Here is a 57,671-nt window from a genome sequence, read left to right on the forward strand (position 1 = left end):
CCTTTCGGCACATAGAATGCTTTAACACTCCATTATGCACTGCCGCATTGGTGCGAGGGGTGCCACCGGAAACTAAAAGTGGGGCCGGTAGTAAAGGGCATTTCGCCCGCACGGTTACGCCGGTAGCACCGTTCGCCGCTCGTACCAATTCTGTACCAATCCAAGCTGAGAATCACTCACTTCGTCGCCCGCAAAGCCTTGTTGTACAATGCCCAAGCCGATTGCGGTCGCCTTGAAGCGACGATGGCAGGTTTGGTAGGACGGGTATTTGCGCGGCATGGCGGACCAGGTAGCGCCGCTGTACATCACCCACAGTACGCCATTGAGCACGGAACGGGTATTGGCAAGCGGCCGGCCGCGCAGTTCGGAACGCGGACGCAGTTCGGGCAACAACGGTGCGACGCGTTGCCATTCTTCGTCATTGATGTCACGGTACGGATTCATGGTTTCTCCTTTGTCAGAATCACGACAAAAGATATCCAGTCGTCCGGTGAGGGAATATAAGACGAGTCCGAATCTTGAAAATACGCCGCCGGACCGCGTGTATTCGCGTAGCGGATCGTGATCTATCGCGAAAGCATCACGGCCCGCTCCCGGCAGCGCTTCAGGTCAACGACGTATCGACGATCCGGCGCGGCGCGTCGAGATACTCCTTCGACTGCATTTCGACGATGCGCGACACCGTGCGCGTGAATTCGTTAGCCATCGGTCCGTCGACGTACAACTGCTCGGCCGGCACCGCCGCGGACATCAACAGCTTGACCTTGTGGTCGTAGAACACGTCGATCAGCCAGGTGAAGCGGCGCGCCTCCGAGGCCATGCGCGCCGACATCTGCGGCACGCCGGAGAGAATCACCGCGTGAAAGCGGCTCGCCAATTCGAGGTAATCGTTCTGCGAGCGCGGCCCGCCGCATAGCGTGGCGAAATCGAACCACACGACGCCGTCCGCGCGGCGCAGCGCTTTCAGCTCGCGTTTTTCGATGTGCAGGATCGGGCTCTCGTCAGGCACGGCGGCGAGACGCGCGAAGGCGTCGCGCAACGCCTTGTCGGCGGCCGCGCCGAGCGGCGTGTGATACACCTCGACCTGAGCCAGCGTGCGTTGCCGGTAGTCGACGCCGGCGTCGACGTTGATCACGTCGACCTTCTCCTTGATCAGTTCGATCGCCGGCAGCATGCGATCACGGTGCAGGCCGTCCGGATACAACGTGTCCGGCGCGTAATTGGACGTCATCACGAACTGCACGCCGTTCTCGAACAGCTTGTCGAGCAGACGGTACAGGATCATCGCATCGGCAATGTCGGACACGTGGAATTCGTCGAAACAGATCAGCCGGTAGCGTTTGGCGATACGAAGCGCGAGTTCGTCGAGCGGATCGGCCCGACCCTTCAGTTCTTCCAGTTCGCGATGCACCTCGCGCATGAACTCGTGGAAATGCAGCCGCGTTTTGCGCTGCACCGGCACGATCATGTAGAAGCTGTCCATGAGGAAGCTCTTGCCCCGCCCCACGCCGCCCCACATGTACACGCCGCGCGGCCGGTCCGGGTGGATGATCAGTTTCTTGAACGCATTGGAGCGGCGCGATTTGTATTCGACCCACTCTTCATAGCACCGTTGCAGACGGTCGACCGCCGCGCGCTGCGCCGGGTCCGATTGATAACCCCGCGTCTGCAGTTCTTTTTCGTAGTATTCGGTGACGTTCATTGTGTTGCTGCAAAAAGAAAGGCGGGAGGGATTGAACCCGCCCGCCTTTGTGGTGATGCGAAAGTGCTGCGATCAGTCAGGCGTGCGCGTCATTACATGTTCAGCGCGCGCTTGTCGACGGCCAGCGCCGCCTCGCGCATGACTTCCGACAGCGACGGGTGCGGATGGCAAATACGGCCGAGATCTTCCGACGCCGCCTTGAACTCCATCGCCACGACGGCTTCCGCGATCAGGTCCGATGCATTCGCCGAAATGATGTGCACGCCGAGCAGTTCGTCGGTCTTCGCGTCGGCGATCATCTTGACGAAACCATCCGCCTTGTTGATGCCGAGCGCGCGGCCGTTCGCCATGAACGGGAACTGGCCCGTCTTGATCTCGCGGCCTTCCGCCTTCAGTTGCTGCTCCGTCTTGCCGACCCATGCGATTTCCGGTTCGGTGTAGATGACCCACGGAACGCAGTTGTAGTCGATGTGCGGCTTCTGACCGTCGATGATTTCCGCGACCAGCACGCCTTCGTCCTCGGCCTTGTGCGCGAGCATCGGGCCACGCACCACGTCGCCGATTGCGTACACGTTCGGCACCGCGGTCGCGCAGTGATCGTCGACGTCGATGAAGCCGCGTTCGTTGGCCTTCAGGCCGATGGCTTCGAGACCGAGGTTGTCGGTGTTCGGCACGCGGCCGATCGACACGATCAGGCGGTCGGCTTCGAGCGTTTGCGCGTTGCCGTCCTTGTCCGTGTAAGCGATCGTGACGCTGTTCGCGGTGGTCTTCACTTCGCCGACCTTCACGCCGACGTGAATGTCGAGACCCTGCTTCTTGAACTGCTTGGCGGCTTCTTTCGCGAGCGCCTGGTCGGCGGCGCCGAGGAATTCCGGCAGCGCTTCGAGCACGGTCACTTCCGCGCCGAGACGGCGCCACACCGAGCCCAGTTCCAGACCGATCACGCCCGCGCCGATCACGGCCAGCTTCTTCGGCGCCGTGTCGAAGCTCAAGGCGCCTTCGTTGTCCGACACGATCTTGTTGTCGACCGGCACGTTCGGCAGATGACGCGCCTTCGAGCCCGTCGCGATGATCACGTTCTTCGCCGTGACCACTTCGGTTTCGCCTTCGCCGCTCACTTCGATCTGCACGCCGGCGTCCGTCCTGCCGGTGAACTTGCCGTGACCTTTGAGCCACGTGATCTTGTTCTTGCGGAACAGGAATTCGATACCCTTCGTCATCTTCTCGACGATGCCTTCCTTGCGGGCCAGCATCTTCGTGATGTCGATCTTCACGTCCGACACGTTGATGCCGTGATCGGCGAGATGGTGCTGCGCGTTTTCAAATTCCTCCGACGAGGCGAGCAGCGCCTTCGACGGAATGCAGCCCACGTTCAGACACGTGCCGCCGAGCTTCAGCGCGCCGGCCGGGTTCTTCCATTTTTCGATACATGCAACCGTCTTGCCGAGCTGTGCGGCGCGAATTGCAGCGATATAGCCGCCGGGGCCTGCGCCGATCACGACGACGTCAAATGCTTTGGACATGACAATCCTTTTTATGACGGAACGGCGCGCGGCCACGTTTCGTGGCGCGCCCTGTTCCTGTACTGCGGAATGCGAAAGACGTGATGCTTATAGGGCGCCAGTTTGCGCAATGGCAACCGGCGCCGGCCGGAGCGGCTTTTACAGGTCGAGCAGCAGGCGCGCCGGGTCTTCCAGCGCGTCCTTCATGGCGACCAGCGACAGCACCGCTTCGCGGCCGTCGATGATCCGGTGGTCGTATGACAGCGCCAGATAGTTCATCGGACGGATCACGATCTGGCCGTTTTCGACCACGGCGCGTTCCTTGGTGGCGTGCACGCCGAGAATCGCGGATTGCGGCGGGTTGATGATCGGGGTCGACAGCATCGAACCGAACACACCGCCGTTCGAGATCGAGAACGTACCGCCGGTCATTTCGTCGATCGACAGCTTGCCGTCTTTCGCCTTCTGGCCGAATTCGGCGATCTTCTTCTCGATTTCCGCGAGGCTCAACTGATCCGCGTTGCGCAGGATCGGCACCACCAGACCGCGCGGCGAACCGACAGCGATACCGATGTCGAAATAGCCGTGATAGACGATGTCGTTACCGTCGATCGACGCATTCACCAGCGGGAACTTCTTCAGCGCGTGAACGGCCGCCTTCACGAAGAACGACATGAAGCCGAGCTTCACGCCATGTTCCTTCTCGAACTTGTCCTTGTACTTGTTGCGCAGGTCCATCACCGGCGCCATGTTCACTTCGTTGAACGTGGTGAGGATGGCGTTGGTTTGCTGCGACTCGAGCAGACGCTCGGCGATACGCGCGCGCAGACGCGACATCGGCACGCGTTGTTCCGGGCGGTCTTTCAGCCATTGATCAGCCGACGCCGGCGCCTTGACGTCCGGCAGCGACGGCTTGGCAGCCTTCGGTGCGGCGGCCGGTGCCGGTGCCGCGGCCTTGGTGGCGGGAGCGCCCGCGGTCAGCACGTCGCCCTTGGTGATGCGGCCGTCGCGGCCCGTGCCGGCGACGTCGCCGGACGACAGACCCTTCTCGGCCATCAGCTTGCCGGCAGCCGGCGAAGCAGCTGTGTTCGCACCCGTTGCGGATGCGGCTTGAGCCGCCGGTGCGGCAGCCGGTGCGGCGACAGGCGCCGGCTTGACTTCGGCTTCGACAGCAGCGGCGCCGGCCGTGCCTTCGGTGTCGATCTTGGCGATGACCTGATCGGCGGTGACGGTGTCGCCGTCGTTCGCGATGACTTGCGCGAGCACGCCGGCCGAGGGTGCCGGCACTTCGAGCACGACCTTGTCGGTCTCGATTTCGATGAGAATTTCGTCTTGAGCCACAGCCTCGCCGGGCTTCTTCTTCCACTGCAGCATCGTGGCTTCCGAAACCGACTCGGAAAGCTGGGGAACCTTGACTTCAACAATAGCCATTATGAATATCCTGAATACGTATCGGGTGACGGCGCGCGATCCATGGACTCGACGACCGCCTGCGAACCATGTCTGCCGCGAATGAACCCTCAATGGTCACTGGATGCGGCACGGGAAAGCGCGTGGCGCTTTCCCGGTTCGTCTGTTTTCGTTATTTAGCGATTGACGCGCTCTTGAGGCGGCCGAAAGCGCCTTCGACCAGCGCCTTCTGCTGCTCGTAGTGCTTCGCGTAGTAGCCGACTGCCGGCGAAGCCGAAGCCGGACGACCGCTGTATGCCAGCTTCTGCCCGTCCTTCATGCCTTCCTTCAGGTGGTGCTCGATGTAGAACCACGGGCCCTGATTCTGCGGCTCGTCCTGCACCCACACCACTTCGGTCGCGTTGTCGTACTTCTTCATTTCCGCTTCGAACTGCTTATGCGCGAACGGATAGAGCTGTTCGATACGGATGATCGCGACGTCGTTCGACTTCGATTCACGGCGGTGCGCGAGCAGGTCGTAATAGACGCGGCCCGAGCAAATCACGACGCGCTTGACCTTCTTCGCGTCGATGGCCTGATCGATCTCACCGATTACCGGCTGGAACGAACCGTTGGCCAGTTCCGACAGATCCGACACGGCTTCCTTGTGACGCAGCAGCGACTTCGGCGTGGCGACGATCAGCGGCTTGCGGAACAGGCGGATCATCTGACGGCGCAGCAGGTGGAAAATCTGCGCCGGCGTGGTCGGCTGAACGACCTGCATGTTGTGGTCCGCGCACAGTTGCAGGAAACGTTCGATACGCGCCGACGAGTGCTCAGGGCCCTGGCCTTCGTAGCCGTGCGGCAGCAGCATGGTAAGGCCCGACACACGGCCCCACTTCACTTCGCCCGACGAGATGAACTGGTCGATCACGACTTGCGCGCCGTTCACGAAGTCGCCGAACTGCGCTTCCCATGCGACGAACGTATTCGGCTCAGCGGTCGAGTAGCCGTATTCGAAGCCGAGCACCGCTTCTTCCGACAACACCGAGTCGATCACCGTGAACTTCGCCTGACCTTCGGCGATGTTCTGCAGCGGCACGTAGGTGCCGTCGTTCCAGCGTTCGCGATTCTGATCGTGCAGCACCGCGTGACGGTGCGTGAACGTGCCGCGGCCCGAGTCCTGACCGGTCAGGCGCACTGCGTAGCCCGAGGCGACCAGCGACGCGAACGCGAGGTGTTCGCCCATGCCCCAGTCGAGCTTCGCTTCGCCACGGCCCATTGCGCGACGGTCATTGATGACGCGCTCGACCAGCGGGTGAACCTTGAAGTTTTCGGGAATCGTAGTGATGCGCTCGGCGAGGCGCTTCAATTCGGCGAGCGGCACGGCCGTGTCGGCTGCGTCGGTCCATTTGCGGTTCAGAAACGGCACCCAATCCACCGCGTACTTGCTCTTGTAGTTCGAGAGCACCGGGTCGACGGTGTGATGGCCTTCGTCCATCGCCTTGCGGTAAGCCTTGACGTATTCGTCCGCGTCGGTCGCCGTGATCACGCCTTGCTGCGTCAGCTTTTCAGCGTACAGCGCGCGCGTGCCCGGATGCTTGGCGATCGTCTTGTACATCAGCGGCTGCGTGACAGCCGGCGTGTCCTGCTCGTTGTGGCCGAGCTTGCGGAAGCAGACGATGTCGACGACGACGTCCTTGTGGAACTGCATCCGGAAGTCGATGGCCAGCTGCGTGGCCAGCACGACCGCTTCCGGATCGTCGCCGTTCACGTGCAGCACCGGCGCCTCGATCATCTTGACGACGTCCGAGCAGTACAACGTGGAGCGCGAATCGCGCGGGTCCGACGTCGTGAAACCGATCTGGTTGTTGATGACGATATGCAGCGTGCCGTGCGTGCCGTAACCACGCGTTTGCGCGAGGTTCAGCGTTTCCATCACGACGCCCTGGCCCGCGAAGGCCGCGTCGCCGTGGATCTGCACCGGCAGCACTTGCAGGCCGTTGTCGTCGCCGCGACGGTCCATGCGCGCCTTCGCCGAACCTTCGACCACCGGGTTGACGATTTCGAGGTGCGACGGATTGAACGCGAGCGACAGGTGAACCGGGCCGCCGTCGGTCGAGATATCCGACGAGAAACCCTTATGGTATTTCACGTCGCCGGCCGGCAGGTCGTCGACATGCTTGCCTTCGAATTCGGCGAACAGATCGGCCGGCATCTTGCCGAGCGTATTGACCAGCACGTTCAGACGGCCACGGTGAGCCATGCCGATGACGATTTCCTGCACGCCGCGAGCGCCGCCATGACGCACGACTTCGTCCATCGACGCGATGAAGCTTTCGCCGCCTTCGAGCGAGAAGCGTTTCTGGCCGACGTACTTGGTGTGCAGGAAGCGCTCGAGGCCTTCGGCCGCCGTCAGGCGATTCAGGATGTGCTTTTTCTTTTCGTTGGAGAAGTTTGGCGTCGAGCGAATCGACTCGAGCTTCTCCTTCCACCAGCGTTTCTGTTCCGGATCGCTGAGGTACATGTACTCGGCGCCGATCGTGCCGCAGTACGTGTCGCGCAATGCCTTGACGATCTCGCGCAGCGAAGCGCGCTCGAATCCGAAATACAGATTCGTTGCGCTGAACTCCTGGTCCATGTCGGCTTCGGTGAAGTCGTAGAACGCGGGTTCAAGTTCGGGGATCGCGGGACGTTCGCGGCGCTTCAGAGGATCGAGATTGGCCCATTGCGAGCCGAGGAAGCGATATGCGCCGATGAGGGACTGCACATAGACTTGCTTTCGCGCAGTGGCGAGATCTTCGCCACCGGTTGCCGTGCGCGGGATGAAGGCATTGGCCTTGGCCCGTTGAGCAAACGATTCGACGATCGGGCCGTGGGCCACGTCGTTGGCACTGGTGCCATCCGATGCAGGGACGTTCTGCAACGCGTCGAAATAGCTGCGCCAGTTCTCGGGCACTGACGCCGGATTGTCGAGATATGCTTCGTACATTTCTTCAACGTACGGAGCATTGCCGCCGAACAGATAAGAGTTCGACTGGAATTGCTTCATCATTTTTACGCTCACCTTTCTTCGAGTTTCTCGAGAAATAGCGGGTTACAGAACCTTCCGCGACACGGCCTGACCGTTTAGCGGATTGCGCGAATCAAGTCTTGCTTGGAAGGACCTAAAACTTTGCACCCGGGGAGCATAGCACAGATCAAATAGTCCAGATAGCCGACGGTTTGCCGCTCAAGCCCGCCGCGACGGGCTTTGCGGCCTGTATCCAGTGCGCGCAACGGTCTTTCTGCGATAAACGTGGACAAACGCGCATCAACGGTTTGCCAACCACTAGCAACTACGCACAACGCGATTCGCGCGCCAGCAGAAACGGCAAAAGCCACCCGGAGGTGGCTTTTGCCTGTCTTACCTTGCCATCATGCCGCGCAAGGCGCGGTCAATCAGTCCACGGCGCCCTTACGGCTTGCGCTGCGGCGCTCGTGTTCCTTCAGATAGCGCTTGCGCAGACGGATCGATTGCGGCGTGACTTCGACCAGTTCATCGTCGTCGATGAATTCAACCGCGTATTCCAGCGACATCTGGATCGGCGGCACGAGGCGCACCGCTTCGTCGGTACCCGACGAACGCACGTTGGTCAATTGCTTGCCCTTGATCGGGTTCACAACCAGGTCGTTGTCCCGGCTGTGAATGCCGATGATCATGCCTTCGTACAGCGGCTCGCCCGGCGACACGAACATGCGGCCGCGATCCTGCAATTTCCACAGCGCGTAAGCGACTGCCGCGCCGTCGTCCTGCGAAATCAGCACGCCGTTGCGACGCTCGCCGACCGCGCCTTCCCTGACCGGCTGATACGAGTCGAACGTGTGGCTCATCAGGCCCGTGCCGCGCGTGAGCGTGAGGAATTCCGACTGGAAGCCGATCAGGCCACGTGCCGAAATGCGGTACTCGAGACGCGTGCGGCCACGGCCGTCCGACGCCATGTCGAGCATTTCGCCCTTGCGGCGGCCGAGTTCTTCCATCACGCCGCCCTGGTGGGCGTCTTCCATGTCGACGGTCAGGTTTTCGTACGGCTCGTGCTTCACACCGTCGATTTCCTGCATCACCACGCGCGGACGCGACACGGCCAGCTCGTAGCCTTCACGGCGCATGTTTTCCACGAGAATGGTCAGGTGCAATTCACCGCGGCCGGCCACTTCGAACGTGGTTTCGTCGCCGGTTTCCTTCACGCGCAGTGCGACGTTGTGGTTCAGCTCCTTCATCAGACGGTCGCGGATCTGACGGCTCGTGACGAACTTGCCTTCGCGGCCAGCGAGCGGCGACGAGTTGACGAGGAAGTTCATGGTCAGCGTGGGTTCGTCGACGGTGATCATCGGCAGCGCTTCCGGCTGTTCGGGCGAGCAGATGGTCACGCCGATGCCGATTTCCTCGATACCGTTGATCAGCACGATGTCGCCGGCCTCGGCCGATTCGACCTGCACGCGCTCCAGGCCCTTGAACGACAGCACCTGGTTGATCTTGCGGTTCAGGATCGCGCCGTCGGGGCCCGAACGCACGGCTACGGCCATGCCAGGCTTGATGCGGCCGCGCGTGATGCGGCCCACGCCGATACGGCCAACATACGACGAATAGTCGAGCGACGTGATCTGCAGTTGCAGCGGCGCTTCCGGATCGGCCGGGCGAACCGGCACGTGTTGCAGCACGGCGTCGAACAGCGGACGCATGTCGCCTTCACGCACGTCCGGCGTCAGGCCAGCGTAGCCGTTCAAGCCCGATGCGTAGACGATCGGGAAGTCGAGCTGCTCGTCCGACGCGCCCAGCTTGTCAAACAGGTCGAAGGTCTGGTTGATCACCCAGTCGATGCGCGCGCCCGGACGGTCCACCTTGTTGATCACGACGATCGGCTTCAGGCCGAGCGCCAGCGCTTTCTTGGTCACGAAGCGCGTTTGCGGCATCGGGCCTTCGACGGCATCCACCAGCAGCAGCACCGAGTCGACCATCGACAGCACGCGCTCCACTTCACCGCCGAAGTCGGCGTGGCCCGGCGTGTCGACGATATTGATGTGCGTGCCTTCGTATTCGACCGCGCAGTTCTTCGACAGAATCGTGATGCCACGTTCTTTTTCGATGTCGTTCGAGTCCATCACGCGTTCGACGACCTGCTGGTTCTCGCGGAACGTGGCGGTCTGGCGGAGGAGCTGGTCGACGAGCGTGGTCTTGCCGTGGTCGACGTGGGCAATGATGGCGATGTTGCGTAGGGCGCGGGTCATAGGAAACCTGGGGACAGTTGGAGTGCGCCGAATGCTCATGCCGGTTACTTGGTTACTTCTCATGAACCACGACAAGCCCAAAGCGCACTTTTGGGAACCCAACATTATAGCACGCACGAATGAAGCTTTCTGGTATTCCCTGACAGACCGAGCATCTTCGGCGCAGCGAAGCGTAGGAAACCATGCGACTTACGCGGGGAAAATCCCACGCAAAACCGGTCAACGTATAACCTTGAGCAGCAAAAGTTCCTTGCCTAAGCTGCGGTAACGCTTGCCGCGTCAATCAACCGCATCTTATAATCCTGCCTAGTCAACCATTGCATTCGCACGAGAGTCATGACGAAGCCGTCCCCCACCCCGCCGCCCGAGATCAGCGAATACCAGGTCGGCGAAAGCGTCGGCTACCTGATCACGCGAGTGAGATCGACCATGTCGAATCTGGTCACGCAGCGCAGCATGGCCGAACTGGGCATCACCAGCCAGCAAGGCAGCATCCTGTTCATGGTGGCCAGCGGCAAATGCCTGCTGGCGGCCGAACTGGCCCGTGAATACGGCATTGACGCAAGCGCCGTCACGCGTCTGGTCGACCGGTTGGAAAAACGCGGCCTGCTGACGAGAGTGCGCAGCAACGAAGACCGACGCGTGGTTCGTCTCGCGCTGACGCCCGAAGGCCAGGCGATCGCCGCCAGGATGCCCGCGATTTTCACTGGCGTGCTGAACAGCCTGCTGGGCGGTTTCACTCCCGAAGAAGTGGGCTTTCTGAAAAGCATGCTGCGCCGCGTGCTGGTCAACGCCGGCGAACAAACGGGAGTTACCCGTGATGCAGCAAGCAAACCCGACAGCAAATCGTAAGAATTTACTTGCAGTGTCCATCATTATCTTCACTCAAAGAGTCGAGCGAATGAAATCCCTTTCCCTGTCCGTGCCCGCACTTTCGAGCCGGGCCGCTGTCGCCGCCGCTGTGACGGCGCTCGCCCTCACGGGGTGCGCGAACTACTTCGGTATGAAAAGCGACAAGCAGATGTCGTCGCCGGCTCAGTACGAGTCCGCTCGGAGTCTGCCCAGCGAGAGCGGCCAATGGCCGTCGCTCGACTGGGCCAACCAGTTCGGCGACCCGCAACTGCCCAAGCTGATCGCGGAGGCGCTCGAAGGCAGTCCGTCGATCGCCCAGGCGCAGGCGCGCGTGGCCAAGGCTTCGTCGTATATCGAGAGCTCACGCTCGGCGCTGTATCCGAAGGTTACCGGCAGCTATTCGTGGACCCGCGAGCTGTTCTCGGGCAACGCGCTCTACCCGCCTCCTTACGGCGGCACCTGGTATAGCGAAAACAACGTGCTCGCGAGCGCGTCATGGGATCTCGACCTGTGGGGCAAGAACCGCCAGCGCCTCGGCCAGGCGGTGTCGCAGGAAAAAGCCGCTGAAGCCGACATGCAGCAGGCGCGCGTGACGCTCGCCGCGTCGGTGGCGAGCACGTACAACCAGCTCGCGCAGCTGTACGCGCTGCGCGACATCGCCGCGCGTGAAATCGCCAACCGTCAGGAAATCGGCCGAATTACGAACGGGCGCGTCGCCGCCGGTCTCGACACCAACGTCGAGCGGCAAACCGCGAACGGCAACATCGCAACCAGCCAGTCGACGCTGACCGACCTCGACGGCCAGATCACCGTGGTGCGCTATCAGTTGGGCGCGCTGCTGGGCAAGGGTCCCGACCGCGGCCTGCAGATCGCCCAGCCGGTCCTGACCACCGGCGACACCGTGGCGCTGCCGAACAACCTGCCGGCCGATCTCGTGGCGCGCCGCGCGGACATCGTCGCCGCGCGCTGGCAGGTCGAAGCCGCGATGCACGACGTGAAGGAAGCGAAAGCGGAGTTCTTCCCGGACGTCAACCTCGCCGCCGGCTTCGGTTTCGACGCGTTCGGCTGGGGCCGATTCCTCAAGGCGGGCAGCCGCCAGATGCAATTCGGCCCCGCCATCCACCTGCCGATCTTCGACGCCGGCGCGCTGCGCTCGCAGTTGAAGGGACGCTACGCCGATTTCGATCTGGATGTGGCGAACTATAACCAGACGCTGATCAACGCCCTCTCGGACGTGGCGACGCAAGTGTCGTCGATCCGTTCGATCGACCAGCAATCGGGCGACGCGCAGCGCGCGCTCGACGCGTCCACCAAGGCGTATCAGCTGGCCGTGATCCGCTACAAGGCCGGTTTGTCGCCGCAGTTGCAGGTGCTGACCGCCGACCAGAACCGCCTTGCCGCCGAACAGACGGTAACGAGCCTGAAGATGCGCCGCCGCGATATGCAGATCGGTCTCGTCAAGGCGCTCGGCGGCGGTTTCGACGCGACGCAGACCGGCCTCGTGGCGCCGACCGATGCCCCGGCGTCGGCCACCGCCGCGACCGCCGCCGCGAACTGACACGGCATCGGCACCAGACCCGCACGCACACCCGAATAAACGACGACGCTTGAGAGAACCCGGAGCACATCAATGAGCACCCCCCAGCAGCCCGTTGCCCCCACACAACCGGCGAACAACGGCAAACGCAAGCGCATGATGACGCTGCTCGTCATCGTGATCCTGATCGCCGCGATCGCCTACGGCCTGTACTACTTCCTCGTCGCGCGCTTCCACGAAGACACCGACGACGCGTACGTGAACGGCAACGTCGTGCAAATCACGCCGCAAGTCACCGGCACCGTCGTCGCCGTGAATGCGGACGACACGCAAACCGTAAAGGCCGGCGACCCGCTCGTCGTGCTCGACCCGGCGGACGCGCGCGTCGCGCTGGAACAGGCCGAAGCGAATCTCGCGCAAACGGTGCGCCAGGTGCGCGGCCTGTTCGCCGACGACAACCAATACCTGGCGCAAGTCGCCGTCCGCCAGGCCGATCTGTCGCGCGCTCAGGACGACCTGAAGCGCCGTCTGACGGTCGCGCAAACCGGCGCTGTGTCGCTCGAGGAAATCTCGCACGCGCGCGACGCCGTGAAGAGCGCGCAAGCCGCCGTCGACGCCGCCCAGCAGCAGTTGGCCTCGAACCGCGCGCTGACCGCCAACACCTCGATCGCGAATCACCCGAACGTGCTGTCCGCCGCCGCGAAGGTCCGCGACGCGTACCTGAACAACGCGCGCAACAACCTGCCGGCGCCGGTCACGGGCTATGTCGCCAAGCGCTCGGTGCAGGTCGGCCAGCGCGTCTCTCCGGGCACGCCGCTGATGGCCATCGTGCCGCTCGGCAGCGTGTGGGTCGACGCGAACTTCAAGGAAGTGCAGTTGAAGCACATGCGCATCGGCCAGCCGGTCGAACTGACGGCCGACGTGTACGGTTCGTCGGTGGTGTATCACGGCAAGGTGGTCGGCTTCTCGGCGGGCACGGGCTCGGCCTTCTCGCTGCTGCCCGCGCAGAACGCGACCGGCAACTGGATCAAGGTGGTGCAGCGCCTGCCGGTACGGATCGCGCTCGACCCGAAGGAGCTCGAACAGCATCCGCTGCGCATCGGCCTGTCGATGCAAGCCGACGTGACCATCAAGGACGACCAGGGCGGCCAGCTCGGCCAGGCGCCGAACACGGTCTATCAGACCACCGTGTTCGAGAAGTACGGCGACGAAGCCGACGCGGAAATCGCCCGCATCATCGCGGAAAACGCGGGCCCGAACGGCGGCACGCAGAAGTCGGCGCAAGCCGGCGGCGCGAAGCCCGCCGCCGCCGCTACCGCCGCGGCCGCGAAATTGATGTAAGCCGCGCAACGATTCCTACAAGGTTTTTCGCTTAATGGCTCAGGCTCAGGCGCAAGTTCCTCATCCGCCGCTCGAGGGCGCGCAACTGGTGATCGGCACCATTGCGGTGTCGCTCGCCGTCTTTATGAACGTGCTCGACACGTCGATTGCGAACGTCTCGATTCCGTCCATTTCGGGCGACCTCGGCGTGTCGTCCGACCAGGGCACGTGGGTAATCACCTCGTTCGCGGTGGCGAACGCGATCTCCGTGCCGCTCACCGGCTGGCTCACCGACCGCATCGGTCAGGTGCGCCTGTTCATGGCGTCGATCGTGCTGTTCGTGATCTCGTCGTGGCTGTGCGGCCTCGCGCCCACGCTGCCGTTCCTGCTGGCCTCGCGCGTGCTGCAAGGCGCCGTGGCCGGCCCGATGATTCCGCTGTCGCAAACGCTGCTGCTCGCCAGCTATCCGCGCGCCAAGGCGCCGATGGCGTTGTCGATGTGGGCGATGACCACGTTGATCGCGCCGGTGGCCGGGCCGATTCTCGGCGGCTGGATCTCGGACAACATCTCCTGGCCGTGGATTTTCTACGTCAACATTCCGGTCGGCGCGATTGCCGCCGCGGCCACGTGGATGATCTTCCGCAATCGCGATTCGGTCATTAAAAAAGCGCCGATCGACGGCGTCGGTCTCGGCCTGCTGATTCTTTGGGTCGGCGCGTTGCAGATCATGCTCGACAAAGGCAAGGACCTCGACTGGTTTTCGTCGACCACCATCGTCGTGCTGACGCTGGTCGCGGTGATCGCGCTCGCGTTCTTCGTGGTGTGGGAGCTGACGGCCGAGCATCCGGTGGTCGATCTGTCGCTCTTCAGCAAGCGTAATTTCACGGGCGGCACGGTTGCGCTGTCGGTCGGCTATGGCCTGTACTTCGGCAATCTCGTGCTGCTGCCGTTGTGGCTGCAAACCGATATCGGTTACACGGCAACCGAGGCGGGACTGGTCATGGCGCCGGTCGGCCTGTTCGCCGTGCTGCTGTCGCCGATCACAGGCAAGATCTTGCCGCGTACCGATCCGCGCTATATCGCGACGCTGTCGTTCCTCGTATTCGCGTTGTGCTTCTGGATGCGCTCGCGTTATACGACCGGCGTCGATACGTATTCGCTGCTACTGCCCACGTTGATTCAAGGCATCGGCATGGCCGGGTTCTTCATTCCGCTGGTGTCGATCACGCTTTCGGGCTTGCCCGGCAACCGGATTCCGGCCGCGTCGGGTTTGTCGAATTTCGTGCGGATCATGTGCGGCGGCATCGGCACCTCGATCTTCCAGACGGCGTGGGATCACCGCACCATCATGCATCACGCGCAACTGGCCGAACAGGCTAGCGCGTACAACCCGGTGTTCGATCAGTCGATCCGGCAAATGGGTGCGGCCGGTTTCAGTCAGCCGCAAGCTTATGGACTGTTCAACACGATGGCCACGCAACAGGCCGCGCAATTGGGCGTGAACGATCTGTTCTTCGTGTCGGCCGGCATTTTTGTCGCGCTAATCGCGCTGATCTGGATCACCAGGCCGGAGCGTGCAGGCGGTGACGCCGGCGCGGCGGCGGCGGCCGCGCATTGACGTTGTTGCGTCTTTCCGGGCGCGGCGAAGTGGAATGGAAAAAGGCGGGGCCGCTTTCGAGCGGTCCCGCCTTTTTCCCTTGCTTCGGCTTCGGCTTGGGCTTCGGCTTCTAGCGCTTTAGCGCGGCCTGGCTCGACGTCGTCACCACCAGCCGTTCCGGTGCGAGCACGCCTTCGCCTTGTTTCGCGACACCGAGCAGGCGGCCTTCCGCGTCATACACACGCACGCGCGGCGCATTCACCGCGTCGCCGGTGATCGCCAACTCCGACAGCTTCAGGCGTTGACCGTGCAGAAAGCGGCGAGTCGCGTCCTCATCCAGCCTGACGAGCGGGAACGTGGACAGCAGCGCGTCGACCGGTTGCAGCCACGCGTCCCGCTCGCTTTCCGGCGCGTTCGACAGAGCATCGAGCGTCACCGCATGTTCCAGCGTCAGCGCGCCGACGCCGGTGCGCCGCAACGCCACCAGATGCGCGCCGCAACCCAACGCTTCGCCGATGTCCTCGGCGAGCGTGCGCACATACGTGCCCTTGCTGCACGTCACGCGAAAGGTCACGTCCGGCAGCGCGCAGGCGAGCAATTCGAGCGCGTGGATCGTCACCTGCCGCCCTTCCCGTTCGACCGTCTGACCGGCGCGCGCGTATTCGTACAGCGGCTTGCCGTCGCGCTTGAGCGCCGAATACATCGGCGGAACCTGGATGATGTCGCCGAGAAACGTCGGCAAAGCCGCAAGGACCGCCGCCTGATCGCACGTCACCTCGCGTGTGTCGATGGCCTCGCCTTCGGCGTCGCCGGTGGTCGTGCGAATGCCGAGGCGCATCGTGGCCTCGTAGGTCTTGTCGGCTTCGAGCAGATCCTGCGAGAACTTGGTGGCTTCGCCGAAGCACAGCGGCAGCAAGCCGGTGGCGAGCGGGTCGAGCGTGCCGGTGTGGCCCGCCTTTTTCGCCAGATAGAGACGTTTCGCGCGAATCAGCGCGTCGTTGCTCGACAGGCCGAGCGGCTTGTCGAGCAGCAGCACGCCGTCGAGCGCGCGACGCGGCACGCGGGGACGTTGAGGTGCGGTCATGTCAGAAAGACGGATCTTCGAGGTAAACGGAAAGCAAAACGGAAGGCGGCGCCAGGCGTGCAGTCAACGGCACGGCAGCGGGTAACGCCTGCTCAGTCTTCTTTCGCGCGGTTGGCATTCGCCTCGTCGATCAGACGCGACATTTCGACGGCCCGCTCGATCGTCTTGTCGTAGTGGAAATGCAGCGTCGGCACGGTATGGATATGCAAGCGCTTGAACAGCTGATTGTGCAGATGACCGGCCGCATGCGTGAGCGCTTCCAGCGTCTGCTGCGGGTCGCCCGTCAGCGTCGTGAAATAGACCTTCGCGTGCGCGTAGTCCGGCGTCAGCTCGACGCTTTGAATCGTGACGATGCCGATGCGCGGATCCTTGACCTCACGCAGCAGCTCGGACAGGTCGCGCTGGATCTGATCGGCGATCTGCACGTTGCGATTGGGAGAAGAACGTTTTTTAGGCATGGTGTTGTGTGATCCGTTATGACGGATGCAAAAAGTTGATCGCGTAGCCGCGGTCTTCGTCATGCGGGCGGCATGTGAGCGGCTCGATGACCGTGGGCGGCTGCGGGCGCCATAGGCGACAGGCGCGCCGCCGTGGCTCAAAAAACAACGGGCGGAGCGGGCGCTAAAGCCCGCTCCGCCCGTTGAGCCGTGTCGCGTGAATTACAGCGTACGCGCGACTTCGGTGACCTCGAAGACTTCGAACTGATCGCCTTCGACGATATCGTTGAAGTTCTTGATCGACATACCGCACTCGAAGCCTTGACGGACTTCCTTCACGTCGTCCTTGAAGCGCTTGAGCGAATCGAGCTCGCCCGTGAATATGACGACGTTGTTGCGCAGCACGCGCACCGACGACGAGCGCTTGACGAAACCGTCCGTGACCATACAGCCGGCCACCGCGCCGATCTTCGGCACCTTGAAGACCTGGCGCACTTCGACGGTGCCCGTCACGACTTCGCGCTTCTCCGGCGCCAGCATGCCGGACATCGCGGCCTTCACCTCATCCACTGCGTCGTAGATGATGTTGTAGTAGCGAATATCGACACCGTTGGCTTCCGCCAGCTTGCGCGCCTGCGCATCCGCACGGGTGTTGAAGCCGATGATCACCGCCTTCGAAGCCGTTGCCAGGTTGACGTCGGACTCGCTGATGCCGCCCACGGCGCCGTGCACGATCTGCACGCGGACTTCGTCGGTGGAGAGCTTGAGCAGCGACTGCACCAGCGCTTCCTGCGAACCCTGCACGTCGGCCTTGACGATGAGCGGCATGTACTGCACTTCGCCTTCGCCCATCTGTTCCAGCATGTTTTCGAGCTTCGCGGCCTGTTGCTTGGCCAGCTTGACGTCGCGGAACTTGCCTTGACGGAACAGCGCGACTTCACGCGCCTTGCGGTCGTCCGGCATGACGATGACTTCTTCACCGGCTTGCGGCACTTCCGACAGACCCTGGATTTCGACCGGGATCGACGGGCCGGCGGACTTGGTCGGCTTGCCGGTTTCGTCGAGCATGGCTCGCACGCGGCCGTAAGCGCTACCCGCCAGCACCACGTCGCCACGGTTCAGCGTACCGGACTGGACGAGGATCGTTGCGACCGGACCCTTACCCTTGTCGAGCTTCGCTTCGATGACGAGACCCTTGGCCGCCGCTTCGACCGGCGCCTTCAGTTCCAGCACTTCGGCTTGCAGCAGCACGTTTTCGAGCAGGTCGTCGATGCCCGCGCCGGTTTTCGCCGACACCGACACGAACGGCGAGTCGCCACCGTATTCTTCCGGCACGACGCCTTCCGCGACGAGTTCCTGCTTCACGCGCTCCGGGTTCGCATCCGGCTTGTCGATCTTGTTGATCGCGACGACGAGCGGCACGCCGCCTGCCTTCGCGTGGGCGATCGCTTCCTTCGTTTGCGGCATCACGCCGTCGTCGGCTGCGACCACCAGAATCACGATGTCGGTTGCTTTCGCGCCGCGGGCACGCATGGCCGTAAAGGCCTCGTGACCCGGCGTATCGAGGAACGTGATGACGCCGCGCGGCGTTTCGACGTGATAGGCGCCGATGTGCTGCGTGATCCCGCCCGCTTCACCCGCTGCCACCTTGGCGCGGCGGATGTAGTCGAGCAGCGAGGTCTTGCCGTGGTCGACGTGACCCATGACCGTGACGACCGGCGGACGCGGCAATGCTTCCGCATCGCTGATTTCGCCTTCGACCAGCATCGCTTCCGGGTCGTCCAGCTTGGCCGCGACCGCATGGTGGCCCAGTTCCTCGACGATGATCATCGCCGTTTCCTGGTCCAGCATCTGGTTGATCGTGACCATCTGGCCGAGCTTCATCATCGACTTGATGACTTCCGACGCCTTCACCGCCATCTTGTGCGCCAGATCGGCGACCGTGATGGTTTCCGGCACATGCACTTCACGCACGATCGGTTCGGTCGGCGCCTGGAACGTGGTGCTTTGATCCTGATGCTTGCCGCGACCCTTCGGGCCGCCGCGCCAGCCGCGATCGACGCCGCCGCTGGTATCGCCGCGCGTCTTGATGCCGCGGCGCTTGGCTGCGTCGTCCTGCCAGTTGCCCTTGCCCGCCGGCTTCTTCTTGTCGCCCGCCGACGGCGCCGTCGTGGCGGCCGGAGCCGCGACAGCCGGCTTCCTGGCGGCCGGGCGTGCCGTTGCTTCACCTGCCGGACGTGCCGGCTTGTGCAGCGTGCCCTTGGCTTCGGCGGCCTTGGCCGGCTCAGCGGGCTTCGGTGCCGGCTCCGGCGCCTTGACCTGCGCCTTGCGCGGCGTGTTCATCATTTCGCGAATCGCACGCGCCTCGGCTTCAGCCGCTGCGCGACGCTTGGCGATTTCTTCCTGTTCGGCGCGCGCTTTCTCAGCGGCTTGACGCGCCGCGTCTTCCGCCTTCTTCGCAGCCTCGCGTTGCGCCGCGCGTTCCGCTGCGGCACGTTCGTCGTCCTGCTCGACGGCGGGTTGCGCAGCCTTGGCAGCCGCCGGTTCGGCTTTCGCCGTGACCGGCTGCGCAGCTTGTGCCGGCTGCTGAGGCTTCTCGCGAGCCGCCGCTTCGGCCGCAGCCGCCGCGCGCTTCTTCGCCGCTTCTTCTTCGGCACGGCGGCGCTCGGCTTCAGCAGCCTGCTCGCGCGCCTGACGTTCGGCTTCCTCGCGTTCGAGTTGTTCCTGACGCGCTTTCAGCTCCTGAGCCTGCTTTTCGAGCAGCTCGGCTTCGTGACGCGCTTCCTCTTCACGACGCTGGAGTTCCAGATCGTCGACGTCGGCCTCGGCCACATGATTCGATGCTTCCGCGCCTTCACTGACGGTTTCGTCGCGGCGGACGAAAGTGCGCTTCTTACGCACCTCGACCTGAATGGTGCGAGCCTTGCCCGTCGCGTCGGACTGCTTGATCTCCGACGTATGCCGTTTCGTCAGCGTGATCTTGCGCTTGTCCGCATCAGTCGAGCCGTGAGACTTGCGCAAGTGGTCGAGCAGACGCGCCTTGTCCGTTTCGGACAGGGTGTCGTCTTCGCTCGCTTTGGTGACGCCCGCCGCCTGCAGCTGCTCGAGCAGCACGCCTGCAGGCATTTTCAGTTCCGCGGCAAATTGGGCTACGTTGTTACTCGCCATTCATTCCTCTTAATGCAAGGACCGATTCCTTGCGGTTAGCATCGGGTCATGCGGCCTGACGGCCGCGTTCAATTTAGTGCGCCATGGTCATTTCTCACTGGAACCAGTGTTCACGTGCTTTCATGATCAACGCCTTAGCGGCATCCTCTTCCATTCCGGTCATCTCGACCAGTTCATCCACAGCCAGCTCGGCGAGTTCGTCGCGCGTCTGGATCTGGTGTTCGGACAGCTTGGCGAGCAGGTCGGCGTCGACGCCTTCCACGCTCTTCAGGTCGAGCGCTACATTTTCGACCTTTTCTTCGTTCGCGATCGCCATCGTCAGCAATGCATCGCGCGAGCGATTACGCAGTTCGTGAACGGTGTCTTCGTCGAATGCCTCGATTTCGAGCATCTCGTTGAGCGGCACATAAGCGATCTCTTCGAGGCTCGTGAAGCCTTCGTCGATCAGGATGTCGGCGACTTCCTCGTCGACATCGAGACGCGCCATGAACAGGTCACGCAATACACCGCGTTCCTGATTCTGCTTTTGCGCGGATTCGTCCGGCGTCATGATGTTGATCTGCCAGCCGGTGAGTTCGCTGGCAAGACGCACGTTCTGGCCGCTGCGGCCGATCGCGACCGCCAGCTCGTTTTCGTCGACGACGACGTCCATCGAATGCTTTTCTTCATCGACGACGATCGACTGGACGGCTGCCGGCGCGAGCGCGCCGATCACGAACTGTGCGGGATCTTCCGACCATAGCACGATGTCGACGTTTTCGCCACCGAGCTCGTTACGCACCGCCTGTACGCGCGAGCCGCGAATGCCGACGCAAGTGCCGATCGGATCGATACGTTTGTCGTAAGCGATCACGCCGATCTTGGCGCGCACACCCGGATCGCGGGCCGCCGCCTTGATTTCCAGCAGACCTTGTTCGATTTCCGGCACTTCCATCTCGAACAGCTTCATCAGGAATTCGGGCGCGGTGCGCGACAGTTCGATCTGCGGGCCGCGCGCGGTGCGATCGACCTTGGCGATATAGGCGCGCACGCGGTCGCCCACGCGCAGGTTTTCCTTCGGAATCAGTTGATCGCGGCGCAAAAGCGCTTCGACACGGCCGGTTTCGACGATGAAGTTGCCCTTGTCGAGACGCTTCACCGAGCCGGTCATGATGTGCTCGCCACGCTCGAGGAAGTCGTTCAGGATCTGTTCGCGTTCCGCGTCGCGCACCTTTTGCAGGATCACCTGCTTGGCGGCCTGCGCGCCGATGCGGCCGAATTCGATCGACGGCACCGGTTCCTCGATGTATTCGTCGAGTTGAATGTCGGGCTTCTGTTCACGCGCCTCGAACAGCAGGATTTCCTGATCCGGCTCCTGCAAACCGGCTTCGTCCGGCACCACGCGCCAGCGGCGAAACGTTTCGTGTTCGCCGCTTTCACGGTCGATATGGACGCGGATATCCGCGTCTTCTTCGAAGAGTTTCTTGGAGGCCGAAGCGAGAGCCGCCTCGAGCGCGGCAAATACCACGTCTTTGTCGACGTTCTTCTCGCGTGCCAGCGCATCCACCAGCATCAACACTTCGCGACTCATTGTTTGCGGCTCCTAAAGTCAACTTTCGGAACGAGGCGTGCTTTATCCATGTCCGCGAGCGTGAAATCAAGCATCGCGGCGCCTTCCTTCCCTTCAAATTCCAGACCGATCGTCTCGCCTTGCGGAGCATGCAGGATGCCCCGGTACGATTTCCGTCCGTCCAATGGCTTTTTCAATGTGATTACCACTTCGCTGCCTGCGAAGCGTTCAAAATCCGCCAGTTTTTTCAGCGGGCGGTCGAGACCCGGCGACGACACTTCGAGCCGCTCGTAATCGATATTTTCGACCGTCAGAACGTGCTGGAGCTGACGCGTGACTTTCTCGCAGTCTTCGATCGCAATGCCGGCCGGCTGGTCGATATAAATACACAACATGCCGCGCCCGGTGCGCTCGAGATCGACGAGCTCGTAGCCGAGTCCCACGACCGTGGTTTCAATCAGTTCCGTCAGTTGCACAGTGCCCTCTTAGATGTTCGCGCAGCGAGCCTGCCGCCTGTTTTGCAAACAACCAATGCGGGCCGCGCGCCAAGCCGGCGCACGTTCGTGCTACCCGAGATGCCAAACCACATAAACTGAGCGGCAAAAAAAAATGGGCTAAACGCCCATCATCTTATTGCCGGTGGTCGCACCTGAGCCGCACATGAAAAGCCGCACGCCCAGCGACTTCGCGATTGTAGCCATTTTTCGGGACAAACGCAAACCCGCAGAACGCCGCGTGAAGCGCATTTCCGCTGGATTTCATGGGAAATCGTTCGAACGATATGGCGACGCTTTGGGCCTTTTGCAAGGCGGTTTGCGCGGCCCGCTCCTGGCTTGGCGAGCAAGCAGAGCGACTCTGCCCCGATTTGCGCTCACGCCGCGATTTTTATGCGCCGCATGAAATGCGCGGCGCTCGTCGATCGATTCCGCCGAGGGCCGCACGTATTAGGGAGCGCGATACGCGACAGCCCGCCACGCGCGACTTCGTTACCGCTTAACGGCCACGTGAGCGGCCGCGCGGCGCGCCGCCGCCGCGATTGGCGCCACCCGCATTGGCATTGCCGCCGCCCGCACGGTTGCCCGCACCGCCACTGCCGCCGCGATTGCCGCCCGGCCCGCGACCGCCGCCGCCCGGATTGCCGCCAGCGCCGCCGACGCGCTTGCCGCCTCCTGCCGCCCGATTGCTATTGCCCGACGGCGCACGATTGCCGTCGACGTCACGTCCGCCACGCGGACCGCCCGTGCCGCCGCCCATCGGGCCGCTGAAGCCGCCGCCGGCCCCACGCCCCGCTCCACGGCTGCCATAGCCGCCGCCAAAGCCGGTGCCCGCACCGCCGCCGAAGCCGCCGCCGCCCGCCGCACCACGACGACCCTGGCCGCGCGGCTGCTGCTCGAAACGGCCGTGCGACATCAGCACCGGCTCACGATTGATGAAGCCCATCGACGTTTGCATCGGATCCGGCTGCTTGCGCTCCGGCGCCGCGCCGCGACCGCCCTTTTCTTCCGTCGGCGCCTTCAGGCCGACCGACGCCATCAGCGCGCGAACCTGATTGTCCTCGAGCTCTTCCCAGCGCCCGCGCTTCAAACCCTTCGGCAGCGAAATCGGGCCGTGACGGGTACGGATCAGACGGCTGACCATCAGGCCGGCCGCTTCGAACATGCGGCGCACTTCGCGATTACGCCCTTCGGCGAGCGCGACGTGATACCAGTGATTAGTGCCTTCGCCGCCGCCGTCGCGAATACGCAGGAAATTCGCCGGACCGTCTTCCAGCTCGACGCCATGCAGCAGCTTCTGACGCATGCCTTCGGCCAGTTCGCCGACCACGCGCACCGCATATTCACGCTCGACGCTATAACGCGGGTGCATGAAACGGTTCGCCAGATCGCCCGACGTGGTCAGCATCAGCAGACCTTCCGTATTGAAGTCGAGGCGGCCGACCGCGAGCCACTTGGCGGTTTTCATCGGCGGCAGCTTGTCGAATACCGACGGACGGCCTTCCGGATCGGCGTGACTGACGATTTCGCCGGTCGGTTTGTGATACAGCAGCACGCGCGGCGGCTTGTTGGCCAGCTTGCGCTTGACCGGCTTGCCGTTGATGCGAACCTGGTCGGTCGGCATGATGCGCTGTCCGATGTGAGCCGGCTCGCCGTTCACCGACACGCGGCCGGCGACGATCAGCTCTTCCATGTCGCGGCGCGAGCCCATGCCGGCTTCGGCCAGCACCTTGTGCAGCTTCGGCGCGTCGTCGTCCGCCGCCAGCACGCGCTTGGGCGCGGCCGGCTTGCCACGGCGCAGCATCGGCGCGCGCACGCCGCCGGTGGCGCTGTTGTCGGCATCGAATGCGGGCGAGGTGACGTACGAGAACAGATCGTCCTGGCCGGCTTCCGTGGCCGCGGCCGCCGGTGCTTCGGCGCCGCGGCGGTTCTGACGCTGACCGCCTTCACGCGGCTGGCGCTCGCCGCGCCCACCTTCGCGGGCGCCGCCCTCGCGGGGTGCGCCTTCACGTGGACCCCCTTCGCGTTTCGCCCCGCCGGCATTGCGCCGCGGACCTTGGCCCTTGGCGCCGGCTTCCTTGCGCGGCATGCGCACTTGCGCGACCACCTCGCCGTCAGGCGGGGCCTCGGTGACGACCGGCGCTCCTTGCGCGGGCGCGCCTTCGGCGCCCTTCGTCTTCGCTCCGGCGCGGCGCCGCGCGATCAGGCTGCGCGGCCCGCGACGCAGGCCGCGGCGCGGACGGTCCTCGCCGTCTGCTTCCGTGGTCTGCGCCGGGCGCTCGCCCTCGCCTGCCGATGCTTGCGTGGCGTGCGTCTCGTCAGCGCGCGCCGACGGCACGGCGCGCTCGGATTCGGACGAATCGGTGTCGTGGGTATGTGTCAAAACAACCTCAAAATGTCAGGTCGCGCGCGCCCATTGCGGGCGCGGCAAAAAAGTTCGGTTACGTCAGGCGCTGCGCGACTCGGGTTCGTCGTCGGTCAGAATGCCTGCGTCCTGTGCGGCATCGCGACGATCTTTACGATCGCCGTGCGCCGCCGTGGTCGGGTTCGGCTCGGCGGCGCGCTCCGTATTGCGGAGCGCGCCCGAGTCGCGCGCGGGTATTGCGGGATCGGCCTGGGAGACCGGATCGTGATTCAGTGCAGGCTCGGCGGCGCCGGCCTGCGGTACAACCTTTGCCGCTTCTTCAGCATGTTCTTGCGCGGCCGGTGCGCCGGCAGCGTCGTTTTGCGACTCGGACGCCGCTGCGATATCCGCCGCTTTAACCGCCGTCTCCGCTGACTCCCTGTGTTCAGCATGCGGCGCTTGATACTCTTCAGCTATTTCCGTTCCCGCCGTTCCAGGCGTCTCTTCGACATGGCCGGTGTCTTCATGGCTGGCTGTGTCCGCCGATCCGGCCAGCGGCGCTTCGTTCGCTGCTTGCAAGGCTTCGTGCGGTTCGCCGCCAACGCTCGCGCCATGCGATTCGTCGACCGCCTCGGTCGTGCCGGAGTCGGCCGGCTCTTTGATCACGGCCTCTTCGCTCGCAGCCAATGCCTGAGCCGCTTCCACATCCGAAAACTCGATTGCGTGCTGCCCGAGAAGATCCGCGTTCAGTTGCGCGGACGGATCGGCGAGCGGCGGCAATTCGTCGAGCGCCGTCAAACCGAGGTCATCGAGAAACTGCCGCGTGGTCGCATACAGCGCCGGACGGCCCGGTACGTCGCGATGACCGATCACCTCGATCCAGCCGCGGTCCTCGAGTTGCTTGACGACCTGCGTATTCACGGTGACGCCGCGAATCTCCTCGATATCGCCGCGCGTGACCGGTTGCCGGTAGGCGATGATCGCGAGCGTCTCGAGCACCGCGCGCGAATATTTCGGCGGCTTCTCGGGATGCAAACGATCCAGGTACGAACGCATCGCGGGCTTGCTTTGAAATCGCCAGCCCGACGCCAACCCGACCAGCTCCACACCGCGCCCGGACCAATCGCGCTTGAGGTCCTCGAGCAAAGTTCGAACGGTGTCTGCCGACACGCCGTCGGCAAAGAGCTTGCGCAACTCGCCGAGCTTTAACGGCTCCTGCGCGCAGATCAAGGCAGTCTCGAGGACGATCTTCGCCTCTTGGGTATTCATGCAGCCAGGTCGACCTTATGAGTTAGGGTCAAAGAACCGGATCAAACAGACGATGTGGAACTGAAGACGCGCTCGCCCGATTCTGATCGGTCATATTGATGGGAGCACGCACCGGGGGGAGGCGAAACAGGCATCGAGCCAAACCCAGCCGGACGGAGCAGCGATATTCCTGAAAGGAATCGCGTGACTGAGCGCCATATTACGCAAAAACAATCAGTGCGTAAAGGCGAAATCCCCCGCGCATATCCGGTCCCGCCTTGATCGGCGCACTTCAGCGCAACGACGCGTGCAAACGGATGGAAGCCGCTTTGCGCAAAAGAGCTTTAAGCTTCCGTCCGGTCCGCCCGCTCGGCTTCGCTCATCACGGTGCGGCACGTTGCGCGAGGAACTGCTTCAGCCGTTCGACACCCGCATCCAGCCGCGCCGTGTCGCAGGCGTAGCACCACCGCACGAAACCCTCGCCTTGCGGGCCGAACGCGCTGCCAGGCGCCACACCCAGGCCGACCTCGCGCACCATCGCCTTGCACAGCTCAAGACTGCGCGAGGCGCCGGGCATCGAAAAGAACAGATACATGGCGCCCGGCGGCGCCTTCACGTCGACACCCGGCACCGCGGACAGCGCCCGCACCAGATGGTCGCGCGAGGCCTTCAGGTCGAGCACGAGTTCCTGCGTGAAGCGCTCGCCCTGCTCGACGGCCGTGATGCCCGCCTGCTGAACGAACGCCGGCGCGCATGAGGTGTTGTATTCGACCAGCTTGCCCAGATCGTCCATCAGCGTGGCCGGCGCGACGATCCAGCCGAGCCGCCAGCCGGTCATCAGCCACGCCTTCGAGAACGAGTTCACGCAGATCACGCGTTCGTCGCGACCGGCGAGGTCGAGAAACGATGGCGCGGTGCGTGAGTGCGTGCCGCTCGCGCCGGGATCGGCGTCCGCGTAGTAAAGGCGTTCGTAAACCTCGTCGGCGACGAGCCAGATGCCGTGGCGCCGGCAATGCGCAAGCACGGTGCGCTGCTCGTCGCGGCTCATCACCCAGCCGGTCGGATTGTTCGGCGAGTTGATGAGCAGCATTCGGGTGTCCGGCGTCAGCGCAGCCAGTAGCCGCTCGATGTCGAGTTGCCAGCCGCGCTCGCCGTAGCCCAACGCAACGGTCTCGACATGCGCGCCGAGAATCTTGGGAATCTCGACCAGATTCGGCCACAGCGGTGTGACCGCGACGACGCGGTCGCCCGCGCCCACCACCAGTTGCGCGGCCAGCATCAGCGCATTGACACCCGCGCTCGTCACCGCGACGTGGTCCGGCGACGTCGGCCCATGCAATTCGCCGACGTAGCGGGCGAGCGCCGCGCGCAACGGCGCGATGCCCAGGTTGTGCGTGTAGAAAGTCGCGCCCGCGGCCAGCGCGGCGCTGGCCGAATCGCGGATGAACGACGGCGTGACGCGGTCGGACTCGCCGAACCAGAACGGCAGCACGTCGTCGACGCCGAATCCGGCGTTCGCGACTTCACGGATCTGCGAAGGACGCAGGGCGCGCACGGCATCGCGCGCATTCGGGATGGATGGCACAGGCAGATCCGATTCGCTCATCGAGGCTTCCAGACGGTGTCGGCTAGGGGTTGAGATTGCGCAGAGGCGATAGTGTAGCGTGGCGCCTGTCGTCAGGACGGCGAAGTCGGCGGTCAATCAGGCGCCGAGCCGAACCGCGACCCGCATCAGCCCAGCTCCTCCGCCCGCGCCGGCAATTGACGAATCAGTTCCCACACCGCCTCGGCCGCCGGCGATAACGAACGGTCGCGCCGCCGCACCAGTTCGACCGTGCGTTGCGCACGCGGCACCAGCGGCCGCGCCACCAGCGTGGCGCCCGCCGGCAGCGGCAACGCGAGCCAGGGGAGCACGCTCACGCCGACGCCCGCCTCGATCAGCCCGAAGACGGTCGCGGAATGACCCAGTTCCTGCACCACCGTCGCGTTGACACCGTGCTCCTGCATCACGGCGTCGATGATCGGCCGGCTGCCTGACGCGTAATCGAGCATGACGAGATGCTGGCCCTCGAGGTCCGTCCATGCCACCTGCTTGCGGGCCGCCAACGGATGGTCGCCGCGCAAAACGACGCAGAACGAATCCGTCATCAGCGATTCGCTGAGCAGATCGTCGGCCGAAAAGGGGCCGATGATCACGCCGAAATCGACCTCGCCCGATTTGACCTTGCGGACCACGTCGCTTTGCACGTCGTCGCGCAAACCCAGTGTGATGTACGGAAACTGCCGTCCGCACGACGCCACCACGCCCGGCATCAACCGGCAGGCGACCGTCGGACTGGCGGCCACCATGACTCGTCCACGGCGCTGCTCGCCGATTTCACGAATCTCGCGCAGCGCGTCGTCGAGGTCGTTCAATAGACGCGACACGCTCGCAACCAGATTGCCGCCGACATCGGTCAGTTGCACTTCGCGCGTCGTGCGGTCGATCAGCTTGAGGCCGATTTCGCCCTCCAGTTCGCGCACGCAGCGGCTAACGGCCGATTGCGTCAGGCCGATTTCATCGCCCGCCCGACTGAAGCTCTGCAAGCGGGCGACCTCAATGAAAACCCTGAGCTGGCGCAGCGTGACATTCATTTACCAACCTCATCAATGACGCATTTTGATGCGCATTGTATTCGCAAACTTCGCGTCACAGCGGCGCAGCGGCTTTCGCTGCAATGCAGCGGGAAGGCGCAAACGCACGCTGGCCGGGCCTGATTGCACAAGATTGGTGATTGTCCCGATTTGCGTGATGGGTTTTTTGGATTCTCATACGCCCCTAGCTAGCGCCCGCGCTGGCCCGCCGCTACAGGGCTTCAGGCTGTTGGACTTATGTTGGCACACTTCCTGCATTTACATGCACACAGGATCGGCGCCATGAGTTCTGACTGCATACAGGACCGTGGCAAGCCCGACCCCCTTGGCACTCGCCTATCGAGTGCATGGAGAGTGCGCGGCGCGGGGCAGCGCACCGGAGTTAGCTTCGCTGAGGTGAAACATGATGCTGTTCGACGATTTGAGAGACAACGAGTGGGCGCTGGTCGAGGCGTTGTTCTGTGCGGAGCCTGCACGGAGCGAACGGCGCGGTCGGCCACGCGTGGAAGCGCGCGCGGTCGTCAACGCCGTGCTTTGGGTGCTGTCGACCGGCGAAGGCTGGTCCAAGCTGCCCGGCCGCTATCCGTCGCCGCCGACTTGCCGCCGCCGCTTCGACGAGTGGCAGGCCGATGGTACGCTCGCCGAAATAGTCAAGCGACTCGGAACGAGCGGCCGCGAAATTTCGCTGCGCGGGCGGATCGGCGCCACCGCTGCGAAACCGCCAGCACCGCCGAGCCGCGACCGTCTGCGCGGCGCATTCTGGACCAATCCGGAATCGTGGCGCGCGCCGGTCAAGATGGCCTGACGCGAATCGTTTCACCCGGGCCCCTGACGGGCGCCCGGCACCTGTCCAGGCCTTCGTGCGTCGCCTCTCGACGCCCGCCTGACTCGTCATGGGCACCGCTCGCCGGCGCGCCCAACGCAGTCGTCCCTTTTCACCCTGCCTGCGCGCTGCTTCAGACGTCCGATGCAGCGAGAGCGTTGCGGGTGAAACATCCATTTACTATTACTTACAGCGTGCTTTCGTCGGTCGGCCTACCTTAGGGGTATGAAAACAGGCCTTGAGTCGATCGGCTTGACGGGAGCTCCAGCATGAAACCAATGTCACTGCTTCTGTGCGGCATTGTGGTTTCATCGATGGCCGCAGCGGCGCTTGCACAGCAACGGCCGGAAGGCTGGAACTGGCGGCCTGACCGCACCGCCAGCCTTCAAGCCTGGCAGCAGCGCGACGCGCGCAGTCGTGACTTCACGCCACCCGCGCCGCGCGGAGATTTGCGTGGCGACATCGCAAGCAACGTGCGCACTCGGCCGGAACCGCCCCGCGAGGATCCAGCGCGCCGGCGTTAGGGAGGGAGCGTCGATCAGAATTCGAATGGAAGCCCGAGCGTCCCGCTGAGTCATCCGCCCCGTTTGCTAATACCGAATGATTTGCTGTGACTTCGCCGTAGCCGTGAGCCCATTGCGGCAGTGCGAAGCGGATCGATTGGGGAACCACTGGATCCCGCCAACAGTCTCATTCAACGCCATTAGCACAGCGTGGCAGTAGTAATTCCGGTAGCCCGTATCCTCAAGATACGGGCTTTTTTTTCATGACCGGACACGAGCCGACGCGCGAGCCACTTCGGCGGAAAGCGCCGGAATATGCCCGCAGTTTGCAGAACAACGAAATAATCGCCAGCCTCGTGCAGCGGTCCGGAAACCAGCGTTAGCCGTGCGCCGAAGCTAGGGCCGCACTTCGAGCGCGGCGGTGGGCCGCGAGTCGGCGGTGGCGACGACGTAGTCGTTCATTCGCTGGTCCGTCCAGCTAAGCAACCGCTCGTCATGTGCGAGCCGCGCAAACTCAGCCTTGCCGCGCTCGGTGAGCACGGCGATGTCGACAGGTGCGTGAAAGCCCGGAGCCGGCGCGACGGTGCGCTGCCGAACGGTATCCATCAGGCCAAGCGCGCGAAGATATTGGAAAACGCCCGGCCGTCTGGCCCATGGGACCTGGCGATATTGCGCCCGCCGCAGCGCTTCAAGTACCGCTTCGTTGGAATACGTGGTCATCTCACTTCTTTCTTAAAGTGCAGCCATGACACATTTATGCCCAACACGTCACCGCGCCACCAGTGACGCGCGTAGCACCCGCCCTGGGCTGGAAGCGGGCTGCAAGTCATGCAGCCGGATTTCCGCCAGGTGCTGCCTGGTCTCGTTTTCGGAACCCCCGTCTGAACAGCGTGTTAGCGTTCTGTCCACGGCCGGCGATGCAACCGCTGCGGCGCGATAGCAGGTTCGTGGATTTGTCCCGAAAGTCATACGTTACCCCATCTAAATTGATTCTATTCACTTTATTAGCGCTTTTTTTTGCAGCAATCGTGCTATGGAAAAGCGCCCGCCGACCGCTCGCCGTTTGTCTGCTCGCCCTGTTCTGGCTGCTCTCGGCCGGCTGGCTCGCCGCGCCATTGCTGCAACTGGCGCAACCGCACCGGCAATCCCCTGCGCCCGCCACGTTCGCGCCGCGCACCGCGATCATCCTGCTCGGCGGCGGCACGATTTACGACGCCCACGATGTGCTCGTGCCGCCACGCGACGTGCTCACGCGCATCGCGGTGAGCGCGGCCAACTATGCGAACTGCAAACGCATGGCGCTTATCTGCGAGGTGATCGTGAGCGGTGGCAACCCGCAGCGGCATCGCGCGACCGAAGCCGACACCTATCTGCCCTATCTGCTGGACAAGCAGGTGCCCCGCGCGGACATCGTGCTGGAAAACAGCAGCCGAACGACTTACGAAAACGCGCGCAACGTGTCGGCCATTCTCGAGCGATCGCATTACGATTCCTTGATACTCGTCACATCCGCGTATCACATGCCGCGCGCATTAATGAACTTCCAGTTGTTCGGTCTCTCACCGCAGCCTGTCATCTCGAGCGCGCGGCGCGCCCATGTCGGTGTACTCCCGCGGTATGAAAATCTTGTGAATGCCGAGATCGCGTTGCACGAGCTGATTGGAATCGCACAGTTTCAGATTTATCGCGCAATCGGATGGTTCTGAAATGCGAGACATCGCAAAAGCCACGTTATTTAGAGATGCGAATATTCGCCGCGACAGCTCACCGTGTTGGATAGCGCAGAAATCAACTGTAAACCTGACAACAGTCCTTGGACGGCAGTAACAGGATGTAACGAATTGTCATCGTCGTTACAAAGCGTCTGCTGGAGCGGATATTGCTGGCTAGAATGCACTGTCTTTCCATTTGGGTAGACAAATGTTCGGGTCCATAAACCACTCTGCGGAGGTAACGATGAAGAAAGTGTCCCTGGCGATCCTGGTTTCCCTCAGTGCCGTGACGGGCGCAGCTTATGCGCAAGACAGCGGCGTCACGATGAGCACCGATCCGGCCAAGGCCGCCGACGTCGAACAACGCGCGCAAGATTTGCAAAACCGGCAGCAAGCCATGGACAGCGCGCCGGCAGCACCCGCCCAACACCACAAAATGTCGCCGCATCACAAGAAGAAGGCCGCCAAGGCCGATGCCGCCAGTTCGTAAGCGCGGCTAGCCAGGTCATCGGCAGCATCGCCCGCTGCCTCGCCGTGAAGATTGAAAGCCGAAGCCGGCACGCCGGTTTCGGCTTTTTGTTGTCTAATGACCTTCGGACTTGCAAAGGGACATTGCGACGTACTCACAGGCGTTCGACAAGGCACCGACGGCCTGCCGCTGCCTTCACCACCGAGGCGCTGAAGGCAGCCAACGCCGCGCCGCAAGAGCCCCATGCGGGTGCTCCAAGCCCGCTGCATCCGGCCGGCGGTATGCTAAAGTCGCGCACCGACCGGCGCCCAGCCGGCATCCCTAACCCGTGCGCACCCTGGTGCGGAGGACAGCATGAGCAACATCCAGCTAGATATCGAATGGACTGAAGCAGCATCCCGCAAGATCGAAAAATTGATGCCGCGCGGCGGTCAGGAAGCGTTCCTCGCGCTGCCGCCCGTCGAATGCCTGCCGATGGAAGGCGACGTGCTGTTTCTCGGCCCGGATGGCAAGCAGCAACCGTTCATCGTCGCCGAACGCCAGTATCACCACGATGGCGATGCCGACTGGACCATCATCCTGATTCTCGACGTCCCGCAGGCGACCCACTGAGCACAAACGGCACGCACCGCCCGGCGCCCGCCGTCGCGCGGCGCTCACCACCGCTCACGAACGCTCAGGCGATCTTCGACACCACGCGGATTTCCGCGTGTTCCACCCAATCCGCCACGGCTTTCCCGTAAGCCTCGATGTGCGCGGATTTCGCATGCGCCGCCAGCGCCTCCTGGCTTTCCCAACGCTCGACGAACACGAACCGGCGCGGCTCCTGCACATCGCGGTGCAGGTCGTACTGCAGCGCGCCTTGTTCGTTGCGCGTCGGCCCGACGATGCCTTCGAGCGCTTCGCGCAGTTGCTCTTCGTAGCCCGGCTTCGCCACCGAGATTGCGACCACCGCGATTTCCGACATACCGTCCCCCTTTTCACGAAAAACAGCAGCATACCCGCCGTCTTTCAAACCTGCAGGCTGGCTCACGCGTGCATCTGGCCGCCATTCGCGCGCGTCGTATGGGCTGACGAAAAGCGCGTGGAAAAGCGCATAACGTCTGAGTACCGTCTCGCCTGGAGTTTGGCGGGCGGCCACTCGCCACCCTGCTACGCTCGCCTCATGCACACGGCAGATCACGACGGGCCGCGACGGCGGCGATGAATGTGTCGCGCACGGCAAGCGCGCGCCATGCTCTCGCGCGAAGTCATGCCGGGCGCCTCGCCGCAGCTGGTCGCAGGGTGATCAAATGACGTTATGCGTCTGTGATAACCCGCACATTCATGCAAATCGCAAACTGCTAGACTGGTTTGACCAATCCGCCGGAGTCCAGCATGGCTGGCATCGTTCTCCGCGTTCCCGCGCGCTTCGCGCCCCACCCCGCCGACGCCTGGGCTGTGCTTTCGTGGCGCGCTGAAACGCGCGCCGAATCGGTCTGCGCACCCGGTCATCCGCTTGCCGCGATGCCACCATGCCCGCTCTCATGCCTGCCCTTATGCCAACCGTCAGCGAATTGACCCTGAGCGGCCTGCTCCCGCATCTGGTCCGGGACGAGTCCGGCTGGACCGCGACGTGGCGCGCGCTGACTCTGCATAGCGCGTTCCAGCCCGTGCTCTCGGTCACGCACCAGTGCGTGGTCGGCTACGAAGCGCTGCTGCGCGCCTTCGATCCGGTCGGCTTGCCGGTCTCGCCGGAAGTGCTGTTCTCCGGCACGCGCTCTGCCGCCGACGCGCGCGAGCTCGATCGCATCGCGCGCTGCCTGCATGTGGCGAATTTCATGGAGCAAGGCATCAGCACCGGCTGGCTGTTCCTGAACACGCGCCCGCAGGTGTTCGAGACGGACTGGCCGCAACGCACCTTCATCGATGAGCTGTCCGCGCACTTCGGCCTGCCGCAGGAGCGCATCGTGATCGAGGTGCTCGAACAGCCCGCCGACGATGAATCCGCGGTCGCCAGCATGCTGGCCGCCTCGCAACCGCGCGACTTCCTGATCGCGATCGACGACTTCGGCACCGGCTTTTCGAATTTCGACCGCGTGTGGCGCTTCCGCCCCGACATCGTCAAACTCGACCGTTCGCTGGTCGCGCGCGCCGGCAAGCGCGAGGGCGACGATTCGATGATCAGCCACCTGATCGCGATGCTCCACCAATCCGGCACGCTGGTGCTGGCCGAAGGCGTCGAGACCGACGAGGAACTGATGATCCTGATGCAGGCCGACGTGGATTTCGTGCAGGGTTTCTGGCTCGGTCAGCCGCAGAGTTCGGTGCAGGCGGCGTGCGCCAAGGTGCCCGCGTTGCTCGAGTCGATGTGGGGCAAATTCGCCGACTACGAACGCGCGCACGCGCGCCATCAGCGGATCGGTTTTGAAGGTTTTGCGGAGGCGGTGCTGGCCGCGGCCGACGCCTACAAGCTCAGCGGCGATCTGCGCGACGCGGCGCAAGAAGTGTCGCATCTGCGCGAAGCGCGCCGGGTGTTCATCACCGACAGTCGCGGCGAGCAGACCCAGCCGTCGATCACCGCCGTTAGCGTGCCGCCGCCTCCGCTGCGGCTCGCGCCGCTTTACACGAACACGCGCAGCAACTGGTCGCGGCGCGCCTATTTCAAGCATGCGCTCGCGGCGCCGGGGCGCGTCGCCATGATGGGTCCGCACTATTCGCTGGCCGACGGCGAGGACTGCTACACCGCGGCCATCGCGTTCGAGCATGACGGCATGCATGTGCTTTGCGTCGACTTCGTGCCGACGAGCCCGAGCGCCATTGCACGCGCCGGCGGACGCAGCGGCAAGCGTTAATCGTCCACTCGCCCGCGGCCGGATTTGATCTCGCTGCGCTTGGCCTTGCTGTCGAGACGCCTCAGATTCGACGCGCGCGTCGGCCGGGTCGCGAAGCGCGGCTTGCGCGTGACGCTGACGCTTTCGATCAGTTCGTCGAGCCGCGCGAGCGCCGCCGCGCGATTCATCTCCTGAGTGCGATGCTCCTGCGCCTTGATGATGACCACGCCGTCACGCGTAAGCCGGTGATCGGACAGCGCGAGCAGACGCATTTTCAGCACTTCCGGCAACGAAGACGCGCGCACGTCGAAACGCAGATGAATGGCGCTCGAGACCTTGTTGACGTTTTGGCCGCCCGCTCCCTGCGCGCGCACCGCGGTCAATTCGATTTCGTTCGGCGGCATCGGATAGCGGGATGTCATGGCATGCGATTGCGTAAAGAGATGCAAGTGTACACAGCGGCCGCGACGCCGAAAATCGCTTGCGCCGTCGGCATGGCTGCTTCATCGATAGCGCCGCCGCCATGCCGCACCGCTACGCGTTACCCGACGCCTCCGCGATTCTTGCGGCCAGCCCCGAGTCACGCTGCGTCGGCGTCTCGATAGCCTGCGCCAGCACGGCCCGCGAACCGATCACTTCCACCCGCTCGCGCGCCCGGGTGATCGCCGTGTACACGAGCTCGCGCGACAACACCCGGCTGAACGCCGACGGCAGCATCAGCACCGCGTGTTCGAACTCGGAGCCTTGCGACTTGTGGACCGTGAGCGCGAACGCCGTATCGTGCGGCGGGAGCGCGGCCGGCGAGACCGCCCGCAGACCGCCGTCACCGGTACGAAAGTACACCCGCAACGCACCGCCCGCGCCCGGCAGCGCGATGCCGATATCGCCGTTGAACAGGCCCAGCGCGTAATCGTTGCGCGTGACCATCACCGGCCGTCCCGCGAACCATTGCGCGCCCACGGCGAGCGTCACGCCGGACGAGCGTCTCACTTGAGCCGCCATGACCGCATTCACCTGATCGACGCCACGCGGCCCCGAACGCGTCGCGCACAACACGCGGAAGCGGTTCAACGCATCGAAAAGCGGCAACGGGTCCGGCGTTTCGGCGGCGAGCGCCGCGGCGAGCGCGTCCGCATACGGCGCGAAGCCCGCGGCCAGCCGCGCGACCGTGCGCTCGGCAAGCGTCGCGTGGGTATCTTCGTGAAGCGCCGCGGCGCACGGTTCGAGCGGATCGAGGCTCATGACGTCGAGCGCCGCGTTCGCCGAGCCGTTGCGGATCGCGAGCGACAAGCGGCCGATCGGCGATTCGAGGCCGAAGCGATAATTGCGCTCGAGCCAGACGACACAGTCGGCTAGCGGGCTTTGAAGCGGTGATGCCGCCGATCCCATCGCCGACGCGTAGGCAGACGAGACGGCGTGTTCGAACAGATCATCATCGGAGCGCGCAACGACAGCATCCGGCGCATCGGCACGCGCGAACAGATCGTCGAACGGCGCATGAAAATGGTCCGGCACTTCTTCACGAGTGGACCGACCGCCTCGCTCCTCGTGGACGCTTCGCGATGCACGCGGCAATGCTTGCGCGAGCCGCGCCTCCGCGATACCCAACGCGGCGGCGATCCGCTGCATCCCGGCTGGCGTGAAGTCCGGCCGCGCGCTGAGTTCCGCGAACACCGCGCCGGCCTCGACGGCGGCCAACTGATCCTTGTCTCCGAGCATCACGAGACGCGTGCGCGGGGCGATCGCATCGAGCAGATGCGCAGCCATCGCGACGTCGATCATCGACGCCTCGTCGATCACCACAACGTCATACGGCAGCGGATTGTCGCGATGATGCCGGAAACGCCCCCCCGGTCCCGAGCCAAGCAGACGATGCAGCGTGTACGAAGTCTGCGGCAAGCGCGCGGCGAGCGCGGGCGGCAATTCGCCGGCGCGCGCGAGCAAGGCTTCCTGCATCCGCTGCGCCGCCTTGCCGGTCGGCGCAGCGAGCGCGATTCGCAGATCGGCGCGCGCATCGAGCAAGCAGGCAAGCACGCCCACCACGGTCGTGGTCTTGCCCGTGCCCGGTCCACCGCTGACGATGGTGAGCCATCCTGACAGCGCCATGACGGCCGCGACGCGCTGCCAGTCGAGTTCGTCGTCCTTCGGCGGACCGAAATAACGCAGCAGGCGCTCGTGCAGTGTTTTGGCGTTGGCGTCGGCGCTCGCATCCGCGCCTGTCGCGGCGTCGCCACCGCCCGCAACATGATCACGACTCCGGGCCTGGTCCTCGCGCACCCGCTGCGCCTCCGCACCCGCGTGCGCCACCAGCGAGCGCGCCAGCCGCCGCTCGTAGTCGTAGTAGCGCGCCAGATACAACCGCCCTTGCCCATCGACCACCAACGGACGCAACGCCGCGGCGCTCTGCGAACCGTCGCTCGCCATGCCGCTCGCGAACAGCGCCGCGCGCACCTCCGCGCTCGATGCCTCGAAGCGTCGCGCCAGCACCGCGAGGGGCACGCATACGTGCCCCTCGGCCGTCGCGCGGCTCGCGGCGAACGCGCCCCGCGCCGCCCATTTCACCGCCTCGGCCGACGCGCCGCCGCGCCGCGCCAGCGTGCCGATGCGGCGCGCGAAACCCTCCGCGAGCGCGATGCTGAAATCGGCCGGCGCAGGCAGATTCACGCCGATGTCGATGTCATCGAGTTCCGGCGGCGTTGAATTAGTGTGTTCGAGCGTGCTCATGCGGCACCTCCGATCATCGCCGCGTCGAGCAGCGCGACCAGTTCGAATGGGGGCCTGCGCCCATGCACGCCCGCCGGGCCGTCGGCATCGCGCCACTGCGGACGCACGCCGCGCACGAACAGATACAGATAGCCGCCAATGTGCGTGTCATACGAGTAGTCGCGCAGCCGCGTTTTCAGGTAACGATGCAGCGCGACCGTATAAAGCAGCGCTTGCAGGTGATACGCATGGCTCGCCATGGCCGCCTGGAGTGGCGCGTCGGCGTAGTCGGCGGCACTGTCGCCCAGATGGTTCGATTTCCAGTCGACGATCCAGAAGCGTCCGTCGTGTTCGACGATCATGTCGATGAATCCCTTGACGAAACCGCGCAACACGCCGGGTTCCAGCGCGACGTCGGGATAGCCGTGTTCGATCAGCAACTCGCGCAATGCCGGGAAATCGAGCGACGGCGCCGCGAACAGAAACTCCAGTTCATTGATTCGGCGGCGCGGGTCCAGTTTGGACAGCACCATGCCGGGCACGAGTTCGGTGGTCACGACGTCCGCGATCAGCTTGTGCATCATCGCGGGTAGACGCGTTGCGAGTTCGGGCACGGCCGGCGCCGGGCGCTCGCGCAACGCGCCGCGAATCGCGTCGGGCCAGGTTTGCGGTTTGGTGAAATCCGCCAGTTCGAACATGCGATGCAGGCAGTCGCCCGCCGCCGCGCCGCGCGGAAACGCGAGAATGTCGTCCTCGGCGTAAGACGGCGCCTGCTGCGCGCGCACTGGCACGAGCGGCGGCGCGGACACGAGCGCATCGGCGATCTCGTCGTGATCGGGCCGCACTTCTTCCACCGGCGCGTGCATCTCCTCGGTCTTGCTTCCCGCGGCGATCAGACCGCTGAAGCTCGCCATGCGCCACTGATCGCGCAAGGGCCGGCGATTGGCGCGCGCCTGCATCCGCGCGCCGCTGTCCTGGATGCTTTCCAACGGTACGCGGCGCGCCACTTTCGGCAACGCCTGCAACGTGATCGGACCGCCCGCCAGCGCTTGCCAGCTTGCCGACAAAGCGGCTTCGTCGGGCGGATCGGTAAGCCAGTCGTCGAAGCCGTGACCGCTGCCGCCCACCAGCCAGTTCAACACGCTGCGGCGCGACTCCCGGGTGGAACGCGACGACAGATACGTGCCCGCAACCAGATAGCAACGGTAGACGGCGCGCGTCAACGCGACGTAGACGAGCCGCGCCCGCTCCGCCGCCTGTTCGCGCACCGCGTGACGCGCCGCGCGCTCGGCCTCCTCGTCGTCGCAACCGTAATGCAGCACCGCGTCGCCCGTTTCGTCGTGATACTCGCGCGCGTCCGGCAAGCCGGAAGACGGCGGCTCGCGCAGCGCGCCGTCGTTCAGGAACGGACAGAACACCACTGCATACTCCAGCCCCTTCGATTTATGAACGGTAACGATCTGCACGAGGTTGCGATCCGACTCGAGCCGCAACTGCGCGTCTTCGCCGCCACCTTGCGTGCGTTGCGCGGCGAGCCAGCGCAAGGTCGGCGCGATGCCGGGTTGCGTGGCGGCGCGCGCCTGCACGAGTTCGGCCAGGTGGTTCACGTTCGTCAGACGACGCTCGCCGTCGGCTCCGGCGACCAGCCGTTGCGCGACGCGCAGTTCGCGCATCAGCGTGCGCCACATCACGGCGAAGCCGCGCTCGTGCCACAGCATCCGGTAGCGTGAAAAACGCTCGACCCAGCCCATCGCGTCCGCGGCATGCGCGGGGTCGTCGGCGGGTGCGGGCGCGTCGGCGGCCTGTTCGAGACGCCACAACGCGGCGGCGTCGAGCCCGAGCCAGTCGGTCGCCAGCGCGGCGCGCAGGCGGCGCAGATCGCCGGGCGTGTCGACCGCGGCCAGCACGCGTTCGATCTGCTCCGCGTCGAGCGTCGCGAACACCGAGGCCTGCGCCAGTTCCACGCTGCCGACGCCCCACGCCGCCAGCACGCGTTTGATCAGACTGCCCTGCTTATGCGTTTGCACCAGCACCGCGATGTTGCCCGGTGCAAGCGGCGCGTCGCCGATCGTCACGGCGCCTTCACGCGCGCCGCGCAATAGCCGCACGATCTCGGCCGCGCACGCTTCGCTCGCTTCGCGCTGAGCCTCGCGCTTGGTCAATGCGGCGTCGCCTTGCGGCAGGCTCCAGATGCGGAAGTCGCCGGCGCTCGCGTCGGGGTCGGAGAAAGGCGGCCTGCGCCGCTCGCCCGCGCGCACCGGCTGATAGTCGAGACCGTCGAGCACGAACGCCTGCGGATTGGCTTCGAAGAGCCGGTTGCAAGCCTCGACGATCGGCGCGGTGGAGCGCTGATTGACCGCGAGCGTGTAGCACGCCGAAGCCGCCGCGCGCGCCGTCAGATAGGTATGCAGATCCGCCGCGCGAAAACTGTAGATCGCCTGCTTCGGATCGCCGACGAGAAAGAGCGGCCCGGCCGGCGCGAAGATGCGGCTGAAGATCGCGAACTGCAACGGATCGGTGTCCTGGAACTCGTCGATCAGCGCGGCCGGATAACGCGTGCGCAACGCATCGGCAAGCCAGGGGTGCGCCGCAAGCGCGCGGTAGAGGTTCGACAGCAGATCGTCGAACGAGACCACGCGGCGCGTGCGCTTGCGCGCCGCCAGTTCGGCGGGCGCGTAATCGAGCCAGGCCTGAACGAGCGAGAGCCAACGCGCGCGTTGCGCGGCTTCGGCCGCGACCACCGCGGCCGCCAATGCTTCGGCATGTTCGAAGAACGCGTGCTCGGGCGGTTCGAACTTCACCTTGGTGGCCTTCTTCAATGCCGACGCCGTCAGCTTCAACGCGGCCCGCGGCGGCGGCGCATGACAATCGCCCTGCGCGAAGTATTCGGTCCACGCGGCGATCGCCGCGCTCACGTGATCCGGCTTGTGTGTGGTCTTGCTGAGACGCTCTTGCGCCTGCGCGAGCAGACCGACGATCGCGTCGCGCTCCGCACACCAGACTTCGCAGGCCGCATCGAAACCGGCTTGCGGATCGGCACCGCTTGCGCCCGGATCGGCCTTGCCCCAGCGCAACTGCGCCAACGGCTTCTTCAGACGACGCGCGAGCTGCTCGTCGAGCGAAGCGGGGCCCGCGCGTTTCGCCACCAGCCAGGCGGCGAACGCGGGATGCGCATGGGCCACCGGCTCGACCTGCTCGCGCCAGAAATCAGCCGCCATCTCGAAGCGCAACGCCGCGTCGTCGGCTTCCATTTCGAAGGCGAACGGCATGGCGGCGGCGAACGGCGCCTCCTGCAACGCGCGCTGACAGAATGCGTGGATCGTGTGAATCGCGGCCTGGTCGAATGTGCGCAATGCGCGGCGCACTACCTTCAATGCGGCGTCACGCTCGATGCCCCCCTGGGGCGCGAGCGTCGTTTCAAAGAGACGCTGGATGAACGGATCGCCGCCGTCGTCGTCCAGGTCGATTGCCCGATGCAGTTCAGCGAGACGGCCGCGAATGCGCTCGTGCAATTCAGCGGTGGCCGCCTTCGTGAACGTGACGACGAGAATCTGATCCGCGTTCAGGTTCTTTTCGAGCAGCAGGCGCACGTACAACGCGCAAATGTTCCAGGTCTTGCCGGTTCCCGCCGACGCCTCGATCTGGTTGACGCCGTCGAGCGAACAGGCGAATACGTCGAGTTCCTCGGCGACCAGCGCGTGATGCTGAAGGGCGCGGTTCATGACGCGCTCCGCAGATGCTGCACGAGCGGCCTGAAAACGATGGACGCGAGATTGCCGAACGGTTCGTCGAGCGTGAGCGGCGTGCCGCGTAGCGCGATGCGCAACGCCGCATCGTCGGATTCGCCGCGCACGCGATCATTGACCCACACGCCCAGAGCCGCCGAATCGCTTTCGCTCACCTTGGTCCAGGCGCTCTTCGGGAAAAACCGCAGCGGCAACCTGCGCCCTGCTCTGAACAAGGCGGCAAGCGGCGCCAGTTCATCGAGCGGCGCGGCGACCGGCGCGAGTTCGAAGCTCTCGCCGCTGCCGTGCCACACAGTACGGCGCGGGCCATCCGGCTGCGCGGCGCAATAGACCAGATGCGCGAGCCACGCGGACAGATAGTCGCGCGCGGTGGGTTTGGCGTAGCGGAAAATCACTTGTCCGGTTTCCGTCAGCAAATTCAACGTGCCGTGCAATTGCAATGGCGCTTCGGCGGCTTCACGCAGCGCCGGGTCGTGTGGACCGAAGAGCGTACCCGCCATCTCACCGCTGTCGGGCCAGCGCGGCGCGATGTCGAGCACGAACGGCATGCGCTCGACGCCCGCGGCCACTTCGCGGCGCACGCTGTCGGCAAGCTGGCGCAGCGCGCCGAGCTCCCGCGCACGCCATACCGCGCCGGTCGCGCCGCCCGGCAATTCGGGACTGGCCGCGGCGACGCGGCGTACGCGTTCGTCAAGCACGTCGTCTTCGGTATCGCTGTCGAGCAGTACGGGCAACAGACGCTCGGCCAACGCGTCGCGCCCGGCGTAGTCGAGTTCGAACGGTTCGGTGTCGAGCAGTTCGCCTTGCGCATCCGACAGCACGATGCCCAGGCGGTCGCGCAACAACGCCCGCGCCGGATGCCGCCAGAAGCGCACGAATTCGTCGAAGGCAACCGGCGCCTCGTCTTCCGGCGGCAATGGTTGATCGAAGAACGGCGCGGCGGCCGGATGCCGCGGCGCGGCCAGCAAGGTAGCCAGCTCCGCGCGATCGGCGTCGTAAGTGAACAGCTCGCCGCGCGGCGAAAAATAGTCCGATGCGAACGCCTGTAGCGGATGGTCGACGATGAACGCATGACGCGCCGCTTCGACTTGCGAGGGACTCGCGCCCTCGCCCGCCGACACTTGCGCGAGATGGTCGAGCAATTCGTCGACCAATGCGGCTGGCGGCAACGGCGCATTGTCTCGAATGCTGCGCCCCGTATACGCGATGAACAGGCGATCGCGCGCGGCCAGCAGCAGATCGAGGAACAGATTGCGCTCGTCGTCGCGGCGCTGCCGGTCGCCGGCCTTGCCGAACGCGGCCATCAGGTCGAACTCGTCGGCGCGCGCGAGACTCGGCAGCACGCCGTCGTCCATGCCTAGCAGGCAGACGATCCGGTACGGCAAACCGCGCAAGCTCGTCAGCGATGAAAACGTCACGCTGCCCCAGGGCACGCCGCCGCGCGCCGGGTCGTCGAGCGCTTCCGTGAGCGCGCCGCGCACCACCGCGGCCGGCAACGCGACCTCGTGCGCGCCGGCTTGCATGGCTTCACCCATCTTGTCGATCGCGTCGCGCACGGCCGCCAGCGAATCGGCGAATGCCACGCCGCCGTCGAAACACTGCGCGAGCGTTTCGAGCAGCAGTTGCGTCCATTGGGCCGGCGTGCGTTCGTCCGCGCAACGCGCGGCGAAGCTGTCGATGTCGTCGACGAAACGCGAGAGGCGGCCGAGCAATTCGGCGTCCGAGCCGTCGGCGCCTTCGACCGGCAACCAGGCGTCGACCGGTTCGCCGCCGTCCGGCATCGCGTAACCCAGGTAAAGACGCGTGAGCGCGTCGGCGAACGTGTGACGGGCGACCGGCACGTGTTCGCCGGTCGGCTCCACCGGCGCGAGCCCGCGCCGCGCGCCGGCCGCGGCCAGCCACTCCTGCGCGGCTTCGAGCGCGCTTGCGTCGATGCCGTAGCGCGCGGCGATCGCGTCCACGCGCAGCCATTCGATCAGGTCCGGCGCACTCACACTGCGCTCGGGCAGCGCCAGCCAATCGAGCAGCAAGCGCGCGACCGGGTTGGCCTGCGACGGCGGCAAGCCGGTGATCCGATACGGAATGCGGCGCGTATCGCCGGGCGGCGCCGTGCCGAACACCGCATCGATCAACGGGCCGGCCGTCGCGAGATCGGACACGGCGACCAGCACGTCGGACGGCTGCAAATCGTCGAACTCGTCGAACCAGCCGAGCAGGCGGTCATGCAGCACTTCGAGCTGCCGCGACAGGCTGTGGCACACATGGACTTCGATGCCGCGCTCGGTCGGCAACGCGTCGGGATCGATTTCCACGCGCAAATCGAGGATGCCGTTCTGCACGGCGGCAAGCCAGCTCGGCTGCGGATTCTCGGTGAAGTCGCCGGTCTCGCCGGATGCCGCGCTCTCGGTCAGCTCATGCAGCATATGCAACTGCGCCTGGGTTTGACGGCCCCATTCGGCCAGCAACGGATGCCCGACTTCCTGATAGTCACGCTGCCCGGCGGCGTCGAGCGCTTCGATGCGCCCTTCACTGACCACGTCGAACCAGAACTCGCGGCACGGGTTCATCACGTACAGACGCACGTCGACCCAGCGCGACAGCGCGCGCAACAATGCGACGTGCAACGGCGGCATGGTCGGCAGCGCGAACACGCTCACCGCTTCGGGCCAATCCGCCCTGGCGATCGCATCGAGATCGAGCGTGCCGATTTCCTCGAGGAAACGATAGGCGGGCGGCAATGCGGCAGCCGGCGTTTGCGCGTCGCCCGCCACCTCCGCAAGCACCGCGCGCCACAATGCCGCCTGCCAGCGCTCGTCCTCGCGCGCCGCCTCGCTCGCACCGACGAGACGCGGGCCGTTGTCGTCCGCCGCGCCGCTCGCGAAGATCGAACCGCCCTTTTGCCATTGCAGCAGCCATTCCGGGCGATAGGTCAGATAGTGGTCGAGCACGGTGGCCACACGTCGCGCCAGTTCGTAGCGCATGGACGCGTCCGCCGCATCCAGATAGGTACGCAGACGCGGCGACGCGTTCCAGGGCAAGGCTTCATCCGCCTCGCCCAGCAGCCGGTAGCAGCGCCACACGAGCCGGTCCGGCGCGAACGGCGAATGCCTGGGCACCTCGATCACCCCGCCGATCCGCGCCCACAGCCATTGGGCGAGATAGCCGAACTCGACATTCGCGCAGATGCCCTGGCGCGCGGCGATGTCCAGTTCGAGCCGCCGCCGCACCGCCGCGCTCGGCACGATCACGGGCTGCGCGGTCCACGGATCGGACGGCGCTTGCGCGAGGTCGTCGAGCAGCGCGCCGACAAGCGTTTCGTAGCGATTCGAGTAGAAGAGCTGGAGCATGGATGGGGAGGCCGGCGTGCGGCGCGAGCGAAACGCCCAGGCCGCGACAGAAAGTGAAGCGACAGCATAACAAAGGCGCTCCCAACGCAGAACCCGGCCGAATGGACGAGGTCAGATCGGGCGCAAAATCAGTTAGACTCGACGGCGGTTTGGGTCTGTCCCTGCAACGCCGTTTTCTCTGCGAATGGAATCCAGGCAGTCGATGCGCTATTCGGTTGAAATAAAAAAATTCCTTTACAGCCAGTACTTTTACGGCGGTCTGCGCATCGCGGTCGGCGTCTCTTTACCCGCGGTACTGTGCCTCGTCGTGTTCAACAATCGCGAACTCGGCTTCACGATCGCGACCGGCGCGCTCGGTGCCTGCGTGGTCGATATGCCAGGCCCGCTCAAGTACAAACACAACGAGATGCTGGCGTGCTCGGTGATCGGCTTCCTGGCCGCGCTCGCCACGGGCCTCGCCACGGTCAATTCGGTGGCGCTGTGGTGCACGGTGGTGCCGCTCACCTTCGTGCTCTCGCTGATCGTCGTGTACGGCAACCGCTGGCCGCAGATCAGCTTCGCCACGCTCTTCATGATGATCCTGACGCTGGAGGAGCGCTTCACGCCAATCCAGGCGCTCGTCAACGCGTCATGGATCCTGGTGGGCGGTCTCTGGTACACGTATTGGTCGACCTTCGTGAGCCGCTGGATGATGCATCGCATCGAGCAGCAGGCGCTCGCCGAAAGCGTGTTCGCGTGCGCCGACTATCTGCTCGCGCGGGCCGCGTTCTACGATCTCGACAACGATCTGGACGAGTGCTATCGGAATCTGGTCGACAAGCAGATCGCGGCGGTGGAGCGTCAGGACGCCGCGCGCGACATGGTGCTGCGCAACCTGCCCAGGCTCAAGAGCGGCAAGCTCGAACCGCGCCGCGCCATGCTGTTCAATCTGTTCATCAATACGGTCGATCTTCACGAACTGTTCGTCGGCACGCATACGGATTACCCGTTGGTGCGCAATACGTTCGGCGGCTCGGATCTGCTGGTGTTCTACCGCGACCTGATTCGCAAGGCGGCCGCGGATCTTGAGGAGATCGGGCTCGCGGTGCTGCAAAATCAGGCGCCGCGCATGCGCGTCAACGTGAAGGCGGAATTGCGCGCCATCGAGTTCGAGATCGAACTGATGCGCAAGCAGGACCTGCCGGCGAAGAATCCCGAGGCGTATTCGGCGGTGTCGTCCACGTTCCGGCGCATCTGGAGCGCCACGCGGCTGATCGACAAGATGCGCAAGAGCCTGTCGGGCGATCCGAGCGCGACCGAAACCGAATTGCGCCTCGACCAGGCGCTCAGCCGCTTCGTCTCGAGCCGCCGCGTGCCGTTCGGCCAGATCTTCTCGAACCTGACGATGGCCTCGCCGAGCTTCCGCCATGCGCTGAGGGTGACGATCGCGGTCGCCGTCGGCTTCTGGCTCGGCCGCCTGCTGCCGCTCACCAACGCGTACTGGATCGTGATGACCACCGTCATCATTCTGAAGCCGGGCTATTCGCTCACCAAGCAGCGCAATGGGCAGCGGATCGTCGGTACGTTGATCGGCTGCACGGCCAGCATCGCGTTGATCATCTTCGTCAAGGAACCGCACATCCTGCTGGTGGTGATGTTCGCGTCGATGGTGATGAGCTACAGCCTGCTGCTGTTCAACTATGCGGCAAGCGTGGTGTTCACCTCTTCCTACGTGCTCTTGATGTTCCATCTGCTGGCGCCGGGCAGCATGCGCATCATCGGCGAACGCGCGATCGATACGGTGGTGGGATGCGCGATCGCCATCGCGGCGAGCCATCTGTTCCCGTACTGGGAATACCGGCTGATGGGCAAGCTCGTCAACAACATGATCAGCGCCACGCGGCAGTATCTGGAAGCGAGCTGGTGGTGGAGCGGCAAGCCGGCCGCCGCCGTGATCGCCACCGTGACCGAGGCGGGTGCGCGCGCGCCGGCCGCGGCAATGGCCGATCCGGCGATCGATATCCCCAGACCGGCGCTGGCCGCCGCCAACGGCGGGGTCGATGTTGGAACAAGTCGCGGAGCGAGTAGTGGTGTGAGTAGTGGTACCGGCAGCGGAACAGGTGCGGAAACGAACACCAACGCGATTGCGCATGCCGGTGCGGCCGCCGTCGCCAACGCGCCCGCCAAACCGCCGGCGACTGGCGCCTCCCCTGCCGCCGCGGCCGCTGCCACGGCGCTCGATCGCGACTATCGCTACCGGCTCGCGCGCAAGAACGTGCATGTGGCCTTCGCCAATCTGGGCCAGGCGTTTCAGCGCATGATGCTCGAACCGAAGTCCGCGCAAAAGTTCGTCCCTGAACTGAACGACCTGCTGGTGCGCAGCCACGTGCTCGCCTCGCAGATCACCGTGGTCGCGCCTTTGCTACGCACCTCGGCGCAGCAGAACGACGGTGTTTCGCTACAGCCGCTGCAACGCGCGCTGAGCGTGGTTCGCGACAATCTGACCGAAGCCGAGGCCGGCACGGCGCTGCCCGCCGACCAGGGCGAACAGATCAAACTGTTGAACCGTGAGCTCGATGCGATGGTGGTCGAAACCGAAAAGTCCCCGGACTATCCGGCGGACGCCGTAAATGACATGAAGCTGCTCGCCCACCAGTGCAAACAGATGCTGAGCGCGTCGGCGCAGATTCGCAAGGACGCGAGCGTGATTCGCCTGCCGGAAGGCTGACACGGCGACGCGCGGGGGAAGAACGTCGCGCACCTGCCAACCCTCGGCAGAGGTCGCGTCGCGCACCCGCGCCAACCGTTAGGGCGTTGTGGTTTTTAGCGTGCGCGGCAGGTCGCCGGTGATTCGGGCGTGGTTGTCGAACCGATGAACCGTGCCGCCCTATTGCGCCTGCCCGCTCGCGGGCCTGGCGACGGTAGCCGCAGCGGCTGCCGTGGAGGAAATCGACGGCGCCGTCGCATTCTGATTGTCGAAATCGCGCTTTTCCGTGATGGCGTTATAGAAAAGCGTGGCGATCACGAGCAATACCGCGACCACGATGAAAACGGCGATGCCGAAGGTCGGGTTCTTCTTGTGCGGTGGCTTGTTCATGAGGCGGGCTCGGTTCGCGAGGCTGTCGCGGATAGGTCGGGAAAGGCGGCATTCTACGCCCAGCGAGCTTGCACTCGGCTTGCAGCCGGCGGACAAGCGCATGCTGCGACCGAGGCGGCGCCCATCCGCAACTCGTAGCTTGCGTGAATCACCTGTCTTACTAGCCGAAGCGGATCGCAGGGCGTCTCGCGGACCGAGAATTTGCGCCTCATACATTGGGAATATTCCTCAATTGCACGCTAGAGACTCTGGCGCTTTGTAAGCAGAACCCGATTTATTGCGCGCGCAGTAATAAACCGGCATTTAATATCAGCCGCAGCCGACTTTTGCGAAAAAACGCAGAAAATGCCCATGCTAGAGTGCACGCCCTGACGAGTTTTATTTGTCACCCGGCTCGCACTCGGCAATCCTCATCGAATTGAAAAAGAAAACCTATCTGGTGACCGGCGCCTCCGGCTTCATTGGTCGGGCGCTCGTTGACCGCCTTCGGCTGGAGGGGCACGACGTTCGTCGCGCGGTAAGGCGCATGGTGCCGGGAGCGTTCAACGTCCAATGCCCTCTTGGCGCGTCAGTCGACGCTTGGCATGACGCGCTGGAAGGTGTCGATGGCGTCTTTCATCTCGCCTGGTCAACGGTTCCCAAGACAGCGGACAGGCTGCCATTGGACGACGTCACAACCAACGTGGTGGGCACGGTGGGTTTGCTGGAGGCACTTCGGCGACGCCCCGGCCTCCCAATGGTTTTCGCTTCGTCGGGCGGCACCGTTTATGGCGCCCCAGAAACAACGCCGGTTTCGGAAGCGCATCCCTTGAGGCCGCTGGGGCTCTACGGCGCTTCGAAAGTGTCAGCGGAGGTTTACGCGATGCTTTACCGCCGCCAATTCGGTGTCGATGCTCGCATCCTGCGTATCAGCAACCCTTATGGACCCGGCCAAAATGTCGAGGGACAACTTGGGGCGGCGTCGATCTTCGCCTGGCGCGCGTTGACCGGACACGAAATCCGGATCTGGGGCGACGGTTCAATCGTCCGCGATTATCTTTATATCGACGATGTGGTGAGCGCATTTTCCGCGGCGATAAAAGTCGATCCCGACGCGTTCGGCTCGAGCGAGCCCATTTTGAATATCGGATCGGGGCATGGAACGTCCCTGAAGCAAATCGTCGAAACGATCAGCGACATTCTGGGGCGACCGATCCGTGTTGAATATGAATCGTCGAGATATTTCGATGTTCCGGTCAACGTCCTCGAAGTATCGCGCGCTGAACAGTTGCTTGGCTGGACCGCGACTACCGGCTTGCGAGATGGCATGAGCAAAATGCTCGATTACTTTTCGAAACAACTGGTTTCACAGGTCCAACTCACTTGATAACGTCGATGCCTTTAATTTCGGTGGTAATACCTTTTTTTAATCAATTAAGGTTTCTTCGTCAAAGTGTGGAAAGCGTTCTCAGGCAAACCCACACTGACTTCGAAGTAGTCGTCGTCGACGATGGCTCCGACGAAGATCCGTCGGACCTCGTGCGCTCGCTGAACAACCCACGTATCAGGCTCATCCGGCAAACCAACGCCGGTGTGGCGACGGCGCGCAATACTGGAATCGCAGTCAGTAACGGCGAGTATTTCGTGTTTCTCGATGCCGACGATTGGCTGGCGCCAACGATGCTTGAGGATCTGAAGCATATTCTCGCCGCGGCGCCAGATGCAGGCATGGCTTACAGCGACATCGTTCGCGTTGGCGAGGAAGGAGAAATCGCAGACGCTCATAAGATCGAGCATGCGAGGGATCAGTTAAGCGGGAATATTTTAGCGTCGCTTCTATTGGGCGGATATTTCCCGCCGGTCTGCGTGATGGTCCGAGCATCGGCACTAAACATGGTCGGAGGCTTCGATCAATCATTGGGGGGATGCTGTGATTGGGATATGTGGCTCCGCATTGCTGCCGCCGGGTTCAACGCAAGGTTTCATTCGCGTGAACTTGCCTACTATCGGCTCCATGCCCGTTCGATGAGTAAGGACTCGGCGCACATGCGATCGGCGGCGGTCTTAACTCTCGCAAAAAATATGGCGGCCTTTCCACAGCAGCTCGCATCCGCCACGCATCTGCTGGTGGAAACGTCGGCAGAAATGTATTCCGCCAATTCCGCATTAGCACGCGAGAAACAAGATTTGACGGAGTCCCTTACGCAGGAAAGGGACCGCATCGAGCATCTAGAAGAAGTGATAGCGACGCTCAACGGTCAGATCAACCTGCTGACGGAAGGAAAAGCGTGGCTCGAGCAGCAATGGGAAGCGTACAAAAAAGATAACGAGAACAAGCAAGCGGTAATCGATTCCCTCGTGACCAACTCCAATATCAACCGATAGACAATCTAATTTTCAAGTCGGGCAAATTAAATATCGCCATGGTTCTTGATCTATTTCGCATTGCACGAAAACGCGCTGGCAGCTTTGTCGAGCCCATGGCCTATGCATTGAATTTGCCTCGCAGCCATGCCAGGCTAGTTCGGCAGTCGTCGCTTTTCGATGCGGCGTACTACCTGAATGAAAACCCGGACGTCGCGGATGCGGCCGTCGACCCAGCCATCCATTACGTACGTCACGGATGGAAAGAAGGTCGTCAACCCGGCCCGATGTTCGACGGAAACCGCTATCTGGAAGACTACCCGGACGTTCGGCTCGCCAGCGTGAATCCGCTGGTCCATTACATCAAATTCGGCGATTCGGAAGGCCGTCAAACGCACGCCGTCACGTTACCGAGGGCTGATCGGAAAACCAACCGCGCCACGTCGCACACTGGCGCTTAACCTGGGTTATCCGTCGAGAAGGCGAGGGAAATTATCGCTCAGTCAGGGCTGTTTGACCGTGACCTGTATCTTCAGCTCTACCCCGATCTGGCGATCCTGCCTGATCCCCTTGATCACTACGTCCGGCATGGAAGCTTCGAAGGCCGGCGCGCACACCGGCTCTTCGATGGCCATTGGTACGCATCGGCCTACCGGGACGTGGCTCAGAGCGGTTTGCAACCGCTCGTGCACTACATCACGATCGGCAAGGCCGAGGGTCGCCGATGCGGACTGCAGCCGCGCATATTAGACAAAGTCGAAAAGATGGTGGCGGAAGCCGGGGAACTCGAGAGCACGATCTTGCTTGACGCTACCTTGGTCGAGCCCGCGCTGCTGGGTTTCAATTACGGCGGCCAGTCCTGGCCGGGAATCGTTGCATGGCAAAAGCTTTTCGATTCGCTGCCTCACGCGTTCGATCACATCGTCTTTGTGCCGTGGCTCGTGCGCGGCGGCGCCGATCTGGCCGCGGCGAACGCGGTGCGGGCCGCCATTCAGCAACATGGCAATGATTCGACGCTCGTCGTGCTTACAGATCACGACCGGAGTGAGTCGATCGACTGGCTGCCGGTCGGAGCACATGTTCGTGTCCTATCGGAATTTGGATCGTCGCTAACGCGGTCAGACAGGATTCAGATGGTGGAGTCGTTAATCCTGGCTTTGCGTCCGAAGTCAGTATTGAACGTCAACAGCGGCGCGTGCTGGGACAGCATTGTTCAGAAGGGTGCCGCTCTTGGCAAAGTGACGAATCTCTACGCCTGCCTGTTTTGCCGGGACTACACCGCCGACGGCCGAGCGGCAGGGTATGCGGACACACACTTCCGAGACAGCTTGCCATTTCTCACGAAAGTCTATTTTGACAACGCCGGCTTCATGCATGAACTCGCGGACGACTATGGCGTACCGGAGAGCCTGCGCGCCAGGATGATCACGCTTCATCAACCTATTGGCAACGTGTCTATCGGGAAATTCAAAACCGGTTCGCCACGGGGCAACCGGGTTATCTGGGCCGGCCGTTTTTGCATGCAGAAAAACGTGGATCTGCTGATAGAGATCGCCCAACTGGCAACAGACTTTCATTTCGACATCTATGGCTACGGCGACGACGCCTATCTGAAGAAGCTCAGAACCTTTGCCAACGTGCTGCCCAACCTGACCATCAAGGGTCCGTTTTCCGCTACATCGGAATTACCCGTCGATGAGTACAACGCCTTTCTGTACACCTCGCTCTGGGATGGCCTGCCGCTCACCTTGGCTGACGTAGCTTGCATGGGCATACCGGTCGTCGCGTCCGCTGTCGGCGGAATTCCCGACCTTGTCACTGAGCGAACCGGCTGGTTGATCCGGGAATATAAGGACGCGGCTCCCTACGTGGACGCGCTTCGCGAAATTCGCCGTTCCCCCGATGAGGCCCGCCAGCGCGCCAGGCGAATGATGGCTTGGGTCAGGCAAGAGCACTCGTGGGACCACTTTTGCAAGACCTTGTCTGTGTCTCCGTCGTTTCTCGATTAAGTCATGACCAATTTTGATATCACAGCCGTCATAAACGGCCATTCTGAAGGCCTTTTGGCAAACGCTTCGCTCAACAGTCTAAGCAGGTGCGCTGACATTGCTGCTGCATCGGGATTGCGAGTGGAGATGCTCGCGGTGCTCGATAGGCCGACCGAGGTGACACTGCACGTATTCGAATCGTTCGCCGCCAAACGCGCCGACCTGAGAGTAGTGACAGTGCAGCACGGCGATACCGGCTATGCCCGCAACACCGCTGCAAACGAAGCCAGAGGCAAATGGATCGGGTTCCTCGACGCGGACGACATTTGGGGGGCCAACTGGCTACTTGAGGCCTATAAAGCAGCCGAAGCCGACCCGCGAAACGTCGCGTGGCACCCGGAGGTCAATGTCTACTTTGGCGTAACGCCCCATATTTTCTTGCACGTGGATATGGAGGACCCCAGTTTCCATCTGGCTCATCTCGCATACACGAACGCATGGACTTCGTTGGTCTTCACGTCCAGGCAGTTTTTGAGGGCTGTTCCCAACACCGGAACCGACCTCAAGAACAACATCGGCTATGAAGACTGGAGATGGAATATCGACGTTGTGAACAACGGCGGAATCCACAAAATTGTTCCCAATACCTCGCACGCAATTCGGACACGACATACCTCTCTGGTCAAGCAAACCTCTGCAGCGGTTTGCATTCCAAGACCGTCCGATCTGTTTCGCAACGAGATCAGAAGTCGCGCCCGGCGGACCGATGAGATCAGTCGGGCATTTGCCCGAGACGGCGCACCGGCAGCGCCGTCGAATACTTGATCCGCTCCATTTCAGACAAATATTCTTTCAGATCAATCACCCGGCGTCGGAATCCACGTGCATGGCACCTCCATGGCACCGCGGCCATTGCCACGGATCGTCATAACTCGTTCGACGACAAGCAGCGACCGGCCAGTTCCTGTCCTTGGCCATCGCGGCGATTGAGACATTCGATTGTTCGGAACACTTGAATATCGCTCGTCTGCATGAGATTCGCACGCGTCGACGCGTGGACCAAATCGCTGACCAATGCCCTTCCGGGATATGCGGGCATGTATAGGTGTTGCTCGTCGGCGCGCTCGTTGGAGCGAACGTTTCCGACGAGTTTTTCATCTTGCCCGTCAACGCTCGCAATTCGCGACAAGCGAACAGATTTCAGCTGGCGGCGATGCCGCCTGAACGTTCTTGCGCAGGACGCCGGAACGCACACGGAACAGCGGAAGGACGCTCGGTGCATGCGCCCCCGGTCTGGCCTTATTCGGGATCGCTGCGATTCTGAGCCAGTCGCAAGCCATTGTCATGCTGTCGACATACCGCGAAAGCCAATCACCCTCGCTCACGACGAAGTGAGGATTTTTTGCTGTTGCGTAATTGTTAAATATCGCAAGGCCATCCGACTCTTTATGGGTTTATGTAGACAAGTCAATTCGCCTATGAGAAAGTCTCGACGACGAATTGCGGGAACTTACATTGTCTTACCTTGTCGCGGCGGGCCCAGCCCGGAATTCACTGGGCAGGAGCCGAATTTTTGGTGCGTGCAACCGTTGGACCGCCTTTGGGTTCGACTTCTGGAAGGATTTCCGCACACAAGTCTCAGAAAAATATTACCTAAAGTTTCTGCTCCAACTGCCGTAACCTTGGCTAACACTGAGCTGTTCTGTCTGCGACGATTAACCCTCGCGGCGATGCTGCTCGCCTTATTAACCAGGGACCCCGTTTGTTAGATCTTTCCAATTACCGTTCGTCTGCACAAAACATAATTGATAATTAGTAATCCTAATATGCGGGATTAGGCGTTATGACGGAGACCAGACATGAGTACTCTTTTTTTCGATCAGTTAACTAAGGAAAAGCAATGAACAGCAGCCGATATAAGTTGGTTTGGAACCGTCGACTTGGGACACTGGTAGCGGCCGCCGAGTCGCAGCGCGGCATGCAGGGCGAGCCGGGGCAAACGGAAATGACACGCGGTGGTATCCCGCTGAAATCAAAGGTGTCGCTCGCGGTACTGACGGCGCTGGTGCTGCTGCCGGTGGGGCAAGCCTACGCAGATAACCTTGCAGTCGGCGGTCAAAACGCGGGTATTAATGAGACGGTCGGGGGCGCTGCGGCGGCGCCTACAGCGACCACGGGCGGCACATTCCCCGCAGTCGCCGGTGCCGACGGCTCAAGCCAGAATACCGCTGTCGGTGTCTTTGTGTCAGCACAGGGCGGGGCCGCAACGGCTCTGGGCGATTCGGTTACGGCGAACGGCCAGAATGCCACGGCAGTCGGCGCAAACTCGGTCGCGACAGGAAATAACGCAGTAGCATATGGCGGTGGAGCGAGTGCAGTAGGGTCAGGCGCAACCGCCTTGGGCGCACAGGCGTCGGTCGCCGGAGCAAATTCAACCGCGGTAGGTAATCACGCTTCTGCAACCGGTAACGGTGCGTTTGCAGCAGGGGTGGGCGCAGTCGCAAATGGCGGGGCCGCCTTCAGCTCTGCAATTGCGATCGGAGCAAACGCGACTGCAACGTCGACCACACCCGCCTCGCCTATTGCCATCGGCCCAGGTGCCAAGGCACTAAACGGCGAAGCCACCGCTCTGGGAAACTCCGCCGTAGCGCAAGGTAACGGCTCCATTTCCATGGGAACTGGAGCCAATGCGGCCGTAGCGGGTACGGTTGCACTGGGCGGTTTCACACAGGCGACGGGCGCCAATTCAATCGCGATCGGTAACGCGGCGGTGGCTTCGACTGCAGAATCGACAGCGCTGGGCTCCGGTGCGGTTACACGTGCAGCCACGAACGTGAGTAGCGTCACATTGAACGGGGTCACGTTTGGTGGCTTCGCAGGCGCGACGCCGACCGGTGTCGTGAGTATCGGCGCGGTCGGTCAGGAGCATCAGTTGCAGAATGTGGCCGCAGGCCAGATCAGTGCGACCAGTACTGACGCGGTTAACGGCTCTCAGCTTTTCTCGATTGCTTCACAAGTCTCTGCTCTGTCGACCAAAGTCGACACAGTTACCGCGACAGTCAACACGATCACGACAAACGGTGTGACCGGAACGGTTGCGGACCCAACAGGTACGGCGGTAGGTACAAACACTGCGGTGTCCGCTCCCAACGGAACCTCGGTCGGTAACGGCTCGAACGTTTCGGGTCAGGACGGTACGGCGATCGGCGCCAACACGACTGTTACGGCTGCACGTGCAACTGCCATTGGCACGAGTTCCAAAGTCGCAGCCACGAACGGAACCGCAATCGGTGACGGCTCGAACGTCACGGGCGCAAACGGAACTGCAATTGGCGCGAACTCGCAAGCTACCGCGAACAATTCGGTTGCCTTGGGTGCAAATTCAGTCGCAGACCGGGACAACTCCGTTTCGGTCGGTGCGCCGGGTGCTGAGCGTCAGATCACCAACGTTGCGGACGGTACGGCTCCCACTGACGCTGTCAACAAGCGCCAGCTGGACGGCGCCATCGGTTCGGTGCGCGATGAAATGTCGAAAAATCGCAAGGATGCTGCTGCTGGTACGGCGAGCGCTATCGCGATGGCGAATTTGCCGCAGGCTGTCTTGCCGGGCGAAAAGGTTGTCGCGCTTGGCGCAGGCAATTACGGCGGTCAGTCGGCAATGGCAGTGGGCCTCTCTGTCGCGACGCAAAAGTGGATGGTCAAGGGCTCGATCACGACCGCTGTTTCGGGTCACGGCTCGGTTGGAGCAGGCGCTGGCGTCGGTTACCGCTGGTAAGTAACTTGGCTGTCTCCCGCTGCTGGGAAAGAAGCGCGACAGCAGCGGGAGAAGCGGCTGGAAAATGACGTCACCACCGGTGAGGAAACCCGCCACAAGCTATGTTGTACAGCCGCCACGGGCGTTCAGCAGGTGACGCCAACGGGGTCCGTACTGAGCCGTTCAAAGTCACTTTGCCGGATTTTCGCGGGCGGCGATAATTCAGGGGGTGGAATGACAGGCGCAAGGCCTGTCAGATATGGATTGCTACCGTTGCTGTAGCAAACCTGTTGTCGCACACAAAAATCCCGTCTTAGCATCTCAGCGACTGTGCGCAGCCCCACCGCCCCGCAGGCCCGTCCGGCGACAACCGGCCCAGACTGTGTCAAAACGCATTTTTGAAGCGCTAGAATTCTTCATCCGATAGCGGAGGATGAGCAAGATGAAGCGGTTCGTTCAAGGCGATAGTCGCACGCAAAGCTTTCTCCTTCCCGAAGCGCTTGATGACTACGTGACCGACACCAATCCTGTGCGCGTGGTGGATGTCTTTGTGGATGAGCTCGATCTTCAGAAGCTCGGGTTTGAAGGTGTTGAGCCAGCGCTGACCGGCCGGCCTTCGTATCATCCGGAGGTGATGCTCAAGATCTACATCTACGGTTACCTGAACCGTATTCAATCCAGCCGTCGCCTTGAACGCGAGGCCCAGCGCAACGTCGAACTGATGTGGCTCACCGGCCGCCTGGCGCCTGACTTCAAGACCATTGCGCGGTTCCGTAAGGACAACGGCAAAGCGATCCGCAGCGTCTGCCGTCAGTTCGTTGTGCTATGCCAGCGTCTGGACCTCTTCGCCGAAGCGATCGTTGCGATCGACGGCAGCAAGTTCAAGGCGGTGAACCATCGCGACCGCAACTTCACGAGCGCCAAGCTCGAACGACGCATGCGCGACATCGAGTCCAGTATTGCTCGCTATCTCGAGGCGATGGACACAGCGGATCGTCAGGAGCCTGCGATTGCGAAGGCCAGAACAGCGCGACTGCAGGACAAGATTGCGGCCTTGAAGGAACAGATGCGAAGCCTCAAGGAGATCGAGGTGCAACTCAACGCGGCACCCGACAACCAGGTATCGCTCACGGATCCCGACGCCCGTTCAATGAAGACACGAGGAACGGGAGTCGTCGGCTACAACGTCCAGACGGCGGTTGACACAAAGCACCATCTGATCGTCGCGCACGTCGTTACCAATGATGGCATTGATCGTGATCAGTTGACGTCGATGGCGAAGCTTGCCCGTACAGAGATGGCCGTCGACAAGCTCACCGCCGTTGCGGATCGCGGCTACTACAAGAGCGAAGAAATACTCGCATGCCATGAGGCTGGAATAAGCGTGTTCGTTCCGAAGACGGTGACATCGAGCGCAACGGCTCATGGCCGCTTCGGCAAGGATGACTTCATTTACAACGCACAGACGAACGAATATCGGTGCCCGGCCGGCGAACGGCTCATCTGGCGATTCTCGACCGTTGAGCGCGGCCTGAAGATCAGTAAGTACTGGAGTTCAAATTGCCAGCAATGTTCGCTAAAAGGGGACTGCACACCAGGTCCCCAACGTCGCGTGACACGCTGGGAACACGAAGCTGTTCTTGATGAGATGCAGGCGCGACTTGATCATGCCCCTGAGATGATGCGCATCCGGCGACAGACTGTCGAGCACCCGTTCGGCACGATCAAGGCATGGATGGGCGCCACTCATTTCCTGACACGGACCATCGGGCGGGTGAGCACGGAGATGAGCTTGCACGTGCTGGCGTACAACATGAAGCGGGTCATCAAGCTACTCGGTTCAGAAGCGGTTATGACGGCGATGCGGGCCTGAGACCCGTACGGGGTCGTTGAGCCTTTGCGATGTGTTCGGCTGTGATTTGACGTTCGGGTTGCCGCAATCGAAAAGCCGCGACCTGCGCCGAGACAGGTTTCTGTCAATTCCCAGTGGCCAGCCGTTTTGACACAGTCTGGGCCACTTTCCGCCATTCGCTGACGCGCTTAGAGAGACACCCAATCGTCGGCTTCAGTGCGCGTTCGGCCGCCCCTCTGCCATCCAGGCCATGACTGGTAACATATGCTGATGATGCAGCAGTACCTGCGCCCTGCCAGACAAGGCTTTTAGCAGTGAATTACGCCATCTGCTACGCCTACTGATTTCCTGTCCGCCCGCTATCGGGCCAGTTGCCGCCGTTCCGTGTCGTCGTTGCACCGTCGTTCCTGCGGCAGC

40 protein-coding genes and 1 pseudogene are annotated in these 57,671 nt (G+C 63.3%); 18 read left to right on the forward strand and 23 right to left on the reverse strand.

Annotated elements, in window-relative coordinates:
* Positions 1-114: 114 nt before the first annotated feature.
* From ACOCG7_RS23510 to typA, 6 genes are all read right to left on the reverse strand, one after another.
* Positions 115-444 (reverse strand): transposase, encoded by a 330-nt coding sequence (locus tag ACOCG7_RS23510; protein WP_421380255.1) that lies wholly within the window; start codon positions 442-444, stop codon positions 115-117.
* A gap of 160 nt (positions 445-604) precedes the next feature.
* Positions 605-1,702, reverse strand: coding sequence for a cell division protein ZapE (zapE, locus tag ACOCG7_RS23515; protein WP_073429877.1), 1,098 nt, complete (start codon positions 1,700-1,702; stop codon positions 605-607).
* Between the two features lie 92 nt (positions 1,703-1,794).
* Positions 1,795-3,225 carry a dihydrolipoyl dehydrogenase gene (gene lpdA / locus ACOCG7_RS23520; protein WP_083083912.1) on the reverse strand — a complete coding sequence of 477 codons (1,431 nt, stop codon included), beginning with the start codon at positions 3,223-3,225 and terminating at the stop codon, positions 1,795-1,797.
* 138 nt (positions 3,226-3,363) lie between these two features.
* Positions 3,364-4,635 carry a 2-oxoglutarate dehydrogenase complex dihydrolipoyllysine-residue succinyltransferase gene (gene odhB, locus ACOCG7_RS23525; RefSeq protein WP_083083913.1) on the reverse strand — a complete coding sequence of 424 codons (1,272 nt, stop codon included), beginning with the start codon at positions 4,633-4,635 and terminating at the stop codon, positions 3,364-3,366.
* Between the two features lie 151 nt (positions 4,636-4,786).
* Entirely contained in the window at positions 4,787-7,648 is a 2,862-nt protein-coding gene (locus ACOCG7_RS23530; RefSeq protein WP_073429874.1) for a 2-oxoglutarate dehydrogenase E1 component, read from the reverse strand.
* 386 nt (positions 7,649-8,034) lie between these two features.
* Complete coding sequence (gene typA, locus ACOCG7_RS23535) at positions 8,035-9,861, reverse strand: translational GTPase TypA (protein WP_114162699.1); 1,827 nt, start codon at positions 9,859-9,861, stop codon at positions 8,035-8,037.
* A gap of 336 nt (positions 9,862-10,197) precedes the next feature.
* Here typA and ACOCG7_RS23540 point away from each other — a divergent pair, with 336 nt between their 5' ends.
* The 4 genes from ACOCG7_RS23540 (at position 10,198) to ACOCG7_RS23555 (ending at position 15,188) form a co-directional block, all read left to right on the forward strand.
* Complete coding sequence (locus tag ACOCG7_RS23540; RefSeq protein ID WP_083083915.1) at positions 10,198-10,713, forward strand: MarR family winged helix-turn-helix transcriptional regulator; 516 nt, start codon at positions 10,198-10,200, stop codon at positions 10,711-10,713.
* Between the two features lie 49 nt (positions 10,714-10,762).
* Positions 10,763-12,271, forward strand: coding sequence for an efflux transporter outer membrane subunit (locus tag ACOCG7_RS23545; protein ID WP_083083916.1), 1,509 nt, complete (start codon positions 10,763-10,765; stop codon positions 12,269-12,271).
* Positions 12,272-12,343: 72 nt separating this feature from the next.
* The gene (locus ACOCG7_RS23550; protein WP_083083917.1) at positions 12,344-13,591 is read left to right on the forward strand and encodes an EmrA/EmrK family multidrug efflux transporter periplasmic adaptor subunit; all 1,248 of its coding nucleotides are present in this window, start codon (positions 12,344-12,346) and stop codon (positions 13,589-13,591) included.
* Positions 13,592-13,625: 34 nt separating this feature from the next.
* The gene (locus ACOCG7_RS23555; RefSeq protein ID WP_073429863.1) at positions 13,626-15,188 is read left to right on the forward strand and encodes a DHA2 family efflux MFS transporter permease subunit; all 1,563 of its coding nucleotides are present in this window, start codon (positions 13,626-13,628) and stop codon (positions 15,186-15,188) included.
* A 109-nt stretch (positions 15,189-15,297) separates the two neighbouring features.
* Here ACOCG7_RS23555 and truB read toward each other — a convergent pair whose 3' ends face one another.
* The 9 genes from truB to ACOCG7_RS23600 all read right to left on the reverse strand — a co-directional run bounded on the left by truB (position 15,298) and on the right by ACOCG7_RS23600 (position 28,125).
* Positions 15,298-16,251, reverse strand: a complete 954-nt coding sequence (gene truB / locus ACOCG7_RS23560; protein WP_083083918.1) for a tRNA pseudouridine(55) synthase TruB — start codon at positions 16,249-16,251, stop codon at positions 15,298-15,300.
* A 92-nt stretch (positions 16,252-16,343) separates the two neighbouring features.
* A complete protein-coding gene (rbfA, locus tag ACOCG7_RS23565; protein WP_042324072.1) occupies positions 16,344-16,709 on the reverse strand; it encodes a 30S ribosome-binding factor RbfA in 366 nt (121 codons plus the stop codon).
* Positions 16,710-16,910: 201 nt separating this feature from the next.
* A complete protein-coding gene (infB, locus tag ACOCG7_RS23570) occupies positions 16,911-19,856 on the reverse strand; it encodes a translation initiation factor IF-2 (RefSeq protein WP_073429859.1) in 2,946 nt (981 codons plus the stop codon).
* Between the two features lie 94 nt (positions 19,857-19,950).
* Positions 19,951-21,426 (reverse strand): transcription termination factor NusA, encoded by a 1,476-nt coding sequence (nusA, locus tag ACOCG7_RS23575; protein ID WP_073429857.1) that lies wholly within the window; start codon positions 21,424-21,426, stop codon positions 19,951-19,953.
* Positions 21,423-21,881: a ribosome maturation factor RimP gene (gene rimP / locus ACOCG7_RS23580; protein ID WP_007182297.1), complete on the reverse strand. Its 459-nt coding sequence runs from the start codon at positions 21,879-21,881 to the stop codon at positions 21,423-21,425. The genes nusA and rimP overlap by 4 nt, the downstream gene beginning before the upstream one ends.
* Positions 21,882-22,398: 517 nt before the next feature.
* Positions 22,399-24,282: a 23S rRNA pseudouridine(2605) synthase RluB gene (gene rluB, locus ACOCG7_RS23585; RefSeq protein ID WP_083083919.1), complete on the reverse strand. Its 1,884-nt coding sequence runs from the start codon at positions 24,280-24,282 to the stop codon at positions 22,399-22,401.
* A gap of 63 nt (positions 24,283-24,345) precedes the next feature.
* Positions 24,346-25,512: an SMC-Scp complex subunit ScpB gene (gene scpB / locus ACOCG7_RS23590; protein WP_083083920.1), complete on the reverse strand. Its 1,167-nt coding sequence runs from the start codon at positions 25,510-25,512 to the stop codon at positions 24,346-24,348.
* A gap of 361 nt (positions 25,513-25,873) precedes the next feature.
* Positions 25,874-27,097 (reverse strand): pyridoxal phosphate-dependent aminotransferase, encoded by a 1,224-nt coding sequence (locus tag ACOCG7_RS23595; RefSeq protein WP_083083921.1) that lies wholly within the window; start codon positions 27,095-27,097, stop codon positions 25,874-25,876.
* A 125-nt stretch (positions 27,098-27,222) separates the two neighbouring features.
* Positions 27,223-28,125: a LysR family transcriptional regulator gene (locus tag ACOCG7_RS23600; RefSeq protein WP_083083922.1), complete on the reverse strand. Its 903-nt coding sequence runs from the start codon at positions 28,123-28,125 to the stop codon at positions 27,223-27,225.
* Between the two features lie 406 nt (positions 28,126-28,531).
* Here ACOCG7_RS23600 and ACOCG7_RS23605 point away from each other — a divergent pair.
* A pseudogene (locus ACOCG7_RS23605) lies at positions 28,532-28,927 on the forward strand (transposase); the annotation flags it as partial.
* A 290-nt stretch (positions 28,928-29,217) separates the two neighbouring features.
* Positions 29,218-29,472 carry a hypothetical protein gene (locus ACOCG7_RS23610; protein ID WP_073429847.1) on the forward strand — a complete coding sequence of 85 codons (255 nt, stop codon included), beginning with the start codon at positions 29,218-29,220 and terminating at the stop codon, positions 29,470-29,472.
* A gap of 375 nt (positions 29,473-29,847) precedes the next feature.
* Here the strand turns inward: ACOCG7_RS23610 and ACOCG7_RS23615 are convergent, their stop codons facing one another.
* Complete coding sequence (locus ACOCG7_RS23615; protein WP_073429845.1) at positions 29,848-30,171, reverse strand: hypothetical protein; 324 nt, start codon at positions 30,169-30,171, stop codon at positions 29,848-29,850.
* 266 nt (positions 30,172-30,437) lie between these two features.
* On the opposite strand from ACOCG7_RS23615, the gene ACOCG7_RS23620 reads away from it, so the two are divergent.
* The 3 genes from ACOCG7_RS23620 (at position 30,438) to ACOCG7_RS23630 (ending at position 32,244) form a co-directional block, all read left to right on the forward strand.
* Positions 30,438-31,157: a YdcF family protein gene (locus ACOCG7_RS23620; protein WP_227470823.1), complete on the forward strand. Its 720-nt coding sequence runs from the start codon at positions 30,438-30,440 to the stop codon at positions 31,155-31,157.
* Positions 31,158-31,407: 250 nt separating this feature from the next.
* The gene (locus ACOCG7_RS23625) at positions 31,408-31,653 is read left to right on the forward strand and encodes a hypothetical protein (RefSeq protein WP_073429841.1); all 246 of its coding nucleotides are present in this window, start codon (positions 31,408-31,410) and stop codon (positions 31,651-31,653) included.
* Between the two features lie 333 nt (positions 31,654-31,986).
* On the forward strand, positions 31,987-32,244 hold the full coding sequence (locus ACOCG7_RS23630) for a hypothetical protein (RefSeq protein ID WP_007182306.1): 258 nt from the start codon (positions 31,987-31,989) through the stop codon (positions 32,242-32,244).
* A gap of 64 nt (positions 32,245-32,308) precedes the next feature.
* On the opposite strand, the gene ACOCG7_RS23635 is transcribed toward ACOCG7_RS23630, so the two are convergent.
* Entirely contained in the window at positions 32,309-32,599 is a 291-nt protein-coding gene (locus ACOCG7_RS23635; protein WP_073429915.1) for a putative quinol monooxygenase, read from the reverse strand.
* A gap of 571 nt (positions 32,600-33,170) precedes the next feature.
* On the opposite strand from ACOCG7_RS23635, the gene ACOCG7_RS23640 reads away from it, so the two are divergent.
* Positions 33,171-34,466 (forward strand): EAL domain-containing protein, encoded by a 1,296-nt coding sequence (locus ACOCG7_RS23640; RefSeq protein ID WP_073429839.1) that lies wholly within the window; start codon positions 33,171-33,173, stop codon positions 34,464-34,466.
* Here ACOCG7_RS23640 and arfB read toward each other — a convergent pair.
* The 4 genes from arfB to recC all read right to left on the reverse strand — a co-directional run bounded on the left by arfB (position 34,463) and on the right by recC (position 44,241).
* Positions 34,463-34,867, reverse strand: coding sequence for an alternative ribosome rescue aminoacyl-tRNA hydrolase ArfB (gene arfB, locus ACOCG7_RS23645; RefSeq protein WP_421380276.1), 405 nt, complete (start codon positions 34,865-34,867; stop codon positions 34,463-34,465). The two genes, ACOCG7_RS23640 and arfB, sit on opposite strands and share 4 nt — an antisense overlap.
* A gap of 112 nt (positions 34,868-34,979) precedes the next feature.
* Entirely contained in the window at positions 34,980-37,169 is a 2,190-nt protein-coding gene (locus ACOCG7_RS23650) for an AAA family ATPase (protein WP_083083924.1), read from the reverse strand.
* Positions 37,166-40,870: an exodeoxyribonuclease V subunit beta gene (recB, locus tag ACOCG7_RS23655; protein WP_083083925.1), complete on the reverse strand. Its 3,705-nt coding sequence runs from the start codon at positions 40,868-40,870 to the stop codon at positions 37,166-37,168. Before recB ends, ACOCG7_RS23650 begins: the two co-directional genes overlap by 4 nt.
* A complete protein-coding gene (recC, locus tag ACOCG7_RS23660; protein WP_083083926.1) occupies positions 40,867-44,241 on the reverse strand; it encodes an exodeoxyribonuclease V subunit gamma in 3,375 nt (1,124 codons plus the stop codon). The genes recB and recC overlap by 4 nt, the downstream gene beginning before the upstream one ends.
* A gap of 202 nt (positions 44,242-44,443) precedes the next feature.
* Here recC and ACOCG7_RS23665 point away from each other — a divergent pair, with 202 nt between their 5' ends.
* Positions 44,444-46,948 (forward strand): FUSC family protein, encoded by a 2,505-nt coding sequence (locus tag ACOCG7_RS23665; RefSeq protein WP_083083927.1) that lies wholly within the window; start codon positions 44,444-44,446, stop codon positions 46,946-46,948.
* 159 nt (positions 46,949-47,107) lie between these two features.
* On the opposite strand, the gene ACOCG7_RS23670 is transcribed toward ACOCG7_RS23665, so the two are convergent.
* On the reverse strand, positions 47,108-47,317 hold the full coding sequence (locus tag ACOCG7_RS23670; protein WP_083083928.1) for a hypothetical protein: 210 nt from the start codon (positions 47,315-47,317) through the stop codon (positions 47,108-47,110).
* Between the two features lie 382 nt (positions 47,318-47,699).
* Between ACOCG7_RS23670 and ACOCG7_RS23675 the strand changes: the two genes are divergently transcribed.
* The 3 genes from ACOCG7_RS23675 to ACOCG7_RS23685 are packed head-to-tail and all read left to right on the forward strand — an operon-like array spanning position 47,700 to position 50,121.
* A complete protein-coding gene (locus ACOCG7_RS23675; protein ID WP_083083929.1) occupies positions 47,700-48,683 on the forward strand; it encodes an NAD-dependent epimerase/dehydratase family protein in 984 nt (327 codons plus the stop codon).
* Between the two features lie 8 nt (positions 48,684-48,691).
* The gene (locus ACOCG7_RS23680) at positions 48,692-49,681 is read left to right on the forward strand and encodes a glycosyltransferase (RefSeq protein ID WP_083083930.1); all 990 of its coding nucleotides are present in this window, start codon (positions 48,692-48,694) and stop codon (positions 49,679-49,681) included.
* Between the two features lie 38 nt (positions 49,682-49,719).
* Entirely contained in the window at positions 49,720-50,121 is a 402-nt protein-coding gene (locus ACOCG7_RS23685; RefSeq protein ID WP_244744945.1) for a hypothetical protein, read from the forward strand.
* 42 nt (positions 50,122-50,163) lie between these two features.
* Here the strand turns inward: ACOCG7_RS23685 and ACOCG7_RS23690 are convergent, their stop codons facing one another.
* On the reverse strand, positions 50,164-50,295 hold the full coding sequence (locus tag ACOCG7_RS23690; RefSeq protein WP_280519512.1) for a hypothetical protein: 132 nt from the start codon (positions 50,293-50,295) through the stop codon (positions 50,164-50,166).
* A 51-nt stretch (positions 50,296-50,346) separates the two neighbouring features.
* Here ACOCG7_RS23690 and ACOCG7_RS23695 point away from each other — a divergent pair, with 51 nt between their 5' ends.
* The 4 genes from ACOCG7_RS23695 to ACOCG7_RS23710 all read left to right on the forward strand — a co-directional run bounded on the left by ACOCG7_RS23695 (position 50,347) and on the right by ACOCG7_RS23710 (position 57,275).
* Positions 50,347-51,669: a glycosyltransferase family 4 protein gene (locus ACOCG7_RS23695; protein ID WP_244744944.1), complete on the forward strand. Its 1,323-nt coding sequence runs from the start codon at positions 50,347-50,349 to the stop codon at positions 51,667-51,669.
* Positions 51,670-51,672: 3 nt separating this feature from the next.
* Positions 51,673-52,473 (forward strand): glycosyltransferase family 2 protein, encoded by an 801-nt coding sequence (locus ACOCG7_RS23700; RefSeq protein ID WP_073429824.1) that lies wholly within the window; start codon positions 51,673-51,675, stop codon positions 52,471-52,473.
* A gap of 1,075 nt (positions 52,474-53,548) precedes the next feature.
* The gene (locus ACOCG7_RS23705) at positions 53,549-55,423 is read left to right on the forward strand and encodes a YadA family autotransporter adhesin (protein WP_421380287.1); all 1,875 of its coding nucleotides are present in this window, start codon (positions 53,549-53,551) and stop codon (positions 55,421-55,423) included.
* Between the two features lie 421 nt (positions 55,424-55,844).
* Positions 55,845-57,275 carry an IS1182 family transposase gene (locus ACOCG7_RS23710; RefSeq protein WP_421380543.1) on the forward strand — a complete coding sequence of 477 codons (1,431 nt, stop codon included), beginning with the start codon at positions 55,845-55,847 and terminating at the stop codon, positions 57,273-57,275.
* The last annotated feature ends 396 nt before the right edge of the window (positions 57,276-57,671 follow it).

It is taken from the genome of Paraburkholderia sp. DD10 (genome assembly GCF_049177125.1).
Classification (GTDB): Bacteria; Pseudomonadota; Gammaproteobacteria; order Burkholderiales; family Burkholderiaceae; genus Paraburkholderia; species Paraburkholderia terricola.

What these genes read in the sequence shown, in the direction of transcription:
- ACOCG7_RS23600 (WP_083083922.1), bottom strand. Translation starts at nt 28,125, where the DNA reads ATGAATGTCACGCTGCGCCAGCTCAGGGTTTTCATTGAGGTCGCCCGC.
- ACOCG7_RS23530 (WP_073429874.1), bottom strand. Translation starts at nt 7,648, where the DNA reads ATGATGAAGCAATTCCAGTCGAACTCTTATCTGTTCGGCGGCAATGCT.
- ACOCG7_RS23670 (WP_083083928.1), bottom strand. Translation starts at nt 47,317, where the DNA reads ATGAACAAGCCACCGCACAAGAAGAACCCGACCTTCGGCATCGCCGTT.
- ACOCG7_RS23640 (WP_073429839.1), top strand. Translation starts at nt 33,171, where the DNA reads ATGCCAACCGTCAGCGAATTGACCCTGAGCGGCCTGCTCCCGCATCTG.
- ACOCG7_RS23665 (WP_083083927.1), top strand. Translation starts at nt 44,444, where the DNA reads ATGCGCTATTCGGTTGAAATAAAAAAATTCCTTTACAGCCAGTACTTT.
- arfB (WP_421380276.1), bottom strand. Translation starts at nt 34,867, where the DNA reads ATGACATCCCGCTATCCGATGCCGCCGAACGAAATCGAATTGACCGCG.
- recC (WP_083083926.1), bottom strand. Translation starts at nt 44,241, where the DNA reads ATGCTCCAGCTCTTCTACTCGAATCGCTACGAAACGCTTGTCGGCGCG.
- ACOCG7_RS23540 (WP_083083915.1), top strand. Translation starts at nt 10,198, where the DNA reads ATGACGAAGCCGTCCCCCACCCCGCCGCCCGAGATCAGCGAATACCAG.
- typA (WP_114162699.1), bottom strand. Translation starts at nt 9,861, where the DNA reads ATGACCCGCGCCCTACGCAACATCGCCATCATTGCCCACGTCGACCAC.
- ACOCG7_RS23630 (WP_007182306.1), top strand. Translation starts at nt 31,987, where the DNA reads ATGAGCAACATCCAGCTAGATATCGAATGGACTGAAGCAGCATCCCGC.
- ACOCG7_RS23615 (WP_073429845.1), bottom strand. Translation starts at nt 30,171, where the DNA reads ATGACCACGTATTCCAACGAAGCGGTACTTGAAGCGCTGCGGCGGGCG.
- ACOCG7_RS23685 (WP_244744945.1), top strand. Translation starts at nt 49,720, where the DNA reads ATGGTTCTTGATCTATTTCGCATTGCACGAAAACGCGCTGGCAGCTTT.
- lpdA (WP_083083912.1), bottom strand. Translation starts at nt 3,225, where the DNA reads ATGTCCAAAGCATTTGACGTCGTCGTGATCGGCGCAGGCCCCGGCGGC.
- ACOCG7_RS23650 (WP_083083924.1), bottom strand. Translation starts at nt 37,169, where the DNA reads ATGAGCACGCTCGAACACACTAATTCAACGCCGCCGGAACTCGATGAC.
- ACOCG7_RS23625 (WP_073429841.1), top strand. Translation starts at nt 31,408, where the DNA reads ATGAAGAAAGTGTCCCTGGCGATCCTGGTTTCCCTCAGTGCCGTGACG.
- ACOCG7_RS23595 (WP_083083921.1), bottom strand. Translation starts at nt 27,097, where the DNA reads ATGAGCGAATCGGATCTGCCTGTGCCATCCATCCCGAATGCGCGCGAT.
- truB (WP_083083918.1), bottom strand. Translation starts at nt 16,251, where the DNA reads ATGACCGCACCTCAACGTCCCCGCGTGCCGCGTCGCGCGCTCGACGGC.
- ACOCG7_RS23705 (WP_421380287.1), top strand. Translation starts at nt 53,549, where the DNA reads ATGAACAGCAGCCGATATAAGTTGGTTTGGAACCGTCGACTTGGGACA.
- rbfA (WP_042324072.1), bottom strand. Translation starts at nt 16,709, where the DNA reads ATGCCTAAAAAACGTTCTTCTCCCAATCGCAACGTGCAGATCGCCGAT.
- ACOCG7_RS23700 (WP_073429824.1), top strand. Translation starts at nt 51,673, where the DNA reads ATGACCAATTTTGATATCACAGCCGTCATAAACGGCCATTCTGAAGGC.
- ACOCG7_RS23550 (WP_083083917.1), top strand. Translation starts at nt 12,344, where the DNA reads ATGAGCACCCCCCAGCAGCCCGTTGCCCCCACACAACCGGCGAACAAC.
- ACOCG7_RS23635 (WP_073429915.1), bottom strand. Translation starts at nt 32,599, where the DNA reads ATGTCGGAAATCGCGGTGGTCGCAATCTCGGTGGCGAAGCCGGGCTAC.
- nusA (WP_073429857.1), bottom strand. Translation starts at nt 21,426, where the DNA reads ATGAGTCGCGAAGTGTTGATGCTGGTGGATGCGCTGGCACGCGAGAAG.
- ACOCG7_RS23510 (WP_421380255.1), bottom strand. Translation starts at nt 444, where the DNA reads ATGAATCCGTACCGTGACATCAATGACGAAGAATGGCAACGCGTCGCA.
- ACOCG7_RS23555 (WP_073429863.1), top strand. Translation starts at nt 13,626, where the DNA reads ATGGCTCAGGCTCAGGCGCAAGTTCCTCATCCGCCGCTCGAGGGCGCG.
- odhB (WP_083083913.1), bottom strand. Translation starts at nt 4,635, where the DNA reads ATGGCTATTGTTGAAGTCAAGGTTCCCCAGCTTTCCGAGTCGGTTTCG.
- ACOCG7_RS23680 (WP_083083930.1), top strand. Translation starts at nt 48,692, where the DNA reads ATGCCTTTAATTTCGGTGGTAATACCTTTTTTTAATCAATTAAGGTTT.
- ACOCG7_RS23545 (WP_083083916.1), top strand. Translation starts at nt 10,763, where the DNA reads ATGAAATCCCTTTCCCTGTCCGTGCCCGCACTTTCGAGCCGGGCCGCT.
- scpB (WP_083083920.1), bottom strand. Translation starts at nt 25,512, where the DNA reads ATGAATACCCAAGAGGCGAAGATCGTCCTCGAGACTGCCTTGATCTGC.
- recB (WP_083083925.1), bottom strand. Translation starts at nt 40,870, where the DNA reads ATGAACCGCGCCCTTCAGCATCACGCGCTGGTCGCCGAGGAACTCGAC.
- zapE (WP_073429877.1), bottom strand. Translation starts at nt 1,702, where the DNA reads ATGAACGTCACCGAATACTACGAAAAAGAACTGCAGACGCGGGGTTAT.
- ACOCG7_RS23690 (WP_280519512.1), bottom strand. Translation starts at nt 50,295, where the DNA reads ATGGCCATCGAAGAGCCGGTGTGCGCGCCGGCCTTCGAAGCTTCCATG.
- infB (WP_073429859.1), bottom strand. Translation starts at nt 19,856, where the DNA reads ATGGCGAGTAACAACGTAGCCCAATTTGCCGCGGAACTGAAAATGCCT.
- ACOCG7_RS23610 (WP_073429847.1), top strand. Translation starts at nt 29,218, where the DNA reads ATGAAACCAATGTCACTGCTTCTGTGCGGCATTGTGGTTTCATCGATG.
- ACOCG7_RS23710 (WP_421380543.1), top strand. Translation starts at nt 55,845, where the DNA reads ATGAAGCGGTTCGTTCAAGGCGATAGTCGCACGCAAAGCTTTCTCCTT.